43 protein-coding genes and 1 pseudogene (2 of these 44 cut by a window edge) are annotated in these 57,671 nt (G+C 56.5%); 20 read left to right on the top strand and 24 right to left on the bottom strand.

Annotated features, from left to right (window positions below; genetic code table 11):
* A protein-coding gene (locus IG627_RS12540) for an HIT family protein (protein ID WP_193192714.1) crosses the window boundary here: on the bottom strand, positions 1 to 112 show its start. Its footprint begins 311 nt before the window's first position; 112 of the gene's 423 nt are visible here — the first part of the coding sequence; its start codon is at positions 110 to 112; its stop codon lies beyond the left edge, outside the window.
* A gap of 430 nt (positions 113 to 542) precedes the next feature.
* Between IG627_RS12540 and IG627_RS12545 the strand changes: the two genes are divergently transcribed.
* The 5 genes from IG627_RS12545 (at position 543) to tcdA (ending at position 5,740) form a co-directional block, all read left to right on the top strand.
* A complete protein-coding gene (locus tag IG627_RS12545) occupies positions 543 to 902 on the top strand; it encodes a globin family protein (RefSeq protein ID WP_193192715.1) in 360 nt (119 codons plus the stop codon).
* Positions 903 to 1,043: 141 nt separating this feature from the next.
* Positions 1,044 to 1,508, top strand: coding sequence for an FKBP-type peptidyl-prolyl cis-trans isomerase (locus IG627_RS12550; protein ID WP_193192716.1), 465 nt, complete (start codon positions 1,044 to 1,046; stop codon positions 1,506 to 1,508).
* A gap of 167 nt (positions 1,509 to 1,675) precedes the next feature.
* Complete coding sequence (locus IG627_RS12555; protein WP_193192717.1) at positions 1,676 to 4,435, top strand: ImpA family metalloprotease; 2,760 nt, start codon at positions 1,676 to 1,678, stop codon at positions 4,433 to 4,435.
* Positions 4,436 to 4,521: 86 nt separating this feature from the next.
* Positions 4,522 to 4,959 (top strand): thiol-disulfide oxidoreductase DCC family protein, encoded by a 438-nt coding sequence (locus tag IG627_RS12560; RefSeq protein WP_226865033.1) that lies wholly within the window; start codon positions 4,522 to 4,524, stop codon positions 4,957 to 4,959.
* A complete protein-coding gene (gene tcdA, locus IG627_RS12565; RefSeq protein WP_193192718.1) occupies positions 4,949 to 5,740 on the top strand; it encodes a tRNA cyclic N6-threonylcarbamoyladenosine(37) synthase TcdA in 792 nt (263 codons plus the stop codon). The genes IG627_RS12560 and tcdA overlap by 11 nt, the downstream gene beginning before the upstream one ends.
* 23 nt (positions 5,741 to 5,763) lie before the next feature.
* Here the strand turns inward: tcdA and IG627_RS12570 are convergent, their stop codons facing one another.
* Positions 5,764 to 7,422, bottom strand: coding sequence for an aminotransferase class V-fold PLP-dependent enzyme (locus IG627_RS12570; RefSeq protein WP_193192719.1), 1,659 nt, complete (start codon positions 7,420 to 7,422; stop codon positions 5,764 to 5,766).
* Complete coding sequence (locus IG627_RS12575) at positions 7,419 to 8,207, bottom strand: TatD family hydrolase (protein ID WP_193192720.1); 789 nt, start codon at positions 8,205 to 8,207, stop codon at positions 7,419 to 7,421. The genes IG627_RS12570 and IG627_RS12575 overlap by 4 nt, the downstream gene beginning before the upstream one ends.
* Before the next feature lie 86 nt (positions 8,208 to 8,293).
* Between IG627_RS12575 and IG627_RS12580 the strand changes: the two genes are divergently transcribed.
* On the top strand, positions 8,294 to 8,863 hold the full coding sequence (locus IG627_RS12580; RefSeq protein ID WP_319024566.1) for a LysE family translocator: 570 nt from the start codon (positions 8,294 to 8,296) through the stop codon (positions 8,861 to 8,863).
* On the opposite strand, the gene IG627_RS12585 is transcribed toward IG627_RS12580, so the two are convergent.
* Genes IG627_RS12585 through IG627_RS12600 form a run of 4 tightly spaced genes read right to left on the bottom strand, consistent with a single transcriptional unit; the run spans position 8,853 to position 12,946 of the window.
* Complete coding sequence (locus tag IG627_RS12585) at positions 8,853 to 9,671, bottom strand: SDR family NAD(P)-dependent oxidoreductase (RefSeq protein ID WP_193192722.1); 819 nt, start codon at positions 9,669 to 9,671, stop codon at positions 8,853 to 8,855. The genes IG627_RS12580 and IG627_RS12585 overlap by 11 nt on opposite strands.
* On the bottom strand, positions 9,668 to 10,639 hold the full coding sequence (locus IG627_RS12590) for an SDR family oxidoreductase (protein WP_193192723.1): 972 nt from the start codon (positions 10,637 to 10,639) through the stop codon (positions 9,668 to 9,670). The genes IG627_RS12585 and IG627_RS12590 overlap by 4 nt, the downstream gene beginning before the upstream one ends.
* Before the next feature lie 16 nt (positions 10,640 to 10,655).
* Positions 10,656 to 11,606 carry a bile acid:sodium symporter family protein gene (locus IG627_RS12595; RefSeq protein WP_319024564.1) on the bottom strand — a complete coding sequence of 317 codons (951 nt, stop codon included), beginning with the start codon at positions 11,604 to 11,606 and terminating at the stop codon, positions 10,656 to 10,658.
* Positions 11,606 to 12,946 (bottom strand): flavin-containing monooxygenase, encoded by a 1,341-nt coding sequence (locus IG627_RS12600; protein WP_193192724.1) that lies wholly within the window; start codon positions 12,944 to 12,946, stop codon positions 11,606 to 11,608. Before IG627_RS12600 ends, IG627_RS12595 begins: the two co-directional genes overlap by 1 nt.
* 112 nt (positions 12,947 to 13,058) lie before the next feature.
* On the opposite strand from IG627_RS12600, the gene IG627_RS12605 reads away from it, so the two are divergent.
* Both IG627_RS12605 and IG627_RS12610 read left to right on the top strand, forming a co-directional pair.
* Positions 13,059 to 14,060 (top strand): AraC family transcriptional regulator, encoded by a 1,002-nt coding sequence (locus IG627_RS12605; protein WP_193192725.1) that lies wholly within the window; start codon positions 13,059 to 13,061, stop codon positions 14,058 to 14,060.
* Positions 14,061 to 14,176: 116 nt separating this feature from the next.
* Positions 14,177 to 15,580, top strand: a complete 1,404-nt coding sequence (locus tag IG627_RS12610; RefSeq protein ID WP_193192726.1) for a helicase HerA-like domain-containing protein — start codon at positions 14,177 to 14,179, stop codon at positions 15,578 to 15,580.
* Here the strand turns inward: IG627_RS12610 and IG627_RS12615 are convergent.
* Both IG627_RS12615 and IG627_RS12620 read right to left on the bottom strand, forming a co-directional pair.
* On the bottom strand, positions 15,536 to 16,462 hold the full coding sequence (locus IG627_RS12615; RefSeq protein WP_193192727.1) for a heme-dependent oxidative N-demethylase family protein: 927 nt from the start codon (positions 16,460 to 16,462) through the stop codon (positions 15,536 to 15,538). The two genes, IG627_RS12610 and IG627_RS12615, sit on opposite strands and share 45 nt — an antisense overlap.
* A gap of 69 nt (positions 16,463 to 16,531) precedes the next feature.
* Positions 16,532 to 17,014, bottom strand: coding sequence for a hypothetical protein (locus IG627_RS12620; protein WP_193192728.1), 483 nt, complete (start codon positions 17,012 to 17,014; stop codon positions 16,532 to 16,534).
* A 553-nt stretch (positions 17,015 to 17,567) separates the two neighbouring features.
* On the opposite strand from IG627_RS12620, the gene IG627_RS12625 reads away from it, so the two are divergent.
* Both IG627_RS12625 and IG627_RS12630 read left to right on the top strand, forming a co-directional pair.
* Positions 17,568 to 18,689 (top strand): M14 family metallopeptidase, encoded by a 1,122-nt coding sequence (locus IG627_RS12625; RefSeq protein ID WP_193192729.1) that lies wholly within the window; start codon positions 17,568 to 17,570, stop codon positions 18,687 to 18,689.
* Positions 18,690 to 18,993: 304 nt separating this feature from the next.
* Complete coding sequence (locus IG627_RS12630) at positions 18,994 to 20,775, top strand: M28 family metallopeptidase (RefSeq protein ID WP_193192730.1); 1,782 nt, start codon at positions 18,994 to 18,996, stop codon at positions 20,773 to 20,775.
* Positions 20,776 to 20,872: 97 nt separating this feature from the next.
* Here the strand turns inward: IG627_RS12630 and IG627_RS12635 are convergent, their stop codons facing one another.
* The 4 genes from IG627_RS12635 to IG627_RS12650 form a co-directional block, all read right to left on the bottom strand.
* A complete protein-coding gene (locus IG627_RS12635) occupies positions 20,873 to 21,343 on the bottom strand; it encodes a VOC family protein (RefSeq protein ID WP_193192731.1) in 471 nt (156 codons plus the stop codon).
* Between the two features lie 109 nt (positions 21,344 to 21,452).
* The gene (locus tag IG627_RS12640; RefSeq protein ID WP_193192732.1) at positions 21,453 to 21,920 is read right to left on the bottom strand and encodes a phosphate-starvation-inducible PsiE family protein; all 468 of its coding nucleotides are present in this window, start codon (positions 21,918 to 21,920) and stop codon (positions 21,453 to 21,455) included.
* Between the two features lie 88 nt (positions 21,921 to 22,008).
* Positions 22,009 to 22,371, bottom strand: a complete 363-nt coding sequence (locus IG627_RS12645; RefSeq protein ID WP_193192733.1) for a DUF1428 domain-containing protein — start codon at positions 22,369 to 22,371, stop codon at positions 22,009 to 22,011.
* A 24-nt stretch (positions 22,372 to 22,395) separates the two neighbouring features.
* Complete coding sequence (locus IG627_RS12650; protein WP_193192734.1) at positions 22,396 to 22,800, bottom strand: YciI family protein; 405 nt, start codon at positions 22,798 to 22,800, stop codon at positions 22,396 to 22,398.
* Between the two features lie 277 nt (positions 22,801 to 23,077).
* Between IG627_RS12650 and IG627_RS12655 the strand changes: the two genes are divergently transcribed.
* From IG627_RS12655 to IG627_RS12665, 3 genes and pseudogenes are all read left to right on the top strand, one after another.
* Positions 23,078 to 24,049: a diguanylate cyclase gene (locus tag IG627_RS12655; protein ID WP_193192735.1), complete on the top strand. Its 972-nt coding sequence runs from the start codon at positions 23,078 to 23,080 to the stop codon at positions 24,047 to 24,049.
* Positions 24,050 to 24,432: 383 nt separating this feature from the next.
* On the top strand, positions 24,433 to 24,831 hold the full coding sequence (locus tag IG627_RS12660; RefSeq protein ID WP_193192736.1) for a hypothetical protein: 399 nt from the start codon (positions 24,433 to 24,435) through the stop codon (positions 24,829 to 24,831).
* Between the two features lie 87 nt (positions 24,832 to 24,918).
* A pseudogene (locus tag IG627_RS12665) lies at positions 24,919 to 26,228 on the top strand (IS1380 family transposase).
* A gap of 101 nt (positions 26,229 to 26,329) precedes the next feature.
* On the opposite strand, the gene IG627_RS21285 reads toward IG627_RS12665, so the two are convergent.
* Positions 26,330 to 26,743, bottom strand: a complete 414-nt coding sequence (locus IG627_RS21285) for a GFA family protein (protein ID WP_193192737.1) — start codon at positions 26,741 to 26,743, stop codon at positions 26,330 to 26,332.
* Between the two features lie 429 nt (positions 26,744 to 27,172).
* Positions 27,173 to 27,349: a hypothetical protein gene (locus IG627_RS20890; protein WP_226865034.1), complete on the bottom strand. Its 177-nt coding sequence runs from the start codon at positions 27,347 to 27,349 to the stop codon at positions 27,173 to 27,175.
* A 432-nt stretch (positions 27,350 to 27,781) separates the two neighbouring features.
* Here IG627_RS20890 and IG627_RS21290 point away from each other — a divergent pair, with 432 nt between their 5' ends.
* The 4 genes from IG627_RS21290 to IG627_RS12690 all read left to right on the top strand — a co-directional run bounded on the left by IG627_RS21290 (position 27,782) and on the right by IG627_RS12690 (position 35,150).
* Entirely contained in the window at positions 27,782 to 28,624 is an 843-nt protein-coding gene (locus tag IG627_RS21290; RefSeq protein WP_226865058.1) for an alpha/beta fold hydrolase, read from the top strand.
* 425 nt (positions 28,625 to 29,049) lie between these two features.
* On the top strand, positions 29,050 to 29,952 hold the full coding sequence (locus IG627_RS12680; RefSeq protein ID WP_193192739.1) for an alpha/beta fold hydrolase: 903 nt from the start codon (positions 29,050 to 29,052) through the stop codon (positions 29,950 to 29,952).
* Between the two features lie 903 nt (positions 29,953 to 30,855).
* The gene (locus tag IG627_RS12685) at positions 30,856 to 32,607 is read left to right on the top strand and encodes a proprotein convertase P-domain-containing protein (protein ID WP_193192740.1); all 1,752 of its coding nucleotides are present in this window, start codon (positions 30,856 to 30,858) and stop codon (positions 32,605 to 32,607) included.
* Positions 32,608 to 33,407: 800 nt separating this feature from the next.
* Positions 33,408 to 35,150, top strand: coding sequence for a proprotein convertase P-domain-containing protein (locus IG627_RS12690; RefSeq protein ID WP_193192741.1), 1,743 nt, complete (start codon positions 33,408 to 33,410; stop codon positions 35,148 to 35,150).
* 175 nt (positions 35,151 to 35,325) lie between these two features.
* On the opposite strand, the gene IG627_RS12695 is transcribed toward IG627_RS12690, so the two are convergent.
* Positions 35,326 to 36,369, bottom strand: coding sequence for a GlxA family transcriptional regulator (locus tag IG627_RS12695; protein WP_193192742.1), 1,044 nt, complete (start codon positions 36,367 to 36,369; stop codon positions 35,326 to 35,328).
* Between the two features lie 581 nt (positions 36,370 to 36,950).
* Here IG627_RS12695 and IG627_RS12700 point away from each other — a divergent pair.
* From IG627_RS12700 to IG627_RS12710, 3 genes are all read left to right on the top strand, one after another.
* The gene (locus tag IG627_RS12700; protein WP_193192743.1) at positions 36,951 to 37,889 is read left to right on the top strand and encodes a homocysteine S-methyltransferase family protein; all 939 of its coding nucleotides are present in this window, start codon (positions 36,951 to 36,953) and stop codon (positions 37,887 to 37,889) included.
* 327 nt (positions 37,890 to 38,216) lie between these two features.
* On the top strand, positions 38,217 to 38,597 hold the full coding sequence (locus IG627_RS12705) for a P-loop NTPase family protein (protein ID WP_193192744.1): 381 nt from the start codon (positions 38,217 to 38,219) through the stop codon (positions 38,595 to 38,597).
* 295 nt (positions 38,598 to 38,892) lie between these two features.
* Positions 38,893 to 39,318: a hypothetical protein gene (locus tag IG627_RS12710; RefSeq protein WP_226865036.1), complete on the top strand. Its 426-nt coding sequence runs from the start codon at positions 38,893 to 38,895 to the stop codon at positions 39,316 to 39,318.
* A gap of 215 nt (positions 39,319 to 39,533) precedes the next feature.
* Here IG627_RS12710 and IG627_RS12715 read toward each other — a convergent pair whose 3' ends face one another.
* From IG627_RS12715 to IG627_RS12750, 8 genes are all read right to left on the bottom strand, one after another.
* Positions 39,534 to 47,345 carry an RHS repeat-associated core domain-containing protein gene (locus IG627_RS12715; protein ID WP_226865037.1) on the bottom strand — a complete coding sequence of 2,604 codons (7,812 nt, stop codon included), beginning with the start codon at positions 47,343 to 47,345 and terminating at the stop codon, positions 39,534 to 39,536.
* Between the two features lie 1,236 nt (positions 47,346 to 48,581).
* Positions 48,582 to 50,039: a hypothetical protein gene (locus IG627_RS12720; RefSeq protein ID WP_193192747.1), complete on the bottom strand. Its 1,458-nt coding sequence runs from the start codon at positions 50,037 to 50,039 to the stop codon at positions 48,582 to 48,584.
* A gap of 327 nt (positions 50,040 to 50,366) precedes the next feature.
* Positions 50,367 to 51,833: an FG-GAP repeat domain-containing protein gene (locus tag IG627_RS12725; RefSeq protein ID WP_193192748.1), complete on the bottom strand. Its 1,467-nt coding sequence runs from the start codon at positions 51,831 to 51,833 to the stop codon at positions 50,367 to 50,369.
* A gap of 75 nt (positions 51,834 to 51,908) precedes the next feature.
* On the bottom strand, positions 51,909 to 53,093 hold the full coding sequence (locus IG627_RS12730) for a right-handed parallel beta-helix repeat-containing protein (RefSeq protein ID WP_226865039.1): 1,185 nt from the start codon (positions 53,091 to 53,093) through the stop codon (positions 51,909 to 51,911).
* A gap of 105 nt (positions 53,094 to 53,198) precedes the next feature.
* Positions 53,199 to 53,513, bottom strand: a complete 315-nt coding sequence (locus IG627_RS12735) for a hypothetical protein (protein ID WP_193192750.1) — start codon at positions 53,511 to 53,513, stop codon at positions 53,199 to 53,201.
* A 564-nt stretch (positions 53,514 to 54,077) separates the two neighbouring features.
* On the bottom strand, positions 54,078 to 54,455 hold the full coding sequence (locus IG627_RS12740) for a hypothetical protein (protein ID WP_193192751.1): 378 nt from the start codon (positions 54,453 to 54,455) through the stop codon (positions 54,078 to 54,080).
* Positions 54,456 to 54,623: 168 nt separating this feature from the next.
* Positions 54,624 to 56,867, bottom strand: coding sequence for an InlB B-repeat-containing protein (locus tag IG627_RS12745; protein WP_193192752.1), 2,244 nt, complete (start codon positions 56,865 to 56,867; stop codon positions 54,624 to 54,626).
* 58 nt (positions 56,868 to 56,925) lie between these two features.
* A protein-coding gene (locus IG627_RS12750) for a GlxA family transcriptional regulator (RefSeq protein WP_319024565.1) crosses the window boundary here: on the bottom strand, positions 56,926 to 57,671 show its 3' portion. 157 nt of this gene lie beyond the right edge of the window; the window shows 746 of its 903 coding nt (coding positions 158-903); the start codon falls outside the window, past its right edge; the stop codon is at positions 56,926 to 56,928.

The raw sequence follows: 57,671 nt of genomic DNA on the forward strand, positions 1-57,671 counted from the left end.
AGTGGCCCGGCTTGATCGGGGCTATGGTCATGATGGCCACGGCCCTGTCGTCGCGCCATACAAAATGCCCGGGCAGGTCGCCGTTGATGATCTGGGTAAAAATGCTCGCCATGGATAGCCTCGATAATCTACAAGGGTTGGAATTTTTCGACTGTGGAGTCTAACAGTTTGGGAGAAAAGCGCATCACGCCAGGCAGCGATCAACGCGCATAACGGGTCCGCGATTTCACACTTCATCACATTATTCTTCGCCTTTACACGCTAAACAACTGAATGCAAAAGGGATAGAACCCCCCCGCAATCAGAGAACCTCAGTGAGCGCAAAAAGTTGTGACGGGCTTCTGATGACAACCTGTCGAACAAGATGACAATTTTCTTAAACTGCGTTGGCAGCGGATAGCTTATGCCTTAGGCTCGACCCCCAATTAAAGAGGTACCGCCATTGAGCCACGGCACGAAGTATCCTTTTGCCATCTGATCACTTTTCGGCTCTGCGGGAAATATATTTACCCAGTGTTAACTTCTCGTCGGGGGGAAGCGATATGAAGAGCCTGTTGGATCAGGTCGGCGGCGCCCAGGTCGTCAACCGCACAGTCGGGGAATTCTACCAGGCCATAGGCCGCCATCTCTCCAGTTTCGAAGCCTGCGATCACCAGAAGCAGCAGAACCGCCAGGCCCAGTTTCTCAATCACGCCTTCTCTTCGCAGCCGGAGCCGGTCCGCAGCAGCCGCGCCAGCTTTCTCGCCCGCGGCCTCAATCCGGCCCTGTTCGAGGCTCTACTGGAGTATCTCGAGGCGCGCCTGGTGGAGTTGGGCTTCTCCTGGCAGCTGAGCAATCACCTGGTGGAAACCGCCGGCAACCTCTACGGCGACTGCGAGCAGGACCTCTCCATCGCCTGCTGACCGCCACCACTCTCCCGGGCCGCCGGTTGCGACTCGGGGGACCACTCAATACAATGGGCCCCTCGCAGCCTTTACCCCCCGTTTGCTACCGCATCCGGTAAGCGCTACTTCACTCACCTTCCTTGTTCCCTGAGAGAATTCATGAAGATTGCCAACCACTCCGTAGTGGAAATGCACTACACCCTGAAAGACGCCGACGGTACCGTCATCGACTCTTCCGCCGACAGCGAGCCGCTCAAGTACCTGCAGGGTGTGGGCAATATCATTCCCGGCCTGGAGAAGGAGATGCTGGAAAAAGCTGCCGGCGACAAGTTCACCGCGGTAATCCAGCCGGAAGAGGCCTACGGCGCACAGAACCCGGAGCTGATCCAGACCCTGCCGCGCAGCGCCTTCGGCGGCGTGGAAGAACTGGAAGTGGGCATGGCGTTCCGCGCCCAGAGCACCGAGGGACAGCCGATCGAAGTCGAAATCATCGATATCGATGGCGACAATGTCACCATCAATGGCAACCACCCGCTGGCCGGCGTGGAACTGCACTTCGATATCGAAGTGGTTTCCGTGCGTGAAGCCACTCCTGAAGAGATCGATCACGGCCACGTGCACTGATCTGTTCGACAACGGGCGCGGCTCATGGCCGCGCCCGTCCCGTCCTCGACACCTATGTTACCGATACTTCCATCCTCCCTCTTTGTGCGCGGGTTCCCCGACATGCCAATCCGCTTCCCCTAAGATGCCCCGCGCCAAAATGGCCGGAAATACATTGGAGAGCGAGAATGCGTGCACTGCTGTTGGGGATACTGCTGGGACTGTCAATTAGCGGCTGCGGCGGTGGCGGTGGCGGTGGCGACGACAGCACGGCGACAGAAACTGAGCAGTCTCAATCGAACAGCGGCAGTGGCGACACCTCGGCAGGAGACGACACCGGGGGAGATACAGGGCAGGATACCGATAAATCTGCGCTGGACCAGGCCCTGCAAAGCGGCGACAGCAGTGGCCTGCAGAGCCCCACAACCCTGCTGGCACAGGCCCTCGCCGAAATCGACAGGCTGGAGGCCTTCCAGCGCGACCTGATCACCGGTACCAGTATCGGTGGCGCCCTCAGTTACCCGGTGCCGCGCAGTAGCCACTTTATCAGCGCCGCTTACGGCGACGGCGTGCCGATACTGCGCGGCAGCCACAGCGGCAAGCCGCTGGCCAGCGCGGTGGAGATAGAGGGCGAGCGCGGCGCCGGCATAGGATTTGAGTTTTACCGCCCCGAGTCGACTGCCAGCGGCCTGGACGCCTTCGCCGCCGGCCTGCTGCGCTGGCTGGCCGGGGATCGGCTGCCCGCAGGCCTGGCACTGGCGGGCATCGACGCAACGGATCTGGACAGTTGGCTGGCGCAGCAATTTCCCGACAGTACTACCACCCACTGCCCCGCCGGACTGGCGCCGGAATGCCTGGACGGCGCCCAGGTGCTGCTGATCAGCGACAGAACCACCGACGGCGATGGAAGTGCCCTGCAGGATCTGGTGGCATCGGCGCGCGAGCGCGGCATCGGCACCATTTATATCCACACTCGCGGCTGGAACAGCGACCCGCTGGGCGATGCGCTGCTGGCACAGTTCAGCCTGTCCCGCGGCGACTACCCGGGCAACTATTTTGTCGAAGACTCCCTCGACTGGCCCGGCAGCGACGCCATGCTGGACGCCATGCAGGCCAACAACGCTATCAAAACCGCGCTGCTGCACTTTGAGGCTCAGGATTTCTCCATCGACTGGAGTGCCTGCACGAAAAGTGTGGGCAAGACCGAGTGCGACCAGTTACCGGATCTTCGCGCCGCCCTGCTGGACGGCGCCGGCGAACTGCGCGGTATGCTGGCGGCCCTGGACAGTCGCGGACAACCCCTGTTCGAGCAACGCGGTCGGCGCCTGATGAAACTGCTGGTATTGCTCGGCGACCTGTGGCGGCGGGAGATCCACTACCCGATGCGGAAGGAAACTGCCGCCACCATCGACTTTATGCAGGCCCTCTTCGCCGACTACAGCGTGCACTACCTGCGCGACGTCCAGCAGGCGCAGCAAGACCTGGGCAGTTTCAGCGACAGGCTGTCGACCGAGCCGCAGACAGCCCGCCGCCAGATCAGCCTACAATTGCGCGGCGACCACTTCACTGCCCTGGGCGCCTACCTGCCACCCGGCCAGGTGCTGCGTGTCACCCGCAACGATAACAGCGCCGCCGAACTGGCCCTGCGCATCAACACCCAGCGCACCGGTTCCACCCGCCTGTGGGACGAGTATTCCCGTCCCCGCTTCCTGGCCAGCCCGTCGATTCCGCTGGCCAGCGGGCAGACGGTTGCCGTCACCTCACCCTATGGCGGCACGCTGCAGCTGGTGCACAGCAGCGCCCCCGACCCTGTCTCCGTCAGCCTGACAGTCGAGGGCGCGGCGCAACACCCGTACCTGCAGTACGCGGATGATATGGACCAGATGGCCTTTGCCGCAGCCCTGCAGGCCAGCTCGCTCAGCTGGGCAGAGATCCGCAGCCCCTTCGCCGAAATCCACTCGCTGCGCCAGCGTCTGAACGAGTCCATCAACGACTCCCGCTACGCTGGCAGCAGCGCGGCCTTCCTGGACGACCTGTTCGAATATGTGCTGCGCGACGCCTACACCCTGGCCGGCTTCCAGGGGGATGGTGTCGAACTGGCGCCCGCCGTGGCCCAGCGCTGCGATATGCTCGGCTGGGACTGCGCCAGTCCCGACATCCACGGCCTGCCGGCAGTGCAACATATCAACGTGGACCTCTTCGCCCACTGCGGCGCCGGCTGCAGCGGCAACCCTTACGACCAGTCGTGGCCGCTGGATCCCTACGGCTGGGGCGAGAGCCACGAACTGGGCCACAATCTGCAGCGCGCGCGCCTGAAGATCCACGGCGGTCGCAGCGGCGAGGTCTCCAACAATATATTCCCACTGCACAAGAACTGGCGCCTGCGCACCGAGCGCAGCGAGGATCTCGCCAGTAGCCGCATCGCCTACCGCAGTGCCTTCGACACCCTGAGGGCTGGAGCCGCCAGTGCGACCCCCTACCAGGTCGCCTACGACGCCATTTGGGCCGACAGCAGCTACGCCGCCGACAACGGCGAGCGCATGGCCTTCTACGCCCAGCTGCCGCAGCTGTGGCGGGAGATCACTGCGGTGGACAGCCAGGGCTGGGATATATTCACCCTGCTGTACCTGTCCGAGCGCCAGTTCGACCGGCTGGACGCGGAAAGCTGGAATTCCGCCAGAAGCAAATTCGGCATGGGTGCCTTTGCCGACAAGCCGGCGCTGACCGGCAACGAGTTCATGCTGCTGCAGACCAGCTTCCTGAGCGGCCGCGACCTGCGCCCGCTGTGGGATACATGGGGCGTGGACTACGGCAGCGACACCGCCGCCCAACTGGATGCCCTGGCCCTGCCAGCGCAGGAGAAAGTGATCTGGGTGGGTCCGGACAGCAACGACTGGGGCCAGATAGAAAAAGTCGCGATCCGCGAAGATATGGTCTGGCCCTTCTGAGCCAGCCACTCCACGGGCGGGCCGCAATCTCTGCTGCTATGGTGCACAGAAAGATCGCGGCCGCCGCCATGCGCAAACACCCGCCAATGCCAGGGAAACTTCCCGACAAAATTGTCCTGTTCGACAGCCAGTGCAATCTCTGCAACGGCTGGAGCCGCTTCCTCTTGCGCCGCGACAGGGACGCCATTTTTACCCTCTGCCGTGTACAATCCCCCGCCGGCCAGCGACTGCTGCAGAGACTGGGCCTGCCGCTGGAACGCTATGAAACCGTTATCTACCTGGAGCGCCACCACCGCCAGCTGGTGGCCTACCACCGCAGCGAAGCCGCGCTGCGTGTGATGGCGCAGTTGCCGGCGCCCTGGCGCCTGCTGCGCTGGCTGCGCGCAATTCCCTTGCCGCTCAGGGACTCTGTATACGATCTGGTGGCGCGCAACCGCTACCGGCTGTTCGGCAAGAGACCCAGCTGCAGGCTGCCAGCACCCGGTGAGCGACACAGATTTTTGGAAGAGACAGATGTTGAGTGACCAGTACCTGCAACGCTTTGGCGGCATAGCCCGACTCTACGGCCGCGATGCCCTGGACAAGCTGTACAACGCCCACTTCGTTGTCATCGGCATCGGCGGCGTCGGCAGCTGGACCGCCGAGGCGCTGGCCAGAAGCGGCGCCGGACACATAACCCTGATCGACCTGGACGATGTCTGCATCACCAACAGCAACCGCCAGAGCCACGCACTGGCGGATACCATCGGCCGCATCAAGGTGGACGTGATGGCGGAGCGACTGCGGCAGATCAACCCGGAAATCGCCGTGCACACCGAGGAGGAGTTTGTCGCCGCGGACAATTTCGCCGAACTGCTCGACCCGGACAAGAGGTCCATCGATATCGTTATCGACGCCATTGATGCGGCGCGGGTCAAGGCGGCGCTGATCGCCTATTGCAAGGCGCGCAAGCTGCGCCTGATCACTGTCGGTTCCGCCGGCGGCAAGCGGGACCCTGGACGGATCGGCTGCGCAGACTTGGGCCGCACCATCAACGATCCGATGCTGGCCAAGGTGCGCAGCCACCTGTACCGCTTCCACAACTTCCAGAAATCGCGCAAGCGACAGTTCGGGGTGGACGCCATCTTTTCGACCGAACCCATGGTCTTTCCGCAGCCGGACGGCAGTGTCTGCCAGCAGAAGAGCGGCATGGAAGACGGGGTAAAGCTGGACTGCAGCGGCGGCTTCGGCGCCGCCACCATGGTCACCGGCAGCTTCGGTTTCGCGGCGGCCAGCCGCGGAATAGAGCGGCTGTTACAGAGATAAGGCTGACAGCCTCCGAAAGCTTCCTATCCGGAAACAAATGCGAGCGCCTGGCGCAGCAGTGCGTGGAAGCCGTTGCTGCGCGACCGGCTCAGGTGTTTTTCCAGCCCCAGGTCGGCAAACAGGCGGGGCAGGTCCAGCGCGCGAATCTCTTCCCCGCTGCAGCCGTCGATCTGCGACAACAGCAGCGCCCCCAGCCCCTTGACCACGCGGCTGTCACTGTCGAGTGCGAATAGGTGGCGACCACCCTGCTCCCGGTGCACCAGCCAGGCATCCGATTCGCAGCCGCGCACCAGGTATTCGGGCTGGCGGATTCCCGGCTTGCCCGAAATCGATTTGCTCCAGCGCATCAGTTCGCGATAGCGGTCCTGCCAGTTGCGCTGGGCGGCCAGCCGCTCCAGCTGCAGCGCGGACAGATCATCGCCACTCCAGTCGCCCGCCTGCAATGGCGCGGCGGCCAGATTTTCCGTTTCCGTCGCCGTTTCCACCAGATATTCGCGCAACGCCTCCACAAACAGCTGCACATTTTCCCAGGTGTTATAGGCGGCCAGGGAGGCGCGCACCGTCGCGGCAACGCCTGCGGCGCGGATCAGCGGCTGGGCGCAGTGGTGGCCGACGCGCACGGCGATATCCCTTTCATCCAGCCAGTGCATCAGGTCTGCGGCGCTGCCAGTGGCCGGCGCGAAAGCGACAATGCCCAGGTTGTGCTGCGGCTGGCTGATCAACTGCAGTCCCGGCATCGCCGCCAGTTCCCGGTGCAGCCACTGCAACAGTTGCTGCTCGTGAGCGGCCATAGCGGCGCGGTCCTGTACCGCGAGAAAATCCAGCGCAGCCCCAAGACCAGCGATCGCCGCCAGTGACGAGGTGCCGGCCTCGAATTTGTGCGGCAAACCGGCGAAGCGACTGTTATACAGATCCACTTCCGCAATCATCTCACCACCACCCTGCCAGGGCGGCATGGCCTCTAGCAGTGACTCGCGCCCGTACAGCAGGCCGATACCGCTGGGACCGTAGAACTTGTGCGCCGAGCAGACAAAAAAGTCACAACCTACCTTCTGCACATCCACGCGCTCGTGGGCCGCCAGCTGGGCGCCGTCGACTATCCAGTGCAGATTCCGACCGCGCAGTTGCCGGGCTATGGCTTCCAGATCCGGGCGCAGCCCCAGTGCATTGGAGCCGCCGCTCAGGGAAACGATCCTGGTGCGCTCGCCCAGCACCTCCCCGAGGCGATCGAACTGCGGTATCCCGGCCGTGTGCGGCACATAGCGCAATTTCAACTGGAAGCGCTGCGCCATCATCTGCCATGGCACTATATTGGCATGGTGTTCGACACTGGAAATAACGATCTCGTCGCCGGCGCGCAACTCGCTACACAGGCTGTTGGCGAGCAGGTTGAGCGCCTCGGTGGCGCCGCGGCAGAAAACAATTTCCCGCGCGCTGGCGGCGTGCAGGAATGCCGCGGACTGACTGCGGACCCGCTCGACCATTTCAGTGGCGCGCCGCGCCAGGCGGTGGCTGGACCTGTGGGTATTGGCGTTGCTGCACAGATAGAAATCGCGGATCGCATCGATAACAGGGCGCGGCTTCTGAGTCGTGGCGGCGTTGTCCAGGTAGACGAGCCGTCGGTTTTCCGGCTGCTCGAAAAGCGGGAAGTGTTGTTTGAAAGTTTTGGGGTCGAAAATCATTGGAGGGCAAATAATCGCTCGGTATTGAGGCGGGTCTGCTCCGCCACCTGTTCAATGGAGATGCCGCGCAATGTCGCCAGTTCTGCGGCGATCAGCGGCAGGTATTCCGGACTGTTGCGCTGCCCCTGGCGACCGGCCAGCGGCATATCCGGCGCGTCGGATTCCAGCAGTACGGCCTCCAGGGGCAGTGCGGCAAAGGCGCGGCGCGTCTTGGCCGCGCGCTCGTAGGTGATGGTGCCGCCGGCACCCAGGCAGAAACCCAGCTGCCAGTAGTCCCGCGCTATCTCCTCGCTGCCGCTGAATGCGTGAATGACACCGCCGCGCGCGGGGCGGTATTCCTTCAGCAGGCGCAGCATATCGCTGTGACAGCGACAGGCGTGCACGATCAATGGCAGATCCAGCTCCGCTGCCAGCGCCAGCTGGGCACGGAAATGCGGCTCCTGATCTGTCAGTGGCGTGACTATGGCTCCGTCCAGGCCGCACTCGCCGATGGCCACACAGGGGTTGCCCTGCAACTGCGCGGCCGCTATCTGTTGGGCCAGGTCGCGCTGCAACTGTACCGGCTCCATTTCCGCTTCGGCCACCCACCAGGGATGCAATCCCACAGCCGCATACCAACCCGGTTCACCCTTCACCAGTTCAAACAGGGTGGACCAGCGGGGCTCGCTGACTCCCGGGATGATCATCCGCTCCACGCCGGCGTCGCGACACCGCTGCCACACCTGCGGCCTGTCCCCGTCAAAGGCGTCGAAATCGAAATGACAGTGGCTATCGAAAAGTTGCACTTGTGATACCCCGCTTTTGGCCCCATTTTAGCACGGAAGCCTTCCCCAACCTCGAGACTGCCGTGCTAGAAACCCTAATCCCAATAGTGTTATTTACCTTCTCAACCAGTATTACGCCCGGTCCGAACAACCTGATGATAATGTCATCCGGATTGAATTACGGCGTGAATCGCTCGCTGCCACACCTGTTGGGAATCTGTCTCGGCTTTCCGGCGATGATCGTCGCCATCGGTCTGGGACTGGGTACACTGTTCAGTCGCTTCCCGCTGCTGCACGAGATTATCCGCTGGGCGGGCATCGCCTACCTGCTGTACCTGGCATGGCGCATCGCCAGTACCCGCGAGATGGGCAGCACCGACAACAGCAAACCCTTCACTTTTTTGCAGGCAGTGGCGTTTCAGTGGGTGAATCCCAAGGGGTGGATAATGGCAGTAGGTGCGCTTGCGGCCTTTACCAGCCCCAGCGGCGAGATGTGGAATGACGTCGCGCGTATAGCGCTGACCTTTGTCGCCGTCGGTGGCCCCTGCATTATCGTCTGGCTGCTGTTCGGTGTCGGCCTCAAACGGGTACTGAACAATCCGGCCCATTTGCGCCGCTTCAATATCACCATGGGACTGCTGCTGGCGGCGAGCGTGGTGCCAATGGCTATTGACTAGCCCTCGCAATTTCCAGTTCGACGCGGAAGTTTTTCACCATCTGCTTCATAAACAGGCCCGGGAATAGTTTGTACAGGTAGGCACCGAGCAGCGACCTGTCGCGCGGAAACAGCCGCTCTTTTCCCTGTGCCAGCGCCGAGACGATCCTCTCCGCCATCCACCCGGCGCTGCGCACCTGGCCGATGGTGCTCTGCTTGTGCTTTGCCATGCCGCCGTCGCCGGACAGGGCATTGCTGTCGATATTGGTCGCGACAAAACTCGGGTAGACCATCAGCACCCTGATGCCCTCGTCGCGCACCTCTTCGCGGAAGGTCTCGAAATACTGATGCAGCGCACTCTTGGCCGCACAGTAGCCCGCGCGCCCCAGAACCGGCATCCAGCCGGCCATGGAACTGATATTGATCACGCAGCCGGATGCCGCGCGCAACTCTGCCAGCAGCCCCTGCGCCAACTCCACCGGCGCGTGGTAATCCACCGCCATCACCCGGCGAATCACCGCGTTACTGGTCTGGGTGGATAGACTGCGGTGGGTGATGCCGGCATTGTTCACCAGCAGATCCACTCGCCTGTAGCGGTTGCGCAGCTGTTCGAGCAGACTCGCCGTGGATTTTTCACACGACAGGTCAGCCACAAAGGTTTCCGCCTCTATCCCACGTTCGCGCAACTGCACCGCGCGCTCCTCCAGTACCTCCGCACTGATATCCACCAGCGCAAATCCGGCCCGGTAGCGGGCCGCCAGTGCCTCGACAATGGCCCAGCCGAGGCCGCCGGCCGCACCGGTGACAATAAAAATCTTCGCCTCCCTCACGCCACGCCCTCCGCAGTCTTCCCCGGTTTCGCGGCCGGCTCAATGTCCAGTGCCTCGCGGGCAAAATAGGAAAACGCCTCCGCCGAGGTCTTCTCCGGTACGAAACCCAACTCCTCCTTCAGGCGCCGGTTCAGCAGTACCGGCCGGTATTGCAGGAACATTACCTGGCCGGGCTGCCTGTCGGTCAGGTGCAGAAAATAACCGATGCCCAGCAGCAGTTTTACCAGCCATACCGGCGGCTTGCGCAGCGGCTTCCCCAGCAGCCGCGCAATTTCTGCCGGCGTCAGTGCGCCATCGCCGGCCAGGTTGTAGATACCATCGGCACTGCGCTGTACGCCGAACTGGATAGCGCGGATCGCATCGCGGTCCCAGATGAAAACGAAGGGCGAATCGTGGCCGCCAGGATCCAGTATCGCGCGGCGGTCAAACAGCTCGCCGATCTTGCTGTTTTTCGCCGCACCGATAATCGAACAGGGGCGGAATATCAATTGTTGCAGGCGCGGGTATTTTTCCCGATAGGCCGCCAGTATCTCTTCCACCTGGCGCTTGTGATCCGAATAGCCGAATTCCGGGTTGCCGCGCAGCGGGTGCTGCTCTTCCAGCCACTGCGGATTGTCCGCATGGTAGCCGTAGGCTGCGCCGCTGCTGGTGACGGTGATGTGTTTGACCCCCGCATAGAGGCAGGCCTTGAGCACATTTTCCGTGCCATCGACATCGATGCGGTATTCGGTCGCCCTGTCGCGTCCGGCGGACATCACCGAGGCCAGATGCACCACATGGGTGATGGACTCGGCGCGCAGCAGTTCGCCCAGGGCGGGATCGCAGATATCGAGGGTAAAAATCGGAAAGGACGCCGGCCTCGAGCGGATATCCACCCCCACCACCGGCATTTCCTGCGCGAGCAGCTCCCCTAGCTGGTGCCCCACATAGCCACAGGCACCGGTTATCAAAACTCTTTTGTTACTCATAGTCTCTTCTTGTTATTCAGGATGGCACTGCGCGCTGCGCTCTCGCCGTCCTCTCGCTGCGCCGGTTGCTGAAATTCCAGTAGCCGGCCAGGCTCAATCCTGACACCAGGTGCCAGACACCCCAGAAGCCGGCCACCACCAACATCTCGCCAGCGGATGGATAGAAAGTGAAAAGAATCGCCAGTGCCAGGCCCGAGTTCTGGATACCCACCTCCATGGTCACCGCGCGGCGATCCGCCAATGGCAGTTGCATCAGGCGAGCTGACAGATTGCCGATCGCAATCGCCAGGGTGTTGTGTGCCATCACCAGCAGCAGTACCGAACCGGCGATCTGCAGCGCTGTCTGCCAATGCTTGCCGAAAGAAATAGCCACAAACAACAGGAACACCAGCAGCGACGCACTGCGGAAATAGCGCTCGCTGCGGCGCGCGAACTGTGGAAAGCGCGCACCGACAATCATGCCGGCGAGCATCGGCAGCGCCAGCACCAGTATCACCAGCCCGATCATATTGTCCGCCGGCAGGGCTATCGCCTGCAGCAGCTCGCGGGTGTGCGGATTGAGTCCGCCGTAGAGGGCGAAATTGAGCGGCGTCATCACCACTGCGACCAGACTGGAAACAGCAGTCATACTGACCGAGGTGGCCACATTGGCGCGGCCGATCCAGGTCATCACATTGGAAAAGGTGCCGCCGGGACAGCAGGACACGAGAATCATACCCAGTGCCAGCCCCGGCTCTATCGCCAGCCACCAGGTGACCAGGCAGGTGATGGCCGGCAACAGCAGAAACTGGGCCACCAGGCCGGTGACCGGCGCCAGTGGCCGACGCAGTACGGCGACGAAATCCGCCGGGCGCAGGCCCAGCGACACACCGAACATCATAAAGGCCAATATCGCGTTCAATACCAACAGCGCGGTGGGCGACATCTGGAAGCTGCTCGCGACCGATTCCGACAGGGTATTTTCCACTAGGCTGCTCCCGGGCTGCTGACCAGTCGGGGAGTATCCTGCGCAGCCAGATCCCGCCGCAAGTCCGCCGTGTGACCGCGCAGTGTCTTCAGGTAGGTGTCCTTGTGCACGTAGTAAGCCATGCGCTCCAGCTGCAGGTACTTCATGCCGCCGTCGGCGCGCGTGGCGGCGCGCTCGCGCTTGCAGGCCCTGAATCGCCGGGCCGACTCGGCACCACAGGCCAACTGGCGGATATACAGGGCCACCAGCTCCGCCTGTTCGTTGCGGCCCTCCCAGCCGAGTCCGGCGGCCTCCACCATCCCCATCAGGAAGACATTGTCGGATTCCGGGTGGAAGACGTTCAGGTAGAGGCGCGGCGCATAGCCGTTCCAGTTGAGCTCGGCAGAATCGATAAACGGGTAGTGCAGCTTGTAGCCGGTGGCCAGCAGGATCATGTCGTAGTCGCCGCTGCGACCATCCTTGAAGGTAACGGTGTTGCCCTCAACCGACGCCATGTCGCCCCGGGGCTGAATATCCCCGTGACCGATATGGTGCAGTATCAGCGAATTGATCACCGGGTGTGACTCGAACATCCTGTAGTCTGGTTCCGGCAGGCCATACTGACTGGGGCGGCCGAGCATGAATCGGCTGAGCGCCGCGCTGATGCGCTGCTGTACGAAGCGCGGCAGCCTGACCCTGCCGCCCAGGGCATCTGTGGGCTTGCCACCGATGAACTTGGGTAGGAAGTAGTAGCCGCGACGCAGGCTGATATCCACGCTTTTCGCGCGATGCACCGCATCCACGGCGATATCGGCTCCACTGTTACCGCAGCCCACAAGGAGCACCCGCTTGCCGTCGAAGACGGCCGGATCGCGATACTCTGACGAGTGCAGCAGCGCACCGGCAAATTTTCCCGGCAGCTGCGGCCTGTTCGGGTGGTGCAGAGTCCCGTTGGCAATCAGCAGGCCGCCGAAGATGCGGGTCTGCTCCTCCCCATTGCAGCGAGTGGTAATCTGCCAGTCATCGCCGTCGCGCGCGCAGTGCACCACTTCAGTATTGAATTCATAGCACTCATACAGGCCAAACTCCTCTGCGTATGCGCGGAAATAAGCGCGCAGCTCACTGTGATGCGGGAACTGCGCCACGTGATCCGCCATCGGGAACTCGGCAAACTCGGTCATCTTCTTCGACGAGATCAGGTGCGCGGATTCGTACATGGTGCTGGTGGGGCTGTCGATATCCCAAAGACCGCCCACATCGCCGTGGATTTCAAATCCAACGCAGGGAATACCGTGTTTGACCAGGTTGCGCACTGAGCAGAGGCCCATGGGCCCGGCGCCGATCACCGCATAGGGTTTCATTGTTATTCTCGCTGTGGTCGATGAAGTTGATCGCATGGACGGCAATATACCGTGACAAGCCGATAGCAGATCGTCATAATCGGGCGATTATTGGTTAATTGCGGACAGAGAAGTGAAACCGGCGGATTGCAGAAGCGTCACCCTCAGCTATACACGGGCGATTACCGCGGCCCTCAATAGCCTGGAGCTGGAAATCCCGCAACAGGCAAAGGAGATCCTGTCCGGGATAGACGACAATCAACGGGTGCCTATGGGCGTGCAGGAACAGCTGTGGCTGGCGCTGTCGGAGGCCTATCCGGACCCGCTGCTCGGCGTGAAGCTGGGTCGCGCCATGCACAGCAGTCACCTGGGGCTGGTCGGCTACCTGCTGATGACCCAGAAGACCGTCGGTGCCGCCATAGAGCAACTGTTGATTTATCATCCCCTGGTGGGCGAAGGGGGCCAGTTTGAACTGCGCCGCGGCGCCCATCACGCCGACCTGTGTTACAGCCCCAACTACCTGCGTTGCGCGCAGCTGCGTGTGGAGACAGTGCTGTCCGCCTGTCTCTCACAGACCCGCAGCATGACCGGCCACCCCTTTCGCGCACAGAGCGTACTGCTGGCCTACCCGGCCCCGTCCCTGGCGCTACAGCAGAAGTACCAGCAACTGCTGCAGACGCCGGTACAGTTCAACGCGCCGGTATCCGCCATCCGCTTCCGCCCCCAGGACCTGGAAATTCCGCTGACGGCCGCCGACCAGCAGGTGATGGCGCGGCTAAAACCCGAAGCGGACGCACTGCTGCGCGCCCTGACCAACAAGAGCCTGCAGTTGCAGGTGGCACACCTGCTGCAGCAGGAGCCGCAGCTGACCCGCGAGCAGGTGGCCAGCCAACTGTGTATCAGCCCTCGCCACCTGGGGCGCAAACTGCTGGAAGAGAATGCCAATTTCCGCACGATTCAGGACGATGTGCGCAGCCACTACGCATGCCAGTGGCTGCGCCTGGGGGACAGGAACAATGCAGAGATAGCCGCAGCGCTCGGCTACTGTGACGAGAGCGCTTTCGGCAAGGCCTTCCGGCGCTGGACCGGCGTCTCCCCCAAGGCCTTCAAGCGCAATCCTCCCCCGGAAAATTGATCGCTGGACTCGACTCGCAAGAGTGAACCCATAGCTCGCGCTACGGGGCTACAGGACCTGTCTACACTAAGTCGATGGTCGATTCAGTGTAGACAGGCCCTAAAGTGAATCCGGTTATGGAACCCATCGCGCTAGGTATATCCACCATTGGCGACAGCGCCGCGAAGCGCCAGCTGCTTCCGGAAATGGTCAATCGCCACGGCATTATCTGCGGTGCCACCGGCACCGGGAAAACCGTCACATTGCGCCTGATGGTGGAACAGTTGAACCGGCGCGGCCTGCCGGTTTTCGTCACCGATTTCAAGGGCGACCTGAGCGGGCTCGGCGCCCCGGGAGGCGGCAATGCGAAGGTCAACGAGCGCCTGCCACTGTTCAATCTCGACGACACTTACTTCCGCGCCAGCCCGCTGGAACTCTGGGGGCCCGCCACCCTTCCCCTTCGAACCGCCATTTCCGAGCTGGGACCGGAACTGCTGGGGCAGATGCTCAACCTGAACGACAACCAGGCCGGCTTGCTGCAACTGCTGTTCAAGATTGCCGACGAACAGGGGCTACTGCTGCTCGACTGGAAGGACCTGCACGCATTGATTCATTTCGCCGAGGCCGAGCGCCGGAATCTTGCCTCCCGATACGGCAATATATCCCCGGCCAGCCTCGGCGCCATCAAACGCAAGTTTCTCGCCGTAGAGCGGGACGGCGCCGACGCACTGTTCGGAGAACCCACGCTGGCACTCGACGATCTGCTCGACGAAGCGAAAGTCCACCTGCTCGACGCCAGCCAAATGCACCCGCGGATCTACAGTATTCTGCTGCTGTGGCTGCTGGCCGAGCTGTATGAAAACTTGCCGGAGGCCGGTGGCCAGCTGAAAATTGCGCTCTTCTTTGACGAGGCCCACCTGCTGTTCGACGATTTGCCAAAACGCCTGCTCGACGAAGTGGAGCAGATAGTGAAACTGATCCGCTCTCGCGGCGTGGGGATATTTTTTGTCACCCAGAATCCGCTGGATATTCCCGAGGCCATCCTCGCGCAGATGGGCAATCGCGTTCAGCACGCCCTGCGTGCCTACACGCCGAAAGAGCAGCGGGCGGTCAAGGCCGCCGCAAACAGCTTCCGCGCCAATCCCGTCTTCAATACCGCCACCGCCATCGGCGAGCTGGCGGTCGGCGAAGCGCTGGTTTCCTGCCTGGACAGTGACGGCGTACCGCAACCGGTCGATCGCCTGCTGATCCACCCACCGGCCAGCCGCCTGTCACCGCTCAGCGCAACGGAAATCCAGCAGCTGCTGAGCGCCAGTCCGCTGGCAAAAAAATATCGCCATACACTGGATCGAGAATCTGCCTACGAACAGCTGCAGAAACGGCAGGTGGCGGCCGTTAAAAAAAATGCCGGGGGCGCACAAATGGAAAAAAGCGGTGAGCTGGGCCGCGCGCTGGACAGCATGGCCAACAGTTTCGGGCGTCAGCTGGGGAGGGAACTAGTCCGTGGGATTCTCGGCGCGCTCACCGGCCGGCGAGGCTAGAAAGGCATTCAGCGACGGCAACAGCGGTGCCAGGGATTTGTATTTCGACTCCTCCGGCGACAGCCGCTCCACCGCGCGGCGCAGGGAGGTCACCGCCCCCGCTACCGGCAGCAGATCTGTCAGCGGGTTGATCATTACCCGGATTGTAAACACCACCGCCCCGGATTCCGGCAGCCGGCGCAGTGACTGGCGCTCGACACGCAGGAAAAGTTTTTCATCCTCGACCTTTGAATCGCCGCGCTGCGTCAGCTCTGCAGAATTGACCACCGTCCAGTTGCTTCGCCACACCGGGTAATCCGGCAACAGGTGATCGAAAAAGCGGGTCACCTGCGCGGACAGCTTGTCGCGAAAGCCGGGCACCGGGGCGTGAATGCTATCCAGGGGGCGTCCGATCTTTTCTTCCAGGCGCCAGTAACTGGGAGCCGCCAGGGAGGCGGCTGTCAGCTCGTAGCCCCGCGCACCCGGTTGCAACAGGCAGAGGTCGTCCGCTACCCACTGGCTGGCAGTCCACAGCGGTTCACCACCATCCGCCAGCGGCCAGCACAGAGACGCGCCCTCCCCTCGCCAGCGAAGCAATCCGCCCTCGATAGAATACGCTCGCCGTTGATGGCGGCACAGAAGCTGCAACAGCAGCTGGTGCAGCTCCCGCTGCGCCGCCATCGATCGCGGCAGCTGGGCAAACACCCTGTCACCGAGACAGCGGCGCGCGCGCAATCTGTTGTGAAAGTAGTGCGGCAGATTCTGACAGGGTTGAATCCACTGAGAATCATCCAGGCGCTGCAGCCCCATATGCACCATGTCCGCGGACTGCATAAAAGGCAGAAGCAGCGCACTGCTGTCCTGCGCATACCGGCGATCACCGTCGGGGCGGGCAAGTGTCATCAGTGACGCTATCGGTTCGTTATTATTATGTGACGCGGAAGCCGCTTTCGCGACTTCCGCCAGTATCTACTAGCGGGCAGCGGTAGCTTCTGCTGTCGCGGCGCGCAGTGCAGCCAGGTCCTCCAGCCAAACGATATCCTGCACTGCCACCTGATGGCCGGTAGCATTGGACAGGGCCGCTCCCAACTGCTGCAGGTCGTCGCCCTCGGCGGCCAGTGCATCGATCGGCAACCGCAGCCACACCTGACCCTGCTGGTCGATCACCTTCTGCGCCTTTTCGGTGTCTATACCGGTCACGTGGCGGTCTATGGCCGAGGAGCCGCCCGGAGGCAGGTAGATGGTGCCGTTGGTGAAGTCGACCGCAAAGGCCACAACGCCGGGCAGGATACCGAACAGCAAAGCGACACCGTCCAGGATCACCACCACCGGATCCACGCGCCCGCCCTGCTGGCCCTTGCGCTCCGGGTAGAGAAAATAGCCGCAGGCCGTCATGTTCATTACCAGAGTCAGCAGGCAGCCGGCGGCCAGGCCGCGCTTGATTGATCTATTCATGGGTTATCTCTAATTGCGAACATCTATGGGCTGAAACAGCCCCCGAAACCAGCCCGTTAGCTTACCCAAACCGGCCCCGCCCCGGAAGTGGCGCCGAGAGCCACAGGCGTGGCGCGGGTCTCAAAATGGAAACCTCATAACTGCCGGCCCTCGCAGAAATCGATCAAAAGTTGACCAATAGTACGCCAAACTGCTTGTTACCTCCCCATAAACCTCCCCCGACTGCCTAAACTTTGATCAGCACCAGTTGCGAGTTGTAAGGGAGATGTACGCGATTTCTGACAGTGCGAAGTTGCGCACTTGTGATCAGGCCGGGCAGTGAGCAGTCGCCAGGGGTCCGACACCGGAAATTTCAGGGAGCAGTAATCGCAACGGGTGCCGCCATGGAATGGCTAAAGCACGGTATCGGCCTCGGTACCGTGCTTTTTTATTGCCCGCCTTTTAATCCGTCTAGACTGAACAACTCTCTCCAGGCCCGCGGTGCAAAATTCGGGCCGGCCCTGTATCCTGCGCGCAATTAGTACCTTACACCACACTGGACGGGAGCCCACTCATGTATATCACCAGCGATTTTGACAGCGGCAATATCGAAGTCATCAATACCGATAGCAGTCCGGTCGAACTGGCCATCCGCCAGGACAATAACTCTGACTTTTACCAGTGGTTCCACTTCCGCCTGGAGGGGAAAGTGGGCGAGAGCTATCCGCTGCGCATCGTCAACGCCGGTAAGGCGGCCTACCCGGAGGGCTGGGAGAACTATCGCGTCTGCGCCTCCTACGATCGCCAGAACTGGTTCCGCATCGGCGCCGAGTACGATGGCAACACCCTGGACTTCACCGTGGAGCTGGACAGGCCCGCCATCTACCTGGCCTATTTTGCCCCCTTCTCCTGGGAGCGCCACCTGGACCTGCTGGCCTGGGCGCAGCTTGACGACCGGGTGCAGCTGCAGACGCTGGGCAAGACTCTGGACGGCCGCGATATGAGCCTGCTGACGGTGGGCGACGCCGAGGCGGCCAAGCACCGGGTGTGGATGATCGCGCGCCAGCACCCCGGCGAAACGATGGCGGAGTGGTTCGTGGAGGGCTTCCTGGAAACACTGCTGGACGACGCCAACCCATCTGCGCAATCCCTGCTCCGGGATACCGTCTTCTACATAGTGCCGAACATGAACCCGGACGGCAGCGTGCGCGGCCACCTGCGCACCAACGCCGCCGGCGCCAACCTGAACCGCGAGTGGCAGAACCCGAGCATGGAGCGCAGCCCGGAGGTCTACCTGGTACGGGAAAAGATGCTCGAGATCGGCGGCGATATCTTCCTCGATATCCACGGCGACGAGGCACTGCCGTTCAATTTTGTCGCCGCCTGCGAGGGCATCCCCGGTTACGATGAGCGTCACGCCAAACTTGAAGAGACCTTCAAACGCGCCTTCGTCGCCGCCAGCCCGGACTTCCAGACGGAGCGCGGCTACGATCTGGACAAGCCCGGCGAGGCCAACATGACGGTAGGCACCAACTGGTGCGGCCACCAGTTCCGCACCCTGGCCCTGACCCTGGAGATGCCGTTCAAGGACAACGACAACCTGCCAGACCCTATCGAGGGCTGGTCCCCGGCGCGCTGCCAGCAACTGGCACGGGATATCTTCCTGCCGATTCGCGAAGCCCTGAAGGCACTCTGATCACCATGTCCCTGTAGAGGCGGCGGAGCGGCCATCCGCTCATGGCGGTGATCAGAGCTTGGGCGCTATCCCACCATCGATCGCGGCAACCGTCATGGATGGCGGAGTGCCGCCCGGCGGGAATGCCGAATGTGCAAGAAGCACACAATCGGCCGACGGCCACTTCTACAAGGCTCTACGCCAGTAAAAATCTACTGCGCAAGTCGGGATATTCAGCACAGAATACCTCGGCTAGCGGCGCGCTTTTTGCTAAGTTAATTCGTTCAGAATAAGACTCACAGGAATCAAGACAGGAATAAAAAATATGCGAATACCTACCCTCTGGCGCCGTCTCGGCCTGGCGGTCGCCGTCGCCGTCTCCGGCGCGCTCACCGCCTGCGGAAAAGAAGCTGCGGAACAGAAATCCTCTGCGGATACCGCAGTCCAAACTGAGCAGCAAGTGCAGAACAAGGACGCGGCGAACTCCACGGAGCCGCGCCTCAGCGAAGCGGAAAAGGCCCAGGTCGAAGCCATGGCCGCGGACCTGCATAAGCACATAGAGGTACTCGCCTCCGACGAATTCGAGGGCCGCGCCCCCGCCACCAAAGGCGAGGAGCTGACCGTCAACTACCTGGCCGAGCAGTTCGAGGCCCTGGGCCTGGAACCGGGTGTCGTGGACACCGATGGCGAGCCAAGCTGGTTTCAGCAGGTGCCGGTAGTGGAAATGCAGATTGAATCCACGCCAATGGACATCAAGGGCGAAGACTTTGACAAGAAGCTGCAGCCGCTGACGGAAATGGTCGCCTTCACCCAGCGCCAGACGGACTCCTCAGCACTGGACAACAGCGAACTGGTGTTCGTCGGCTACGGCATAGTCGCGCCGGAGAACGACTGGAACGATTACGCCGACCTGGATATGACAGGCAAGACTGCGGTGATCCTGGTCAATGACCCGGGTTACGCCACCCAGGACAAGACACTGTTCAACGGCAACGCCATGACCTATTACGGTCGCTGGAGCTACAAGTTCGAGGAAGCGGCGCGCCAGGGTGCCGACGGCGCCATCATCATTCACGAGACAGGTGCCGCCGGCTATCCGTGGGAAGTGGTCAGCGGCAGCTGGTCCGTCGCCCAGATCAGTCTGGCCGCGGAAGACAAGAATGCCGACCGCGTCGCCGTGGAAGCCTGGGTGACCGGCGATACCGCCAAGGAAATCTTCGAGGCCGCCGGACTGGACCTGGCAGCAGAGATGGAAACGGCCAAGACCCGCGGCTTCAAACCCAAGTCCCTGGGCCTGAACGCGAGCGTCGAGCTGAATAACAAACTGCGCACCTCCGATTCCCGCAATGTGGTAGCCAAACTGCCCGGCAAGACCCAACCGGACGAAGCGATCATTTACACCGCCCACTGGGACCACCTGGGTGTGAATGAAAATGCCGAGGGCGAGGACCAGATCTTCAACGGCGCCGTGGACAATGCCACCGGCACCGCCGGCCTGCTGGCCATGGCGCGCCAGGCTGCAGCCATGAAGGAGCGCCCGGACAGGTCACTGGTATTCGTCGCCGTCACCGCGGAGGAGTCCGGCCTGCTCGGCTCCAAGTACTACGCCGAACACCCGGTTGTGCCGCTGGACAAGACGGTAGCCGGAATCAACTTCGATGCCATGGGCGTGCTGGGCCCCATGCGCGATGTGATAGTGGTCGGCTACGGCAACAGCGAGCTGGAAAAACTGCTGGAGAAAGCCGCCGAGAAACAGGGCCGCTACCTGGCACCGGAGGATCACCCCGAGCGCGGTTACTTCTACCGCTCGGATCACTTCAGCCTGGCGAAAAAAGGCGTGCCGATGCTCTACTTCGACTCCGGCAGCGACAGCTTCGAGCACGGCCGCGAGTGGGCACAGAAAAAGAGCGAGGAGTACACGGCCCACGCCTACCACAAGCCGGACGACGAGTATGATCCCGAATGGAACCTGAAAGGCGCGGCCATGGACCTGCAGCTGGGACTGCAACTGGGACTGGAACTGGCCAACAGTCGCGACTGGCCCAACTGGTATGAGGGCAATGAGTTTCGCGCTATCCGCGATGCCAGTGCGGACAGCAGGAAATAACTGAACTGCCCTTGTAGGAGCGGCCCATGGCCGCGATCGATATCCGGGGCAACCGGAAGGTCCGATCGCGGCCATGGGCCGCTCCTGCATGGGGTAATCAGCCGGCGTAGGCGGCCTCGATAGCGGCGATATCGATCTTCTTCATCTGCATCATCGCCTGCATCACATTGCCCGCTCTGGCCGGGTCCGGATCGAACATCCGTTCTCCCAGGACTTCGGGAATAATCTGCCAGGAAACCCCGAATCTGTCCGTCAGCCAACCGCAGGGCAGTTCCTCTCCGCCCTCGGTGAGTCTTGCCCACAGCCGATCCACCTCCGCCTGGTCCTTGCAGCTGACAAAAAGGGAAATGGCCGGCGTAAATTGAAACTGTGGACCGCCATTGATGGCTACGAAATCCTGCCCTTCCAGCTGGAAATCAATTCCCAGTACCGATCCCGCGGGTGCCGGTCCACCTTCGGGGGCGCGACGCATTTTCACCACACGGGAGTTGTTGAAAATGGCGGTATAGAACTCCACCGCCTCCTCTGCGCGACTTTCAAACCACAGGAAAGGGGTAATTTTCTGCATAGCCAAGCCTCCAAGTTTCTATTGATTCCCCGGTCACTCTTCGAATCAGAGATATTCAAACTTGCCCTGGGCTAGGTTGCCGAGATAACAACGTGCCCCTTGCTGGAGTTCAACTTCCCGAGTTTTTCGACACCATCCAGTAGGTAACGCCGAGCGCGAGGACAATCGCGGCAAACCCAAAGATAAACATGGGTCCGGTTTTATCCGTATCCAGTACGATAATTTTCCGCGCCATTGCCATCAGCGCTGTTGCAATCACCAGCTGTATGGGAATGACATTGGTACCCAGATAAAGCCTTATATTGATGAATATTTCGACAGCAATGAGTACCACCAAAAAAGAGCCGAAGATATCCAGGATATCCCTGGAGTCCAGTATCCAGACTGGCGGAAAATTGAGCCTCTGGTACAGGACAAACATTACATAGACAGCCCCCCACACGATGACCAATGCCATAAGAACCGCCAGGAAGCGCACGGCAACTCGAATGATGCGGTGGAGATACCGAATCAGCCTGTCTTCGTGCTCCGTTGGCAGTTCTTCGTGTACTATCGTGCGGCGCCCGTTGCTTTTCATTTCCGCGGCTTCCCATGCGTGTGTGCAATGAGTTATAGCTCAAGGATCACGAATTCCACCAGCCGGGAAACCGCCGACATTCAGGCAATTACAGCTCCAGGAAGAGATCGAAGCCGCCCCAGATCATGCGTTTGCCATCGAAGGGCAGCCTTTTCGGGTCCATCATATGGGCGAGACGCGGATCCTTCATGACCTTCTCATTGATTTCATCCCGCTGTTCACGAGACTGATAGACAATCCAGGAAAAAATCACCGTTTCACCTTCCTCCAGCTTTACGCTCTGTGGAAAGGAAGTCACCTCTCCCGGCTTCACGTCTTCCGCCACGCACTCCACGTACTGCAGGGCGCCGTACTCTTTCCACACTTCGCCGGCCTCCTTGGCCATCTTGCGGTAGGCCTCCAGGTTTTTCTTTGGTACCGGCAGTACAAATCCGTCTACATAACGTGCCATCGTCAATACTCCCTCGCTGGAATGTCAGGATTGCATTGCCTTGAACTCGGCGGCAGCTTCCTGGACATCTTCCGGAAAGTCCTCGAATTCCTGCACCTGGCGCAACTCAATCACCTCATTGTCAGATGCCGGGCAGCGCTTGGCCCACTCGACGGCTTCCTCCTTGGATGCCACATTGATCATCCAGAAGCCACCCAGCACCTCCTTGGTTTCAACATGGGGACCATCGGTCACCGAGGGCGTGCCGCCACTGAAAGAGACGCGTGCACCCATGGAGAGCGGGTGCAGCCCCTCGAGACTGATCAGCACTCCGGCCTCCTGCAGCTCGGCGTTGTACTTCATCATCGCCTCCACCGCGGCCACATCGGGCACGGTGCCAGGCTCTGCTTTCTCATAGCCCTTGGGGATCATCAACATCATAAAACGCATTTCGGCTCTCCTATTAGCGATTATCAAAGCACAGCATTCAGCAATCTGACCGTAATCGGTCGCTCCATACAATAGTCGAGCACCGCGACCGGGTTTCGACACGGTCGGCACAATTTTATTGTCGTGATAATTTTGACGCCTGCCGGGTCGCATCCGGCGACGACAAGGAGGCCGTGGACTGAGCCGTGTCTATACTCACCCTCGCAGCTGGCACACTCGTCCATATCGCCAGTTCCTGGAAACTGAAGCTGCTCACGCTTTCGCAACGGGATTTACCATGGCTCCGGAACTCGTCTCCCTACTCAACAGCTATTCGGTCCCCGCCGGCATCTGCAACAACCTGGGAAACTGGATCGCGCTCAACAGCAAGCTGCAGCGACTGCTGGCCGAACCCTTTCACGACAAGCTGTCGGGCTACCTTTCCGATGGTAATACGTGGCAGCAAGTCCAGAATGCGATCGGCAGCAATCGCCAGGCCATCCTGACAGACACCCGCTTCAGGGCACCGCTGGCGGATAGGTTTGCCCAGGCCACGCGGATTGATATTCTCGGTATAGACGGCACCAACTATCTGATCGAGTTTTTTTGCCGCAGTGAGCAGGCACAGTTACAGCTGCGAGAAAAAGAGTGGGACAGTCACCGCGCCCTTGACCGAATACCGCAATCGCTTCGGGCGGCGGAGGAGCCCCGAGTAGACCCCCTGACCGGCCTGCCCGATGTGCTCGCATTCGAGCACCAGCTCAATCACCACTGGAACCTGGCACTGTGCCAGCGCAGATCCCTGACACTGCTTCTGGTCGAGATCGCGCTTGCCCGGGCTCAGGCAGACGCACTTGCGCGCGCGCGGAGCAACACTATCCTGCAGCGTATCGCTATTTGCCTACAGCAGAATCTCGGCCGCTGGAATGACTTTGCGGCGCGGACCGGCGATAGATCCTTTGCAATTTTACTGCCGGGAACGGATAGGAGAGGCGCCATCGCCATGGCCGAGCGATTGCTCGAGGCTGTATCGTCCCTGGAGGTGGACAGGGCTACCACGGCAGCCTGCAAACGCTTTGCTGTCGCCATCGGTAGCCACAGTTTCCAGCCAACCCCGGCGACGAGTGCGAAGGCGCTTCTCGAGTGTGCAGAAAGTGCCCTGCGCCGCGCACGAGATGCCAGAACCAACTGCGCCTTTGCCTACTCCCAAATTGCGACGAAGATCAAGCCGGCACGGAATAAAGTCCTTAGCGCAGATCCAGCATCATAAGCTGCGCGCCAAATCCATACAAATATACGAGCGGCAGAGCAGTTGCACGGTGATATACTCTTTATTGCACATTGAATCCACCAACTGCCAGTAATTCATCTCACAACTACACGACATCTTATGGCAAAACAAACTACAATCTGGCAAGAAGGAACCTAAAAATAAAAGTAGATTTTTGCTAAAATTATTCCAGATGGCAAAAACTCCGACAAAAAAACTGTGAAAAATTGTTGAATTGCCACAAATTAGTAACTAATAGAGATAAATCATGCTTCCGATATTATTGTTTTCGATTGTATCAATCTACAGTCTGTTTGTGTACGCAAAAGACAAGCAACAAACCCATAAAATTCTTGCCAAACTAGCTCTGAACCTCGGCGGCTGTGCCTCATATCGCCTTCCAGCCCGTTACCTTTCAGGTATGCCTGCCGGTCGTGATTGCGCACTGGCTTCCCCTACCCGAGCAAACCGGAACCTTTGATTTTTGGAAACCCCTTAACTCAAAAGATCTCAATGAGGACAACATGAATAAAACGCTAGCAATGACATTTCTATGTACCACCTTATCAACGACCGCAATTGCCAACAGTTATAACGACCTAACCATCCATCAACATACTGATCGATCAACCATCGGACCGAAAACTTTAATCGAGCTTCAGAATGCAGGATCGCAATGGGTTCAAACTCCTCTCCAGGCCGGAGCAAAGCCTAACTTTGATCTGGAAGAGGTGGACGTCCACCTGCCGCCGCCCGAGGATGACAAACAAAAAATCGCTTAACCCGGATTTTGCACGGCCCCAAATACAAGAACGGCGGAAAGCCTTATCATCACTGGTGTCTAAATCAGTCCGATAAGAAACTCCGCCGTGACAGAATGCTACCAACCTGAACTCCGCTTTTCATCCCTTTCCCGTCGTAGAATCACCGCAGATTTCACTGGCGGTGATCTGACCTCCAATGCCGGCCTCCTGCTCTTGCGAGAGTGGGACCAGAAGCTCGGACTATCCCGCTCTGTGGCCGAGGTTGTGAATGACCCGCGTCGCCAGGTCTGTGTCGAGCATGGTACCGAGCAGCTGGTACGGCAGCGATTGCTGGCCATCGCCGCCGGCTACGAAGACCTGAACGATCACGATCAACTGCGCTTCGATACCGCGCTCCAGGCCGGCTGCCAGCGTTTGGGGCCTTTGGCCAGTACCGCCAAACTGTGCCGCTTAGAACAACAGTAGGACCGCGCTGTCGCCGCAGGCTTACACAAGGTGCTCTTCGACCAGTTCGTAGCCTGCCATAAGAAGCCACCCAAGCGGCTGATCCTGGACTTCGATGCCATAGACATCCCAGTGCACGGGGAGCAAGAGTAGCGCTTCTTCCACGGCTATTACGACCGCTACTGCCTCCTGTCACTCTACGTCTTCTGCGGTCGGCCCTGCTGGTGAGCTACCTGCGCCACTGCCGGCAGGATGCCGCCAAGCACAGCTTGGCCATTCTCGCCCTACTGGTCAAAGCGCTGCGCCAGCAATGGCCCAAGGTAGAGATTATCTTCCGCGGAGACAGCGGCTTCTGTCGTCATCGTATGCTGGATTGGTACAGGCGCAATGACGTGAAGTACATCGTCGGTATTGCTCGCAACAAGCGGCTGGAACGCAAGCTGAGCGGCTGCCTTGAGCTGGCCAGGCGCTGGTCCAACAATGGGGCTTTCAAGTTCAGCCTGTTCAGGAGTTTCCAGTATGCCGCCGGCACCTGGAAATATAAGCAGCGGGTTATCGACAAGGCGGAATATACCCGTGGCGGGCCCAACCCTCGCTTCATCACCACCAATCTGGAAGGGGATAGCGAAGAACCCTGCCGGAATCTCTACTGTGCCCGCGGCGATATGGAGAACCGCATCAAGGACCAGCAGATAGACCTGTTTTCCGACCGCACCTCCTGCCACCGCTGGTGGCCGAGCCAATGGAGGCTACTGCTCTCGGCGCTGGCCTGGGTGCTGTATGAATGTCTGCGCAAACAGCTGCAAGACACCCAGTTGGCCAAAGCCTCGGCAGCCACTTTGCGCAACCGATTGATCAAAGTAGGCGCCGTGGCGCTCAAGAATATGCGCCGTGTTCGCTACCTGCTACCGACATCGTTCCCCGACAGAGAAATCTTCTGCAAGCTGGCAGTACGCCTGGTACCCACGTAGAGCAGTGGGGTGCTGTTCCCGGCAAAAAAACAGCAGTCCCACCCCACTCGACCGGGCAGCATGAAATACTGCGGTGTCAAACTGGCGATGCAAAATCCGGGCTAGGGCCCCAATCCACTATCAGCCCAACTCTTATGCAGAATTCTAATTGTTAGCCATTGTAGTTTATTATCGTTAGAAACAGAGTAATCAGGGGCATTAAGGTAGCCAATCTCGAAGCAACCACCGGCGACTCCAAGCTCTTCTGGAGTTTCCGAATATATCCAATAGAGGGTAGTTCCACAGTTGGCACAGAAATATCTCCGTTGCGAACCCTTTGAGTGCTTTGACTCAAACCCATAGACACTAGACGCCCCCAAAATCTCCTTAACCTGAGCTAAGTCGAAATAGGCAGACGCACCGAAAGCGCTACCCGTTCTGCGACGACAGTTATAACAGTGACATACACCAAAACGTTTCGGGCTCCCCAAGACCTCGATAGCCAACTCCCCGCAACAGCATTGTGCCCTTGCCATATCTACCTCACAAAAAAATAATCAGATATACGCTGAACCATCTCCGGCACTAAGTTCCTCCAGAGTGTTTTCGGCAATACGGAAGAAACCTAAAACCTGCTTAATAAAAATAATCCTTTGACGAGAGACACAGGCTCCAGTTCACTTTAAATCGAATACGATTTGAATGCCGAAGAAACAGGTACTAACTCGAAGCCGTTATCGTATAAAAACGGAGTTTAGGCTCACCCTTATATCAGTGCACTCATATGAATCATCCCACTTGAACCTGAGATAGCTGTTCGCATTAATAGCGGCTATACGCTTTAACCGTTCAGAGCTACCGGTAATACACCTGGCTTCATTGCCATCAGCGTCTACAGCAAGACAGAACGCTTTAGAGCCGGACTCATCTTCGTACAATTCGCAACCAATGGACTGGGCATCGTCCTAACTATGCCGTGCGGCACTCAGAGCGCCGATGGCACTATTGGCACTGAAATCGATGACCACCTCCTTATCGGAAGTCTCCCCAGCCAGTGCAACGGCCGATACGGCCATGGCAGCAATGAGCATCGAAATATTTTTAATCATAGAACCGCCTAAGTTTTTGTTGGAAACAAACAATACTCTCGTTTCAACATCGATAGAGCCAGTAGTCTATAGTTCTACTCACCCAACAGACGGCGCGAAATAGGTCACAAACAGGTGATTTTGGACATGACCTTTCAGTACTCGGCCGGATACTGCTCATGTATAAAATCGCAAACCGGTAAAACCTGAGCAGTAGAAGGCACTCATGATCAAGAAATTGCATAATACCGGCGAGACGGGAAACAGGCGGCATTTCGACCCAAATGACCCGGATCATTTGATTGCCGGGCTGTTACCCTGCGCTAACTCCCTAAACTCTCCGCAAACAGCAGAAACAATAGTTCAAGAGGATTATCCATGCCCCCCCTATCCCACAGCGTCGATTGCTCCGGCTGCTCTCTTGCAGTATCTGAATATCCAGCCCAGGGCAGAGCGAAAGGCGTAGTGGTTGCCGGGCACGCGATGATGGCTAACCGCCGCACACTCGACCGCCCCAGAGGAAGAGGCCTCGCCAGCACCCTAGCCGAGGCAGGGTTACACGTATACACATTTGACCTACGCGGTCACGGACAAAGCAGCACCGCAGGAAACAGCCATTGGAATTACGACGAAATTGTCCGCGGTGACATTCCTGCAGTGGTCGACTGGGTCCGCGCCAGGCACCCGGCTTTACGCCTCGGATTACTTGGCCACAGCCTCACCGGCCACGCCTCCCTGTTCTGGCTAGGACTGACACCCCGGGCCCCGGTAGATGCACTGGTTCTCTACGCAACCAACCTGTGGTTGCCGCAGTTCGAACCTACTAACTGGGTTTGGTTCCGCAGACGCGCCGTGCTGTTTATATGGGAACTTCTCTGCAAGCCCTTGGGTTACTTCCCCGCTCGCCGCCTGCGTGTGGGCTCGGAGGACGTTCCGTTATCCTTCGTTGCTGATCTTCGTCGATGGGCGAGAACCGGTAGCTGCATATGCGCCACAGATGGAGTGGACTACCTGTCATTACGAGATAATGTACGGCAACCTGTATTGGCGATTACTGGTGAGAAAGATCGCTTTCTGTGCCCACTCGAATACTGCCAACAATTTCTAGCACCGGTCCCAGATCACCGTATCTATTGCGCCCCGAATGCAAACCACATGACAGTCGTAACCAGAGAGCTATCCCGCCCCGCATGGGAACACACCGCACAATGGCTCGTTGAGCAGCTAGACAGACCTCTCTCGCGCCAAATGGAAGAGTCAGTAACCTCTAAAAATCAACAGTGGCGTCGAGATAAGAAGAAAACCGCAGACGACTTTCAAACACAATGAGCACCCACAAATAGAGTACACACGCTGAAATAATATCAGGAAATTGGCGCACCTCTCAATGATTTACGCAACCGCACCAGATGCAGTATGCAATGAACACGTGGACCAGGAAAAGTCTAGTCAAATTTCTGATACTACATGATGCAATAATATAGTTACTCTCTACTCACTTACACTTTAAGAATTTGAAAACTCAAACTTCATGATAAAACCTTAATTAAATAAAATAATTCCGCATAAAACCGCTGAACAAACATTGAAAATTAAATTCACTTCTGATATAGGTGAAACTTAGATATCGCAAAGCAAGTAAGGCCCCCGCTGGTTAAGAACAGAAGCCTTGTGAAACCGCCCTAGAACGGAAGGTTCCGATTGCTTGCAATACAGCCGACACGAACCCACTTCACAATCTCGGAGGCGAAACTTTGACCCAGGAAACACAGTCGATCGATCACTTCATTTCAGCCGGCGGCGGGCACCAACTCATGGTTCAGGAGTTGGTGCCCGCACGAGGCACGGAAAATGGCGCTGCCGTGCTTTGCTTACACGGGATTTTCTCCGACAGCCGCTTTTTCTACAACAGCGTCCAGCAGGGAGCCGGCCGCTACCTGTTAGACCAGGGTTACAGAGTGCTACTAGGAAATCTGCGCGGGCACGGGCGCAGCCGTTGGCCAAACGGAGAGGCTCGATGCTGGGACTGGAGCTTCGATACCTATGTCGATTCGGACGTGCCCGCGCTGATCCGCTTCGCATCCGAGCAACACAAGGGCCCGCTACTCATGCTCTGCCACAGTTTCGGCGGCTATGCCGCACTGGCAGCATTAGGGTTGGATCCCAGTCTGCAGGCCGAGGTTTCCGGCGTCGCGGCTCTGGCGTCAGCCATCAATGACTACTCAGACGGCGGCCTTTCCAAGCGCATACAATTGCCACTCTCGGACCTGGTAGCGCATATCTTCGGAAGAATGCCTGCCAGGCGTCTCGGCCTAGGCCCTTCGGACGAACCGCCAGCGTTAATGCGGCAGCTCGCACTGTGGGCCGCCCGCGGCAGCTTCGCTAGCGTTGACGGTAGCCGCAATTACTGGAAACTCCTGCGAAACGTGAAACTCCCTGTCTATGCCGGCATCGGTGCAGCAGACCGCTTCCACGCCTCCCCTGCACGTGCGAAGAAGCTCGTAGAGCATTTAGGCAGTAAAGATATTACTTTCGAGACCTTCGGTAGAGCACAGGGCTTTGGACACGATTTTTCCCATTTCGATATAGCAGCAGGCAAACGCGCCCAAAGTGTCGTATTGCCCTGTGTGCATGCCTGGATGGAGAAGTATTACTAATAGTGGCACGGATAACAGCCTCACCCTCCAAAGCAATCACCCTCCCATTGCGCCGGCGTTAAGCCGGCACTCTCCGCCACTGCCATCGACAGCTTCCCCGGTATAAAATTATTAGTGAATCGGACCAATCAACCTGGCAGGGTTTTCGTATATCATCCCAAAATCACAGTAAACTTTCGTCGTGAAGTAAAGTAAATCCTATCCCCCGCCACAGGTTTTCCGGTTTTTTGACAGGTATGCGAGAGATCGCGAGATAGTAAATTACTGCCTGTTGTTCATACCTTGACCCATTGTGTCGCCATCTCAGTCCACCGACCGGCACACCATTGAATGGCGGACGGGCCACTTCAAGCTAACCGCCCGCTTCAATCGCGATGGTACTCTAAGGAATGACCAGGGATCTGCGGGTAAACCAAACAGTGCAAATTCAGCCCGAATCACGATAGCCAAAATATTGAAGACACTGATTCCAGCTGGAATATCGACACTGCCGAGATAAAATTGAGCACAAGCCTTCTTGGAATATAATTGAACAAGGGTGCGGCGTAGAGAATTCTTCGCAGCCTGAAAAGCAAATTTTTCTCAGAACTCCCCTATGGAACAACCACAGGGACAGCGGTCGTGGTAATAGCACTTACTTGACGCGGCGCTACAACCGGGGTCGCCCCGTGAATAAAAAGAAGGAATACCATCTGCAACAGCGGATGAAAATACTAGTTCATCACCTGGAACAAATTAAAGAATCAGTAATGGAGGATATGCGTCCGGCGAAACATCTGGGTGTCCACGCAGCCTCCCATCTGGCATATTAAACCCACCACGCCAGTTAAATATCTAGTAGCCTCGGCACGGCGATTATTACTTACATTTGGCTATACACAGCCTAGTAGCTACGAGGCACTTATGAAAAGAATAGCTCCAGTCTTAACAAGATCGCTATCTGCTCTTTCACTCACTCTCTTTATTTCGCCCGCTTTCTCGGAATCGAAACCGGTCACAGCTGTGGTTCTGGGAGACAGCTTCTCCTCCGGGCAGGCCGGGCGCTGGCGGGGCAATACACGAGTCCCGCAAGGCGGGGCGTCAACCCCCGAGAGCTTCGGAACCGATGGTGCCGAACATGCTGCACCTGGCTACCCAAGATGGGACTCAGTTTACGAGGAAGACAGCATTGATAACGGCTGCCATCGCGCATACAGCGCCCCCATCCGCCAGTTGAGAAAGCCCTATTTCCCCATGCCACCGCTACAAATTAACGGCCCCTTCCCAAGCGTAGTCAACCTGGCCTGCAGCGGCGCTCGCAGTAAACATCTCTGGCCCGAGGCGGAGGGCGGAGAATACCAGATGGACCAGGTGCCGCAGATCACTCGCCTCAACGAGCTGGCGCAGGATAACGATATAGAGCTGATTGTCCTCGGTATCGGCGGAAACGACTTGGGCTTCTCCGACATGATAGCTTCATGTATATATTTTTGGATAGCAAAAAACGAAATGGAAGAATTTGAAGATGAAAGATGTTGGGATGATATCAACGAAACCCTCTCTCTCTCGCTGTTCGATACCTATGGCAATGTTTCCAAAACCGTCGACTTGATCCGCCAGACTATGACAATCCATGGAAGAACGGATCCCAACGACTATCGAATCGTATTAATGGGCTATCCGGCAATCATCGCAGGATCCGATGATAATCGATACAATGAATGGAATCGAAGAATATATGGAAGGTGTCCCTTTATTGACGACGACTCTGATTATATCAAGCACACCTTGATGCCAAAGATCAACGGATTGTACGAGGCACTCGCCCACGAGAAATCCGTAGACTTTATCAACCCGCAGTATGTCTTTGATGGGCACAAACTATGTGAAGCGGAATCGCAGCGCGCAACTCCAGAAATATCCGCAACGGCGGAAAACATGGAGTGGGTAAGATATCTTGACAGCACGATGGATCCCGAGGGGAATGGGCGCGCCGGCGCAATGACCAGCTGGTTAGAAGACAACCTCTTCAGTGAAGACAATCCTATGGGGGAACAAGGCCGCGTGAATGAGTCCATGCGCCCCAATCAGTTCGGTCAGGAAGCCTTGGGCTCCTGCCTACGTAAATGGTGGATCCAGCGCGGTACAGCGCCGTCGGCCTTCAACTGCAGCAACCCCAACCCGGCAAGCACTCAGCACGTTAAAGTCGGCCCGCTGGCCGAACCCACCAGCGTTCATGTTGGCGGCTCATATTCCATTCCGGATGCAGAGCTACAGCAGCAGGATCCCCCCCCTGGCGGCGGAGACGACCCCAACGATCCCCCGACCAAGACCCCCCCTCCGCACACGGAAGGCGTTGTCACGGTACCGGGAGAACTGCAGCGCCACTTTACGATTGCAGAAAATGGCCAATCTGAGCCGGGCCGCATGGCGCGTATCGAACTCGCGATTGATCACCCATATAGAGGCGACCTACGGATTCTCCTGCGCAACCCCAGTGGCGCCGAATATATATTAAAAAGGGAGAATCCAAGTCACAGTTCTCCAATGCCCTCCGTGTGGCGCGGCTATCTGACCCACGCCGCGCTCCAACCGGGCCAGTGGACTCTTGTAATACAAGATACAAAAAATGCACATACTGGGACTCTTCATGGCTTCAATATATATTGGTTCTGACCGGCTTCCATAGTTACCAAAGCCTGCCTTCAAAATATTGATAAAGAAAAAAACATTTGTGCAAACTTTTGCCCGCATGTGCCAAGGAGCATGCGGGCAACACTCTATGCAATGAGTTATCTTGCGCTTGGTTAATATTTTTGTCTCAGCTCGACGACGACGCACTCTGTCTAGGCTAATTATCCTCCCCTCTAACTTTGTAACCGAAGACCGACCCACCGCTCCAAACCGTTTGCAGTGTTCTGCAGGTGTCAGGTTCACATTCTCAGGAAAATCCGTTCGAAGGAACCGAGACCAGCATAGCCCGTCTCATAGACGACCTTCCAATAGGCTGATCCCCATTATCCGACACCACCTCTGGTCGCCGACCTGTAGATGCGCCACTTAAGACCAACCGGCCGCTTCAATCGCGATGATGCCCTGGAAAAGGCCTGGAATCAGTAGTTAAACCACGCAGTGTATATCCAATCAAAATCAGGGCCCCAATATGGGGGACATTGACTTCAGCGGGGACATCGGCGCTACCGGATGACACTGAGCATGAGCCGTCCTGGGAGCGCCTCCATGACTACAGCGAAGGAGTGTCAGCTGCAACAGCGCAAGAAAACCTAAATTTATCGCCCGCAAAAAACTGACCAATCGTTGCCAGAGGAGTTGCAGCCCGATGAGATGTCGGACTGTCAAGTCCGCCCTCTTTCTGTCGCGCTCAACCCGGCACACCATCTAGAAATCTAGTAGCTTAGGTGCGGCGATTATTACTCGCATCTGACTATACACTGGCAAACAGTTACGAGACGCCTATGAAAAAAATAGTTCCAATATTAAGAAGATCGCTATCTGCGCTTTCGCTCTCTCTATTAGTTTCGCCCGCTTTCGCGGAAGCGAAGCCGGCCACAGCCGTAGTGCTGGGAGACAGTTTCTCCTCCGGACAAGCCGGTCGCTGGCGGGGTAATACGATAGTTCCGCAAGGCGATTGGCCAATCCCACGGAGTTTCGGAACCGATGGTGCAGAACGCTACCCGTCCGGCAACCCAAAATGGGACTCAGTTTACGAGGAAGGCAGCATTGACAACGGCTGCCACCGGGCTTATAGCGCTCCTATTCAGCAGCTGAAAAGGCCCTACTTCCCCGTGCCCCCCTTTATGATCCAGGGGCCTTTCCCAAAAGTGGTCAATCTGGCCTGTAGCGGTGCCGAAAGTAGACACCTATGGCCACTGGTTAATGAGGGAGAGTTCCAAGGAGACCAGGCGCCACAGATCACTCGCCTCGAAGAATTGGCATATGATAACGATATAGAGCTGATTGTCCTCGGTATTGGCGGGAACGACATGGGTTTCTCCGATATGATAACCGAATGCATGGCAAAGTGGGTCAAAAAGCACTGGACCGCAGATGACGATGATAGATGTTGGTACGGCATCAACGACCATCTCTCTTTGTCACTTTTCGATACCTATGGCAAGGTTTCCAAATCCATTGACCTAGTCCGCCAGACTATGGCAGTGCATGGAAAGACCGACCCCAATGACTATCGGATTGTACTCATGGGCTATCCGGCGATACTCGCGGGTTTCTATGACAATCGCTATGGAGAAGGACACCGTAGAGAATTCGGGAGGTGCCCCTTTATTGGCGACGACGCTGAATTTTTTGAGCACACCTTGATGCCGAAGCTAAACGGCCTGTATGAAACACTCGCTCATGAAAAGTCTGTCGATTTTGTCAACCCGCAGTATGTTCTTGATGGGCACAAGCTGTGTGAAGTGGGCTCGCAACGGGCAACTCCGGAAATTCCTGCCACGGCAGCGAATATGGAGTGGGTCAGATATATTGACAACCCGATGGATGCCGGGGCGGGCCCCGACGCGCTTATCACTTGGCTTTACAACACTCTCTTTGGTGCAGACAATCCCATGGGGGAACAAGGCCGATTGAACGAGTCCATGCACCCCAACCAGTTCGGCCAGGAGGCCCTGGGCTCCTGCCTGCGTAAATGGTGGTCGCAACGCGGTACAGCGCCGTCGGCCTTCAACTGCACCAACCCCAACCCGGCAAGCACTCAGCACGTTAAAGTCGGCCCGCTGGCCGAACCTGCCAGCGTTCATGTTGGCGGCTCATATTCCATTCCGGATGGAGAGCTACAGCAGCAGGATCCCCCCCCTGGCGGCGGAGACGACCCCAACGATCCCCCGAACAAGACCCCCCCTCCGCACACGGAAGGCGTTGTCACGGTACCGGGAGAACTGCAGCGCCACTTTACGATTGCAGAAAATGGCCAATCTGAGCCGGGCCGCATGGCGCGCATCGAACTCGCGATTGATCACCCATATAGAGGCGACCTGCGGATTCTCCTGCGCAACCCCAGTGGCGCCGAATATATAATAAAAAGGGAGCATCCAAGTCACAGTTCGCCAATGCCGTCCGTGTGGCGCGGCTATCTGACCCACGCCGCGCTCCAACCGGGCCAGTGGACTCTTGTAATACAAGACACAAAAAATGCACACACTGGGACTCTTCACGGCTTCAATATATATTGGTTCTGACCGGCTTCCATAGTCACCAAAGCCTGTCTTCAAAATATTGATAAAGTGAAAAAATTTGTGCAAACTTTTGCCCGCATGTGTCAAGGCACATGCGCGGCAACAGTCCACTCAATGAGTTATCTTGCGCTGGGCTGATATTTTCGTCTCAGCTCAAAGACGACGCACGCTGGCGAAGCTAACTCGCCGCCCCTTCCAATTGTGTGACCAAAGATCGACGCACCGCTCCAAAGCGCCTCCGGTACTGCGCCGGGGTCAGGTTTACCTTTCTCTTAAACAGTCGGTTAAAGAACCCTGTATCCGCATAGCCCACTTCATAGGCGACCATTTCAATGGGCTGCTCCCCGCTCTCCAGTAGCTGCTTGGCCTCCTCAAGCCGGAGGGTGTGGACGTATTCCAATGGCGGCATACCAGTGGCCTGTTTGAATCGGCGCTTAAAAGTGCGCTCGGCTAGGCCGGACATCTGAATCATGGCCGTGACTGGGCTTGCCTCTGTGTAATTTTCCGCGATCCAAACCTGGCAGCGGGCGATCAGAGAATCCTCCGCCTGCCGGCTTCTGGCCAGGCAGGCGAACGGCTGTTGGCCCACGTGGTGCCAGTCAATCACCCACACTCTTGCCACCTGCATAGCGGCTTCAACACTCACGGTTCGCGCAATCAGGTAGAGCGCCAGGTCCAGCCAAGAAGTTCCACCACCGGCCATTATCAGTCGCTGCCCCTCCCCACTTACCACTAGCGCACGATGCTCCTGCACCGATATCTTTGGAAATCGCCGGCGCATCTCATCACACCAGGCCCAGTGGGTAGTCGCCTCGTAGCCATCGAGCAAACCCGCTTCTGCAAATAGCATGGCGCCTGAACACGCTGCGGCCAATATAGCGCCATCCCGATGCTTTTTCCGCAGCCACTCGAGCTCTTCGGCAAAGCGCTCCTGCAGAGCCTCCCCGGGCGGCACAGTGATTTCGGGCACACAGACAATTTCCACAGGAGGACAGTCCGCCAGCGAAGCCTGGGGCGCCACCTTCACACCGTTCATTACTTCTATCGGCTCGCCACAGCGGGAGACCAGCACCGGCCTGATAACCTCGACGCCGGGCTTGCCGGTGGTCAGATACTCCCAGTCCCTGTTAGTAGACAGGAACAAATCGTACATTCCGTAGAGAGCAGAGCCAGAAGTCTCCGGCACAGTCAGAATTGCAACAGGGACAGGCTTTGATCTCATGGCGACTTGTTTCCGAGTGGCGCTCCTATTGAGTAGGGCATTGTAACGATACCTCAGCCTATTCCCACTTAGGCCAAATAGAACATGGCGCCCAATTAGCAATGGCCATGCGAAATAATTTTCTATAAAAAATTTTAAAGAAAGACATAAATGCCAGCAAAACCCATTTTTTTACATCGATTGTCTTTCGGATAAGGCTTCAACCTTAGCAGGCCCATACGGCCCTGTTTTTGCGGAAAAAGCTTCATACCCCCGGTACTGCATGTGGTCCCGCCGCCAAACGCGCGCACCTGGCAAGCGCGGAGAAACTTTCCTGGGCCTATCGATAGTCACCGGAGGTTTCGGCGTCTTACAAGTATCAACAGGAATTGCGCTTGAAACCGATTTCCACGGCTGCACTTGTTCCAGCGAAAATCACTGGATTTGGACTCAAATTGTCGCCGGGTCCTACGTTTGGCTTGGCCTGTTTAACAATTTTATTGCATAAAAGACGCCCGCTTTACCGGGGGACTTACTCTATTCTGTCGCAGAGTCAAAACTAAGACTCCAGAACCCGCCTTCCCAACATCCAGGTCTCGACCATGAGCAAATACCGACATCATCTCCCCCAGCTAGACGGCGCCATGTTCCTCACAGACGGCGGAATGGAGACAACCCTCGTTTTCCAGCAAGGTCTGGAGCTTCCCCAGTTCGCTGCGTTCTATTTGCTCCTTAGCGAGGAGGGTATCGCGATACTGCGTAACTACTATCGCAGCTACCTGCGTATCGCCGAGCACCATCGCTGTGGCTTTGTCTTGGAATCGCCGACTTGGCGCGCCAGCCCGGACTGGATTAGAAAAGTCAATTGCGGCGGCAAAACCCTGGCAGATATAAATCGGCGAGCAATCGGTCTAATGCTTGAGCTCAGGGGTGAATTTGAATCTGCGGGCTCCCCCATCGTCGTCAGTGGTAATATCGGTCCGCGCGGCGATGGCTACATGCCGGGTGCAATGATGAGCATCGAAGAGGCCAGGCAATACCATGCTCCCCAGATAGAAATCTTTGCACAAACGGATGCAGATATGGCCTCCGCACTGACTCTCAACTATGTCGATGAGGCCATAGGTGTGGCCCTGGCGGCTAAAGGTGCAGGAATTCCCATAGCGATTTCTTTTACTGTGGAAACCGACGGTCGCCTGCCGGACGGCTCAAGTCTAGCAGATGCCATTACGCGCACGGACGAGGCAGCCGGAGGCTTTGTGCCCTATTTTATGATTAATTGCGCCCATCCGAATCACTTTGCGAGCACATTAATGGGGGGCGGTGACTGGCGCCACCGAGTGGGCTGCATTCGCGCGAATGCATCAGCGAAAAGCCACGCAGAGCTAGACGAGAGCACCACCCTCGACGAAGGGGACCCTGATGCTCTCGGCAGCCAGTACAAACAGCTGTTGGAATCCATGCCCTGGTTGAAAGTACTCGGCGGCTGCTGTGGAACCGATTGCCGCCATCTGGAGTCCATCGCAAGCCGCTGCTTGTAGAACCCTGTCTATTCTTCGGAAGCCGTTGAAAACTCCATCGCGCCCCGGGCCGCCCCTGCACGGTTCCCCCAACACCATGCATGAGCGCCCAGCGGGCGCGGCCATCGCGAAGTAGTCGGTCCTTATAGCCCCCCCATTGACCCGGAACCACCGGTCCGCCCCGATACTGGCACAAAAGAACAAGAAATTTTCCAATAAAATCAATTGGTTGCGCCATCATCGTGGCGAACGGCCAGTCTCGCATTACTCCGACCCATGCCACACTGTGACGACGCCAGGAACTAGTTAATTTTTAGGCATCTAGAACGGAATCTCGGAGGTCCTGGTATGAAAGTTCTAATTATCGGAAATATCGGCTCGGGTAAAAAAGCGATGGCCGAGCAACTGATTGGCCGAGAAAATATTGCATTGCTCCCTTTGGATGAACTGACCAACAGCTGTGAACAGACAGGCAACACGCTGGAGGAGGGCCTGAACATGCTGCGCAACGTGCTCGAAGATCATACGGATTGGGTTGTTGAATGCGCAAACAGTGACCTAGCCGAAGTGGCGCTGCCCTATTGCGAAGAGCTCCGCTATATCAGTCAAGGAGTGACGGGGAATCCCAGCAACGACAATGCAGGGGAAGAGATCTACAGCTCCAAGCGCTACCGCGAGCTGTTCGAAAGCTTCGCCGGACTCAAAACGGAATACAACGGCGATACTTAAAATACGGAACCTACCGCGGCTTCCAAGATGGAAGCCGTGTCTCTTTCAGTACCCTCCAAACCACCTAGCGAGAGTCAGACTGTCTAAGCTGAAAATCGGCACGAAAAGCCCCATCAAAATAATGCAATTGAGGCACAAGATGGCGTAACGGCCGGTCTGCACGGTTAACGGCAGAACCAGCATAACGACAACATATACCGACGCCTAAATTACAAACGACAGAAGCAGAAATTACGCGGAGGTGCCAGTCATGAGAATCCTGATTATCGGATGTACTGGATCCGGAAAAAGCGCAATGGCTCAACGCCTGGTCGGGCTAAAAGACATTGCTTGGTTATCCCTGGACGAACTCTACTGGGACAACAAGGCCAATGGAAAATACCTAGTAGACAGTCTCAGCGCCCTTTACGAGTTTGCGGAGTGGAATGAGAATTGGGTGATCGAGGGCTGCCAGTGCGATCTCGTTCAGGCAGCGATGGGCTTCTGCGAAGAACTGCGCTTCATGAACCCTGGGTGTGAGGCATGTGTAAGCCGCTGCATAAACAAGCCTCGGAATAACAAGCATAGAGATGAGACCAGTAAGGAAGAAACGCCGCTTGATCGGATCATTGCTTCAGTTGGACAGTATGAATACAGGCGGGATGGTTTCGGCCTTGACAAGCACAAGGCGCTGTTTGACAGCTTCGTCGGAGCGAAGAAGGAATACACAGTGGTGATTTGAGTCGGCGGTATGCCTGGGCCGCCAGAAACGACGGCCCCCGCCAAAGCCCCCTCCTACCGACTTGGCGGCACCACTCACCCCAGTTTCCAAGGAAGGTATTCTCACCCAGTAAATAAACCTGTCCGCGAAGATAGACCTTCATAAGCGCCCCCGTTCTAGGGGCGCCGACTACCAGCTTTACTGCACATTGGCAAATGACAGAGGCATCATACACACTATGGCTTGACTTCTACGGAGGTGCGATACCTGGACTCAGAGCTAGTCCCTCCCCCCACTAGTCCCACTGCCGCCCTTAAAGTAGTTAATAGCCCTCCTCCATATCGGCCAAGCTGCCCCCCCCCTGCGCTTGGAAGGGCCGGTCGGGAAAAGCTATATGAGCTATCCCAACCGAAGCCACCGCCGAAACCGCTAAATCCCCCTAGCGGCAGCAGGTTTCCGCTTTGGTCAGCAAAGTAGCCGACAGGAGGTAGGCCTATATCGCCGCCGTCACCGGGTACAGATTCGATATTGCTGCGACCGGTACGCCTATCCATTCTCGATACAGTCGGATCATAAGCGAGAGACTCCCCCCCTTGAAGATCCACTGGACGCGGCTCTAAGTGCAGCAAACCGTTCACAAAAGCAGACGATGGCACTACTGCGACCCCCGGTGTATGGAGCATATCTCCATTCGTATAAGCGGTTGTCTGTATATTCATTATTCTCTGCTGGCATTCAGGGCCACTACCTGGGACGCATTTCAGGTTAACAATCGGTCCGAAAGGCAACTGGCCTTTAGCGAGGTTAGATGCCTGTACCCCAATACCTACCTCAGACTCCATGCCCACGTCGTCGGGTGCATATTTACTGGTAAATCCAAGCTTGAGCGGTTCGAACCCAATCCCCCCTGAATCCAGCTGACCATTCAATACACTGGCGCCCACTCCTACTCCATATCGATTACCGGTTCTAGTATCGGCAGAAAATACAGTTCCGCTGAATCCAGTGACAGAATACTCAAAACCCAGAACTTTATAGTTTCCCCTGGCCAGAGGGAAACCGACATAATCGAAGTCCAATAGCGCTGTGCCCATTGCCATGCCGCCGGGGTTGTCACTTGGTTCTAGCACCTTGACATTTTGTGTAACGGGGTCAAGACCGCTGCTGTCATTGAAGACAATCGGGTTGTTCCAAGCATAGTGATACGGGTTGGCCTTGATCGCGGACCGAGGAATTGCCAGCGGATCCCGCTGCAGGAAACGACCGATTTCAGCATCATAAACGCGCGGACCCATCCGGTACAATTTGTCGTACATACGACAACCGCCACTAGCAGGAAGCGGGTTGCAGACGTCCGTACCGTGCCAGCGGCGCTGGTTCACCGCTGTGTGGCCGGGTTCAATGCGTTCAGTCGGTTTTCCGTAGGGGCTATATGAACTGAAACTCGACTCAAGGCCAGCATCATCCAGAGTAGTATTGGCTGAATTGGTTTGGAAACCGGCATAGTAAAGCTCTGAAGCCTCAGTGGTACCGCGAAGCGAGGCGCCACTGGGCAAGGTACTTTCCCAGATTACGCTTTCTCCATTTTCCCCGCCTCGGCGCTGCCCCACCGATCCAAGTTGGAACATCGTTTCTCCGAGTGCGTGATCTCTGCGCTCGCTGACACTGCCGTCACCAGCGTAGCGATAACTGATCTGCTCATTGAGCGTTAGCTTTATTTTCGTAATCTCATTCAAATCGTTATACCAAAGTTGCCGTTCAGCGTTGCTAAGCGGATCTCGATACTTGACGAGATTACCCCGCCGATCGTACTCAAAAGTACAAAGTTCGTTCGATACTGTCGACTGCTCGGGGCCAGATTCGAAGCCGATTTCATAGCGACAAATTTTGTCCATATCGTCTTGCCGGGGAATGAAACGCGTATAAACACTCGAATCCTGGGAGTGGTCGACCGTATCTTGTAAATTTCCCAATGAGTCGTAGGCATACTCATAATCATGAGTCCAAGAATTGTTCAGGGTATCCTTTTGCTTGAATCCTATAAGTTGATTCAAGTCGTTGTACCAATAACCTTGATGTATGCTACCTGAGGCAACCGCAGTGAGCGCCAGCTTGGACTCCACGCGTTCGCTAGTGACGCTTTTCAGGCGTCCCAGGTAGTTTCCAAAGTGAATGCGGCGGATGGGCCCATCTCCAGCAGCCACTCCCGGAAGAGTCTCGTAAACGTACTCGAGCCGACGATGGCCGCTGGTTCCATATTGGAACTCCCTAACTGAGCTATTACCGAGTACCGACTTGAGAGGGCGCCCCCACGGATCCATGGTCACAATATTTTTCAACGTCGATGAAATCAATCCAAAGTTGTACTCGGCCGCGCGCACTCGACCAGCGCTGTCATAGCGAAAATTGATAAGCTCTTCCGCCATATCGGTCGCGCTGGAGCGACGCTTCTGCCCACCTATGCGAGACAGGCCGTCGTACTCCCACTCCACCTCCGATATCAGGCTCGCACCCATAGAATGCCGGGTCATTGACCTGCGGCCAAATGCATCGTACTCAAATTCGACGATTGGCGATTGACTTCTCTCTATCGCGCGTAGATGTCCCGCACCAGTCTGCCCATCTCCTATATAAGAGTAACGGGCTCCCCAGATGTTGGGGGTCAGCCTGAACAACCCGTCGTCTGTGAGAAGTTCCCAGCGCTTCAGCCTACCGAATCCGTCGTGCTCATACCCCTTCCAACTCACGCCAAGTTCGGCATTGACGGAGGCCTGCCCCACTTTATTCATATTTCCCCATTCATCGTAACGGAAATGAATAGGTTCTATTCCATCGCTGGCGAACAGGGTTGTCCGGCCCAGACCATCGTGTTCATACTGCCAAGTCAACGCCTGCCCCGGGAAATTCAGTTCCTCCGTATCCCGGTAGCGGGAAACATACTGGAGATTTCCGAACTGATCGTAATCGAGACGCATAAGGTCCCGGGCGTTATCTTTCCCCGACAGCCAACTTCTACGCTCAGCCAGCTGTCCAGTTGCACCATAGATACTGACCTCCATGGAAATATCCTGTGGATCATCAGATGCGAGGGAATACGGGGAGATCGAGATTTTCTTGCGCTGCCCCATTTGAAAAGTCATCAGCGAGCAATGGCTAATCAGTTCACGGCCTCCATCGGTTACAGGGAATACGTAACTGGTGGACGGCGTGCCAATCTCGATCGTTTCTTTCTCAATAACTTTCTCTACAAGAGGCGGACTCTTCTGTACACCGGGTGCAGTAACTACACAGAATGGGTCGCTACTCAGATCTGCATGGTGGTACGTGGACACCAACTCATCTTCTTTCTCGCCGACTACAAATGGATGATTGATATGGCTTACACGGCCCTGCCCATCGTATTCAGCACTCCACACAGCCAACCTGGCGTCGCCGTAGTCCGGGTCTTCTCCCAAATACTTGTCAATCCGGGCCAGGCGACCAAATATATCAAAGCGTTGTTCGGTCCAAAGCTCCCCATCGACAGCTGTGCCCTGAGCATAGTCTTCCAGAGGATACCACTTTTCAAAGCGACGCAATCTCAGCTTTCTCCCAGCATGGTCCGGGCTGTCCTCACCTAGATACTCGATCGCGCTGATAATTTGCGGTGCTCCACCGGAATGTCCGGGACTGGATATCGCGGTGGTTGTGCGTCGCCCGTAGCGGTCGTAACCAAAGAGAGTGCTGACATTGGTATTGAGATCAGTCAGCGACGCCAGCCTGTAACTGCCTGTCTCGTAATTCATTGCCTCCCTCTTTGCAAAGTTGCTGACGTCGGATGCCCTGACACTCCGGCGAACCGGGACCATCTGGAAATTATCGTAGTCGATCTCCGTAGTCCGAACCACGCTTTTTGTACTGATCGGGTTGTGGTTTCTGGTCGTAACTCTCAATGCTTGGCCATAAACGTTGCGATACTCAACAGCTCCTTCATTGACACTGCGCAAATATGTGGGGCTCGACGGAATTGTCCCATTATGGGTCCTAAAACGGGTTTCTATTGTCTCGACATAGGGGAACAATCGGTATTCCCCAGCCACTTCCTGTTCGCTCCCTTCGTAGTAAAAAGTTTTTTCCCTTTCGACCTTACCTGAACAGTCATCTACAGTTAATTTGGCCAATAGGTTCAACGGCTGGAATTCCTTATCCTTCCATTGATCATGGTTAGACTGGGCGTACTCATAGTGGGTGCAGAAGTCATCTTCTGCATCGCGGTAATCTCCCTGATTCTTGACCCGCAGCGGTCTTCCTCGATCGTCCCATTCCTCTACGAGGGTCTGACGCTTAACGTTGCGAAGGTAGGGATCGACAATGTGGAAGCTTTCGCTGTGATCTCTGGCCAAGTACGCCGACGCCTCGAACTCACGCTCACTGCGAACCACCAGGATACCCTGGTCGGCACAGGTTCTGGATGCAACGGGAGTTTCTGCCTGACCTATTCCCCCGTAGGGGAAATCGAGCCGCTCGCATCGCCCGTTGTCGTAGTGTTCGGGCGGCAGGTCGTCCCAGCTCGGCGGATAAAGGTATGCTTCGATGGTATTGTCATTGTTGCCGGTATAATAAACATCACCGTCAAAACTTCCGGTCATATATTGCATTAGCAGGTCCCGGGCGCTGAAGAAGTATCCTTCGTAGCTTCTTACCTGGTCGCGGGTTCCGACCAGCCAATCGCGCGTTATCGGGTCAAAGCTGTTGTTACGGCGGATTACGACCTGCCCCTTCCCCTTGACCTGCCCCAGTTGTGTGCCCGACGTTTGGGTCTTGCCGCGCACTTCCGCGGTATAGAGATAGCCTGTGGGCACAAACCGCTCCGTGTAGGTATCGTAGCGCATTGCGTTGTCACCGTAGGCATAGTAGGTTGGCTCCTGCAGTTTTTCTCCCGGCGCGCCCAGGCCCCCTATTGGTCGGCTCCACTCCAGCACAATTTCTGCAAATGGCACCTGATGTTTGCCCCAGGGGTCTCGCTTGGCATTGGTATATCGGTATTCCATGCCCGCACCGAATCCGTCGGTAACGCGAATCAGCTTGCCGGCATTCCATAAGCCCCTGTCCTCAACGCTCCCACCAGTACCGATGATTACCGGTTTTCGGATACGCAGCTCGCTGCCGACAATACGAGCTCGATCTGGGAGGCCGCTGCCGGTGACATCAACCAGCATCTCCTGCACTCTCGCACTGTCATCGCAACCGGCATCGCTGTCAAAGGTGCCCTTGGACGACTTCTCGGCAACATGGTAATTGACCATTACTCGGCCACCCGTCCCCAGGCGACTGGCAGAATCCGGCAGGCCATCCCCATTTCGATCCATCCAGTTTGCATAGCTCACGATAGACGGGTTCTGTGGCGACGGTGTCTGCGCCGGGTCGTTTAGGTGGTGGGGATGGCGCCGACCAGAAGCGTTGCAAACGGGCAGACGCGCCAGCTGCTCTGTTCTCCCAGCCTGAGCGTGTACACGTTGATCGAGGAAGCCGTCGCCGGTGCCCAACTGTGCGCCACCGCTGCTGTGCAGTAGGTCCGGAAAGCCATCCCCATTCGCCTCTACTAGGCCGCAAACCCGAAGGGTCCTACGCTCATTGACCCCTTCCTCGCCGTCGCTGGTCCAGCGCTGGACACCGCCACAGGCGCCGATCGAGTTCACTAGCGGAGCTCGGGACTGCGCGAACAGTCTGCCACCGGTAATCGATTGCGGCCCAAGGCGCGCCCCGGCGACATTGTAGTGCACATTCAGCGCGCGTTTCGGGGGCGTGTTAATGCCCCGAGTAAAGCCCTGCCAACGCACAGACAAGTCCTCAACATAACAGTTGTAGCCATCAGTGGGTTTCAGGTCGCGGCGACGACCACCGTACCACGAGTAGCAATCCCCATACGCAGATAGTTGGAAGCCAGTACACTCTACAGCGCCATCGGAATAGCAATCGAGAAATCGACTGTGGCTCTGCGACATCTGCTGCTCAATGAGAGTGCTATCGCCTTGGGGCTTTGGTAATACCACTGGAGCCACACTGGATCTATAGTGTTCCCACGGCGGCTCTGCCGACGCGGAAAAAACATCCGGTTCGCAATCCTGGCCGAATAGGCCCAATGCCCTGCACTCTGCATCGGGAATAGATTTCTGTAGGCTCTTCGGCGTCCAGCCGCCAACGAATTGAAAGCCCTGAGGCCAATCGATACTCACCAAGTCGGGATAGCTGTCGCCATTGATATCCCTGGTGTCAATAACGACGTAGGAATCAGACTTCTGGTCCAGGCTCCAGGTAATGTCAGCGGCAGTATTTCTCTCCCAGGCGCAGGACGCCAGTGGCATTGAAAGAGGATCCAGCACGTCGAGGTCAGTGCAGAAGTTCCCTAAATTCCATCCAAAATAGTCAAACGCCCTGGCCTGAGCCAACTCCATACCAGACAGGGTCCAGGACAACGGAAATCGGTCGCCGGAAATCCAGCCGTTATCGATGGTCAGATTACTTTCATCCAGCCTCACCTTCTCCCGCCATTCTTCAACCAAGTGGTCCACTGGTATACGGGTCTTCATCCAGTAAATGGGATAGTCGCCGCTGGGGCCGAACTCCGGGGAAGTATCCTGCCGGTGGCTGGGTGGCGTATTGATGTAGGCCACCCATTCACCGGGAGTTCGGGCATCCACAAGATCCAGGCGGCCGTCCCCGTTCAAATCCTGCAGGCGAACATAATCCACAGAGGAAGTAGCCAGCCCATCCGATTCGGCGACATCCGTGGTGTAACGCAGATTGAGCGGTAGCTTGCCACCGCCAACCTCGCTCATGTCGAAATTCCCTTCGCTGAACAGGTTCACCGACTCTTCAAAGTCCAAACTGGAATCCGTGGATCGGTTGCGAGCGAGTTTAAGTTCGCCATCGTCAGTGCTGCGGTACACCAGATCGGGGAGGCCATCGCCAGTCAAGTCGACAAAAGCAGTCCAGCTCTTTTCCAACGTTGCCGCCGGGAAAGAAAACCTATGCCTGAGGCCTGGGGGAGTAGTGCTATGCGTCTCTTCAACGCTATAGGACCAATAGGCCCGGGTAATATCGGTATCCTCGGGCAGCTCCGGAGATACGCCGTCTGCGGTGGTTACCTGTTGACCAACGGCAGGCACAGTCACATATTCAACATCTGAGAAACTCGGCTTCATATCGGCCGGCAGCACCGCCGGATCCATCCACTGCTCGTCGGGATCATAAGCCAAGGCACCGCCGCCATCCGTGAAATCGGCGTAGTCGTAGCGCGCCAGGGGCAATGGTGCGCCCGCTTCTCCTTCGCGACCGTGCCGATCGACACCGCGCAAACGCGGCTGCTTGAGATCCGGATCGACATCGTAGTCAAGTACCAGTTGCGCCTGGGAAACCAACGGTACGGCACAGCCCTGGGATCGGGACAGCAAATCGATCCGCTCTAGCACCCGGGTGACCACCGTCGACTTATAAGAGTCGCCGGCGGAAGCCGCCGTACGGACGTCAAGGACGCCGTCTGCGATAGGACCACTCTCGCTATCCAGGCCCAATTCGCTGGGCTGCCGGTAAACCAGGTCTACCACGCTCGCCGGACAGCTGGTCTGTTCGCTTCCCGGCAGATGGTTATAACGAAGCTGGTTCAGGCGAATCTCTACAGAACCCTCCTGGCTGGCAACGTCATAACCCAGTACTACCCGGCTGTCGGACTTCCGTTCATACTCCATCGGAATACCAGCCAGTAGCCAGCGATTGAAAGACACAGCGTGATCAATTCGAACAAGATAATAGGTGTCAGGATTTGTACCGGCTATGCGCTCGAAGCGATATTCCATTATTCCATGGCGCAATACCCATAAATCGGGGCCTTCCCTGAGCAGCTCCGATCCCAGAGACCGATCCCTTGCCACATAGCGGCTTGCATCCAGCGAAGCTGGCACGAAGTCAATTGCTGCACCATTGATTGAGACATGGAGATTCAATGGGACATCGCCACTTTCCAATGGCAAACGGCCGGCTGGGGTCCTGCTTTCCCTGACGTAGCTCAAGGGGACCTCCCAACCCAGTCCGGCCGCTCCGGCGCGCGATCCGCCACCGTGGACAACACTCAAAGGCAACGGGAGGCCGACGCGCTCAGGCATTAACCCCAAGGGTAATGAAATTCCCGGGGTCGAGCTCCCGGGCACCGCATTGGTCGCTAGCGCGGCCTGAGGCTCCACAACCTGCGCGGATACCACACCGCAGCTGCTCGCCAGCCACACCAGCAGAAGCGCCACTCTCCTGGAGGCTCCGACTCTGAAAAGTTGATGCAAAACCATTCCGTTTCACCTTTATTTCTGATCCGCAATAGCGGAGACTGACCGAAAAGATTAGGAAAAAATCCTATCAGAGGCGAACGCATATACGGGAAGTCGAGAAGGCCAGGAAAGGGACATTTGGCCGTGAACTCATCTATGAAGCCCCCCGGTAAACCGGCGAAAGGACTTGCGCGAGCGAAACCACTGCAGACTGGAACGCCGAGAAAACTGTCAGCCGAGCAATCCCCGAAAGAAATGGTCCAATAGCAGTGGGCACGACTTCCACTATCCAGACGCCAATAACGGGAGTTCCACTGTGATGTTTAAAACGAGAATACTGAACTGCGCTTACGCAGAGGAAAAACCGCGGAATCACCGGCACCGAACGCTTGCGCGCGTCATAGGACGCAAGAGCGCTTCTACCGCCAACACTAGGCGCCAGGTACCGGCTTAAGCCGCGGTTGAGGAAAATGACCCCGCAAGGTCTCCGGGATCCTAGTGAGCGCCGTCAGAATCCGCCCACCAAATCATGGTTGCAAACTCCTGGGAAGGCTCAAACCGAACGCGGCGAATCTTCAACTGCGCCGTCGTTTTTCCGAGCGGGAACCAAGCCCCCCACTTTGGTTAAGAACTGACGACCGCCCGCGCAGGACAGCCCACCGATTACTACCACTGCGGCAATGTTGGCGCAACCGCAAAGCCGGTCTCTGTTTCCGGACTGGAGTTGCGCAATATCCGCATTCGCTCACGACTTCGAACCAGGAAAACTGTTTCAGAAGAGTCCAGGTTTACAGCGACGCGATGCTTGGCACTGGGCCTGGAAATCCGTTTACAATCGGACATCGGCCGGATCTCCACCCCGCCCTGTCGGGCGAAAGTGGCCATGCGATACATCTTTTCTGTTTCTACTACGCCTCTTATGAACCCAAGAGCCGCGAGATCCTCGACGCAGGTAAAGCGCTATTCCGACTGTTGGCTTGCTGGTGCTCACGGCGACGCTGGCAAGCCAGAGACGGGCCGTATACCTCTTGAATAGCCTCTCCAACGAGTCGACGAATCCTCAACCAAGCAATCGTAGCCGTCTCCGGGTTTCAGGTCTCCGCGGCGGCCGCCATACCAGGAGTAGCATTCCTGATACGCCTGAATTTCGAGCGCAGCGCAATACAAATTGCCGTTCTCGAAGCACCCGATATAACGATCATATTCTTCCCGCAACTCCACTTCAATCTGTGTGAGTGAGTCGCTGTTTAACGACTCCGGCTTGGGTAACACTACCTCCCCAGGCCCCGGATGGAAACCCGCGTAGTGATTCCACGGCGTCTTGGCCGGCGCAACGAAGACATCCGGCTCACAGTCCTGACCAAACGGCTCCAGGTCTCGGCACTCAGGCTCCTGCACAGCAATCCGTAACTCCTCCGGCTCCCATCCTCTAACAAAACGAAATCCTGGCGACCACTCGACGCCGGCGACATCCAGAACGGCATCGTCGTCTACCCCGCGCAGGGCGATTATTTTATACGAGCGGGGAGAACCATCCACAGTCCAGGCAACGTCCTTCGAAGGTTTTCTTTCCCAAGCGCAGGCCTGCCCGGGATACTCCAGTGGAAAAAGCGGGCTCAAATAGCTACAATCGAGACTCAATCCGCTGAACTTGTAGGCCCTGGCCTCAGCCATCTCGATACCCGACAGCGTCCAGGAAAGCGGAAAGCGAGCGCCGGAGATCCAGCCATTCTCAAAGCCGCTCCCGCTATCACCCACTGAAACCCGTGCTCGCCACTCTTCAACCAGGTAATTGACAGGGGCCTCAATTTTCTCCCAATAAATAAGGGCGCTACCCCCGGAAGGCCTATTAAGATAGATGATCCAATGCCCTGGATTGCGGGCATCCACGACATCCGTTCTGCCATCGCGATTCACATCTTGCAAGCCGATATAGTCCACGGATGACATTGCGGTCCCTGAGGATCCGATAAGGTCAAATGAGATCTGAAGCTTTAGCGGTAATTTACCATTGCCAACCTCGCTTAGAACGAAGTTTCCTTCGCCAAACAAGTCAACAGGATCAGCGTATTCGTGCTCAGAAACGCTGCCAATATTCTCGCTCAGTCTTAAATCACCGTCTCTGTAAAATACCAGGTCTCGCCGCCCATCTCCTGTCATGTCGACAACGGCCGACCAGTACTCAGTTGCCACTGCCGGTGGAAAGTATACGGTGTGATAATAATAGTTTCCGTCTCCACCAGTAGTAGCAGACGCCCAATAAGAGCGACGCAGATCCTCAAAATTGACGCCCGAGTCTTCAACCTCGAGTTCCTGACCAATAGGCACTGCCAGTTCTTCCGACATATAATCGAAGTGGGTTCTGATCATTGCAGAGTAAGAAGGAGGCTCCACTCTCTGACCTAAAACACCAATAGAAAGTAAGATTGGAACCAAAGAACTCATGATATATCCTTTATCTGATCTTTATAAAAAGCGCGCATCAGAGCGAGACTCATCTTTAAATTCAAGAGATGCTCAACCACTCTATATCGGTGACCAGTGCCATGGCATCCGGCAAAGAATCCGTTTGTAATAGCGCGACCGCCAATTTCTGTAATAGACTTCCGGATCAATCTTGGCCCCAAATTGAGCTTCGATCTCAGATCGTCTATTTTCAGCCATAACCGACGACACTGGTCGACTAAAAACTGCTAGCGCAAAAAGTAATGTACGCTTCGAATTACTATAGAATCTCGGTTCCCGACCCGCCACCAACCTTAAGACCACAACTTAATTTCCAAAGCCCGCAACATTGGAAATGATAGTGAGGGATCCTCGCGGTAACTGCTGCTGGGCACGAATATTCCCTTGCCACCTCGTAGAAATGTCCTCGACCAGGCAACTTGATGGATGCGTGGGACTGAGGTCCCGACGAAATCCGCCGTACCAGGAATAGCAATTTTCGTACGCATCAATCGTGAACGGCGGCACCGGATTGCAATAGACCTCTCCATCATCGAAGCAAGTTGCAAACTTATCGTAGTTGTTTCGAACGACTTGCAATTCTGCTGGGAGATCCTCAAGCACCGATTCCGGCTTGGGTAGAACCACAAGACCGAGGTAATCCTGCTCCCAGGGCCTTCCTGCCTCAGCCCGGAACAATCCGGGCTCACAAATACCCTGCCGGCACTCCGGATTCTCCACGGTATTTTCAAGGTCTGCGGGTGTCAGACCAATGACCTGAAAACCCTGAGGCCATCTACTAGAAACAAGATCTACATAGCCGTCACCGTTTGCATCCGTGAGATCGAACACCAAGTCAAAAACAGTTGAGGAGCCAAGCTGCCACTCCAGATCGCTGGAAGGAAAGCGCTCCCAGGCACAGGCGGTACGCGACATCTGGACGGGATCCAGCGAAGTAACTGCCGTGCAGCTGTTTTGTACATTCCATCCCCAAAAGGCGTAGCCCCACGCCTCCGCTAACCGATAAGTCCCCGACAGAGTCCACGACAGTGGAAAGCGGGCACCGGAGACCCAGCCGTTTTTAAAGTCACCTCCATGGCCACCCACAGACACCCGAGAGCGCCACTCATCGACTCGCTGCTCGACCGCCAGCGTAAGCTTCTCCCAGTAAATTGGATACCCACCGGTGCCATGACCGGAGGGCATATTCATGTAGGCAATCCACTCTCCCGGGCTGCGAGCATCGACAATATCCAATCGACCGTCGCCGTTGAGGTCCTGCAGTCTCACATACTCCACTGTAGACTTACCGACACCCTTAGACCCAATGATTTCTGTGGAAAGAGTCAATTTTAACGGCAAACTTCCATCGCCTACCTCACCCATTGAAAAATCGCCTTCACCGAATAAATCTATCGGCGCTAGATATTCTGGACGACTATTACTACCTATGTTGCGGCCAAGCTTAAGCTTACCATCTCTTTTGAATATGAGATCTCTGCGGCCATCCCCATCCATGTCGGCTACCGCCTTCCAGTATTTATCTACAGTCGCAGCAGGAAAATTAATACGGTGTTTATTAAAAGGACTACTGAAAATCGTCACGTTGGACCAGTGCGCCCGCTGCAGGTTATCGTCTTCGACACCAAAGTCGGCAACGGAAGGCGGACCGGCGGCTATTTGCTCAACAGTTCTGCTTGGTAGATTTACAGATTCCAAGCCGCTATAAGAAACAGCTTGAACTTCCTTCCCCATGATTCCAACCGATAGCAAGATAGAAACCAGAGCACTCATGGTCATTCCCGTACTTTAATGAGATTTCAGTAATTCGATCGGTACGCCCAGGTTTCGAACCGGGCGCAACCGGGTCTATCTCGGGATAGGATCTGAACTATCACAAGATATGCTGCGATTATCGTAAATAGCGTTGCCGAAGTTGAACCCGACATTCTTTACCTTGAAGAAGCCATCGGGCGCATGGTTACATATTTTGTTACGCAATACCGTATTGAACCTGGCAAAATCCCGATCATCGGTATTGCTTGCCTCCCAGTCTCCATCCCAACCAAACGAAGGATCGACATCGCTAATGTCCCACGGTCTGGAAACATTACTGTCTTTGTCGCAGTAGCCACTCAGGCTGTCGCCATCCCGGGACCCAACGTAAACCGCAGGCCTGGTAATCCAGGCATCCTGGTAGTAGAAAATGTTATCGCTGATCTCGTTATTTCTGACGCCGGTATAGCGGACCTCACCGCGCTCTCCGCAATTTCTGTATAGAAAAACACCACCCAAAGTGACACCGGAAAACCAGTTCCTAGTAATCAGATTGTGCTCCGCACCATCGATCGATAAGACCTCACGGAAATTGCTGCTATCGTGGTGGAACTCATTATTCTCGACCACATTGTATGCAGCCTCTGCATCGATATACAGCGATGGGCCGCCTGCATTATCGTGTTTAATACGGGAGTTCTTCAGGGTTGTGTGGGTCACGCCCTGCTCAATATACAGACTCACGCCACTACCGTTGACAATATCAAGATTATCGAAAGTAATTCCAGTCGGCGCAACCGACCTAAGCTCCCGAACATAATCCGGACCTCGCTCATTCTTATAGGTCGCCAACTCTTCATTTCCGATTCGATAAAACTGACTGCGAACCCGCGTACTGCCCCTAACCTTGCAGTTTTTTATAGTCACATTCCTCACCGGCTCATGTGCGTAGTCATCCCCGGCACGAAACTTCGCCGAAGATACGAGCAAGGCGGGCTCTTCTTCCTTTAGTGCACCCAAAGGGGATATAGTGGCGCCATTACAGTCAAAAACCAAATGATTGGCCGCTGGACCGATAAAACGTAAAGATTTGGTCACCAGATCACCCGGCTGCAACTGCACGCTGCAACTGACATTAGCAAAACGATTTTCCCAGGTATCCGGGTCGTCCTCATCGATCACGATAGGCTCAGCCAAAATATCCGATATCTCCTCACTGGAGCACGGAGGGTTCTTAATTACACCAATGGAAAGCAAGAGCGGAACAATAAAACTCAAATCGAGCACCAACTTCTGTTAATAGCTTCAAAAGTGAGAGCGTGGAGAACACTAAAGCGCATTCACCACACCCGCACATTACATCCAGCCGATTATCTAGTTAGTTCAGGAAACACTAATCGAGCCGACAACTTCAGTATCACCTTCGCATTCACCATTACCGTAAATCCGAACTGACTTACCCGACAAGAGGGCAGACAAAGCCACTGTATGCTGAACCTCATTTGTTATAACGAATCGATTATCTTGATTCGTTCCGATACACGGTGAATCATCAACGCTGGCACTGATGTAAACTGTATTATTAGCGCCACCTAAACTTGTGGTTTTCAGATACGTGACAGTTCCATCGTAGGGCCCACCTGCAAAAGCAGACATGGAAGTTAGCAATAGCGAAGAAGCAAAAAAAATCTTTTTCATAAACCTTCCAGTAAGTTAAAAGAAATTTACAAACGTTGTTCCATAATAATGGAAGTAGAAATTTACCAAACAATATACCTTCGAGACAAAGCTGTTAACGACAAATACATGCCTATTGTGACAACCATGAAAACGACATCAAAATTTTTCTATAGAAACTACTAAAAGTTTACGTAAGTTATTAGAACCTATCTCACCACACATTTTCTCTTGGTCCGCATTGCAGCATAAAATTATCCAATACAACACTACAGTACTATAATTTTAATCCTAGGAAGTACCCATGAGCAGAAACTCACAACTACTAATATGAACGTTTTCTAGAAAAAAAGTGGAAGTCAATTGTCGAACAATTAACTAGAAATTATCTTTGAAAGCCAGCCCGAAGCGAGGCCTGAGCTATAAGCGAACATAGCTTGAAAGTAAGCAAAGCTTATAGACAAGGCTTCTTAACCCCAGAGAATGGGAGGTATTTGCAAGGGGTCTTAGTTTCACCAGAAACTAGGCATTCGATCAGACAGAAAACTGAGGAGGCCACAAATAGCCTCCTGATTAGGAATGTTTCTATGATTCTTCGTAGGCAATAGAGTCGGAATTGCGGTGCACCGCAACAGCTGTACACTCACCACTTGCATTCCACTCAAAGTAAAGAGTGTTGTCGGCGTCGATAGAGGATATTACTTGCATCATCTCGGCGCTGGTTGTGGAGCAGCTCTCGGTTTCTCCCAGAATATCCCTGGCGAAACAGGTGGCGGAGCTGCCGAACCTGCCTGTGTAGACGGTACAACCGATATACTGGATTTTGTCCTGACTTTGGCGCACCGCTCGCAGCGCACCGTAGGCGCTGTTGTCATTGATCACCACTTCAGGAGTGAAGCTGCTGCCGGCCAGGGCGGCGGTGGAAAACACCAGAGTTGCGGCAGTAGCCAGTATTTTGTTCATCTATGGTTTCTCCTTGATTAAGCGTGAGGCGGGACGGAGCCCGATGTTTACTACGGTCAAGTCTGTGCCCGCGTTGCGGGAGTTGACAGCAGTCCCAATTGGCGCCGCTAAAAGTTTCGGAGTACTCGCTGACGACGACCGCTCCTACAGTAACGGCGGACAAGTGATTTACTGTAGCTCCATGGGGGAGCCGTCGGCATGAAAGCGAATTTCCATATCCTCACCGTTCACGGTTAGGGTCAATGCATACATATCGCCGTTGATCTCTAGCTCAGCATGCTGAACAGCGGCATCGATATCCAGGATTTTGACAGAACGGTAGTCACCACCCGGAATGCTTTCATAGATACGCCATACATCCTCAGTGGTAACCGAGTCGGCAAGGTTCTCCTTCTGCCAATCGCTACCGTTGACGCCCTGGGTCAGGTCGCGCACACGGACCTCTCTGCCGCCGGCGGTGTAAGTCACCTCGCTGCCATCGACCTGCGGCTCCACCGGCAGATGAAGCCGCCATTTTTTTTCTGTCTCAGAATCAACCCTGTCAAAGATCACCAGCGCCTTCAACTCACTCCCAAGCCAGGCGTAGTCGCGCACATAGTGATCAGCCTCTGTCCAGTAGGGTTGAGCGTCAATTTGCACATAGGAATGCGGTGTCGCAGCGCCGCGGTTGTCCTCTGCGTGAGAGATAGCCGGAAAATCGCCGTCGTTGTTGTATTTCTGCCCTTCCAAGGTGACGATATTGGATACGTCACTGAGCACGCCGCTACCTGCCTCGGCGAGGATACCGCTGTTGTTGAAGTACTCGGGATCCGTCACTATCCAGTCGCTGCCACAGGCCCACTGGAAGCCAGGGGCATCCGGGTTGCCGTGCGAATACTCTGGGGCGGTACCGAAATTGTTGGCGAACATCAACGCTGCGCAAGCGCTCTCCTGGAAACCGAGGGTCGAGCGCAGGCCGATCAGGCCGGCACCCGGTGTCGGGGCAACGAAGAGCCTGTCAGCCTTAGTATCCAATGGCGCGGCGGCGAAATCGCCGATGTTCCAGTAGAAGTTGGCAAAGCCACGCACGTTGCGTCCGATAAAGGTAGCATCTTCGCTGTCTGCTACCTGCAGGACACTCTTGGCGTGCTGCGCTTGTTCGCTGTCACCGCCGGCAGCATGGATTAACTGGTGCCAATAGCGGAAGGCCAGGCCTGTGTGGCGCGCATCACTGGCATTGGCCTCGGAGCCCACTTCAAAGAAGTGCTTAAGATGTGGACGCGTCTGGTACATGAGGAGGTCCAGGTATTCCGCAGCATCGAATCCGGACTGCTGAAGATAATCAGTACCTTCCGCCGCATCGAACAATTGCAGCGCCCAAATTGCATTGCCGACATAGGCAGAATAGTAGTGACCTTCCGACTGCACGGGCCCCTGCCATTCCGACGCCGTAGTGCGCTCTATCCAGAGGTTCGCCATGCGGTGGACGGCCTGCTTCCACTCATCGGCACGGGGATTGAAATCCTGCGTGGCTACCGAAGCGATCACATGTGCCAAAATACCGTTTTGCCAGTAATTGCTCTTTGGCTCGTCGAAAGGCCAATAATCCTGATTTGCGTCATTCCAGTTGTCCAGGGTGCCATTGACCCAGCCTGCCAACAGTTCGAGCTCTTCTTCATTGAACTGTTCGTATGCCAGGTCTGCCGTCGCGGCCACCATGAGCATCCGGCTTTCCACATGCTGGAAATTGCTACTGTGGCCCTGGTCGCCGTCCGGGTCGCTACTAACCAACGACATGACCTCGTCGTGGGCCAACTGCAACATGTCGGTGTCCTCACTCAGCCAACCGGCAAAGGCAATTTGGAAGGTTGGAATGTCCGAATAATACTCCCTGTCTTCCACCGCTCCCTCAATGAGAGTAATGAAGCCAAGAGGCTGCCCACCTCGATTGGAACCAGAGCCAACAGCCTCCGGGTCATCAGCGTCGATAGACGCCTTCAAGCGCGCCTCATCGGTTTTGAATAAAAAAGGACCGCCCACTGGCTGGGCGGCAAAGACTGCGGAGATATCAGCATGGGACGACAGAGTGACTTCGCAGATTGAGTGGCTGCCACAGCTGTCCTTACTCCAGTGGGAGAACCTGGATCCGGCAGCGGGCGTCGCCGTCAGCGTGATAACGGCGCTTGCCTCGAAGTCGGCACTGCATACTGCGCCGCAGTTGATCCCCTTGGGGGAGGAGACTATTGAACCACTACCTTCCACAGAAGCAGCGAGGGAGTAGTATTCCGTCGGGGGCGGACTTCCGGGATCGTTCCCGATGGGATCGTCCTCGACGGGTTCGCCATCGTGACCACCGCTACCACCGCAGGCGGATAAGGAAAATAGTAAGTAAAGAACAATTCCGAGGATTGTGAAATTTCTCATAGCTTTCATGGAGTTTCCCTTCTACAAATTACTAAGAGCTTTCCTTCAAAACCTTGCCATCGACCCATCACGATAAAGGATCCTCCGCGCGCTGCAGGCTTCGTCGAATCCCCATAAACCGCTTTCGATACTCAGATGGTGTCATCCCCACGCGGCGGCGGAACAGCCGGCGAAAAAAACTGGCATCTTCGTAGCCCAACTCGAGGGCGATCATTTCTATACGCTGGCTGTCTGATTCCAGCATATGCTTAGCCTCTTCCACCCTCAGTGTGTGCACATACTCTATTGGGGACATGCCCGTCGCCTTACGGAACCGACGCTTGAAAGACCGTTCCTTCAAGCCGCTTTTGTCAGCCATGGCTTGTATGATACCGGGCTCAGAATAGTGAGAAGACAGCCATACCTGCACGTCGGCTATAGTTCGGTCTTCCATCTGCCTAGGCCGAGAAGCGGCAGCAAAGGGAAGTTGCCCGTGGTCGTGCCAGTTGAGCAGATAGAGTCGCGATAAGTTACGCGCCTCTTCCTGACCAAAGAAGCGTGCCACCAGATACAGCACCATATCCTGCCAGGAAATCCCACCACCGCATGTAATAATGCGCTGTTCAGGGCCCGACACCACCAACACCTGCTCCCGGTGAACTCGGATCTGCGGGTAGGCAGCTTGTAAGTTTTCCGCGTAGGCCCAGTGAATGGTTGCATTCAAGCCGTCCAGCAGCCCACTCTCGGCCAGCAAAAAAGTTCCACTGCAGGCCGAAGCGATGACCGCCCCACCCTCGAAACGGTCCCTCAACCATGCGCACTCCACAGGGTACC

It is taken from the genome of Microbulbifer taiwanensis (assembly GCF_014904815.1).
GTDB classification, from domain to species: Bacteria; Pseudomonadota; Gammaproteobacteria; order Pseudomonadales; family Cellvibrionaceae; genus Microbulbifer; species Microbulbifer taiwanensis.

Excerpts from the sequence above, each read along its gene's own strand:
- IG627_RS12545 (WP_193192715.1), top strand. The coding sequence starts at position 543 with ATGAAGAGCCTGTTGGATCAGGTCGGCGGCGCCCAGGTCGTCAACCGC.
- IG627_RS12550 (WP_193192716.1), top strand. The coding sequence starts at position 1,044 with ATGAAGATTGCCAACCACTCCGTAGTGGAAATGCACTACACCCTGAAA.
- IG627_RS12555 (WP_193192717.1), top strand. The coding sequence starts at position 1,676 with ATGCGTGCACTGCTGTTGGGGATACTGCTGGGACTGTCAATTAGCGGC.
- IG627_RS12560 (WP_226865033.1), top strand. The coding sequence starts at position 4,522 with ATGCCAGGGAAACTTCCCGACAAAATTGTCCTGTTCGACAGCCAGTGC.
- tcdA (WP_193192718.1), top strand. The coding sequence starts at position 4,949 with ATGTTGAGTGACCAGTACCTGCAACGCTTTGGCGGCATAGCCCGACTC.
- IG627_RS12570 (WP_193192719.1), bottom strand. The coding sequence starts at position 7,422 with ATGATTTTCGACCCCAAAACTTTCAAACAACACTTCCCGCTTTTCGAG.
- IG627_RS12590 (WP_193192723.1), bottom strand. The coding sequence starts at position 10,639 with ATGAGTAACAAAAGAGTTTTGATAACCGGTGCCTGTGGCTATGTGGGG.
- IG627_RS12600 (WP_193192724.1), bottom strand. The coding sequence starts at position 12,946 with ATGAAACCCTATGCGGTGATCGGCGCCGGGCCCATGGGCCTCTGCTCA.
- IG627_RS12610 (WP_193192726.1), top strand. The coding sequence starts at position 14,177 with ATGGAACCCATCGCGCTAGGTATATCCACCATTGGCGACAGCGCCGCG.
- IG627_RS12615 (WP_193192727.1), bottom strand. The coding sequence starts at position 16,462 with ATGACACTTGCCCGCCCCGACGGTGATCGCCGGTATGCGCAGGACAGC.
- IG627_RS12620 (WP_193192728.1), bottom strand. The coding sequence starts at position 17,014 with ATGAATAGATCAATCAAGCGCGGCCTGGCCGCCGGCTGCCTGCTGACT.
- IG627_RS12625 (WP_193192729.1), top strand. The coding sequence starts at position 17,568 with ATGTATATCACCAGCGATTTTGACAGCGGCAATATCGAAGTCATCAAT.
- IG627_RS12630 (WP_193192730.1), top strand. The coding sequence starts at position 18,994 with ATGCGAATACCTACCCTCTGGCGCCGTCTCGGCCTGGCGGTCGCCGTC.
- IG627_RS12635 (WP_193192731.1), bottom strand. The coding sequence starts at position 21,343 with ATGCAGAAAATTACCCCTTTCCTGTGGTTTGAAAGTCGCGCAGAGGAG.
- IG627_RS12640 (WP_193192732.1), bottom strand. The coding sequence starts at position 21,920 with ATGAAAAGCAACGGGCGCCGCACGATAGTACACGAAGAACTGCCAACG.
- IG627_RS12645 (WP_193192733.1), bottom strand. The coding sequence starts at position 22,371 with ATGGCACGTTATGTAGACGGATTTGTACTGCCGGTACCAAAGAAAAAC.
- IG627_RS12650 (WP_193192734.1), bottom strand. The coding sequence starts at position 22,800 with ATGCGTTTTATGATGTTGATGATCCCCAAGGGCTATGAGAAAGCAGAG.
- IG627_RS12655 (WP_193192735.1), top strand. The coding sequence starts at position 23,078 with ATGGCTCCGGAACTCGTCTCCCTACTCAACAGCTATTCGGTCCCCGCC.
- IG627_RS21285 (WP_193192737.1), bottom strand. The coding sequence starts at position 26,743 with ATGGCAAGGGCACAATGCTGTTGCGGGGAGTTGGCTATCGAGGTCTTG.
- IG627_RS21290 (WP_226865058.1), top strand. The coding sequence starts at position 27,782 with ATGGCTAACCGCCGCACACTCGACCGCCCCAGAGGAAGAGGCCTCGCC.
- IG627_RS12685 (WP_193192740.1), top strand. The coding sequence starts at position 30,856 with ATGAAAAGAATAGCTCCAGTCTTAACAAGATCGCTATCTGCTCTTTCA.
- IG627_RS12690 (WP_193192741.1), top strand. The coding sequence starts at position 33,408 with ATGAAAAAAATAGTTCCAATATTAAGAAGATCGCTATCTGCGCTTTCG.
- IG627_RS12695 (WP_193192742.1), bottom strand. The coding sequence starts at position 36,369 with ATGAGATCAAAGCCTGTCCCTGTTGCAATTCTGACTGTGCCGGAGACT.
- IG627_RS12700 (WP_193192743.1), top strand. The coding sequence starts at position 36,951 with ATGAGCAAATACCGACATCATCTCCCCCAGCTAGACGGCGCCATGTTC.
- IG627_RS12705 (WP_193192744.1), top strand. The coding sequence starts at position 38,217 with ATGAAAGTTCTAATTATCGGAAATATCGGCTCGGGTAAAAAAGCGATG.
- IG627_RS12710 (WP_226865036.1), top strand. The coding sequence starts at position 38,893 with ATGGCTCAACGCCTGGTCGGGCTAAAAGACATTGCTTGGTTATCCCTG.
- IG627_RS12720 (WP_193192747.1), bottom strand. The coding sequence starts at position 50,039 with ATGAGTTCTTTGGTTCCAATCTTACTTTCTATTGGTGTTTTAGGTCAG.
- IG627_RS12725 (WP_193192748.1), bottom strand. The coding sequence starts at position 51,833 with ATGAGTGCTCTGGTTTCTATCTTGCTATCGGTTGGAATCATGGGGAAG.
- IG627_RS12735 (WP_193192750.1), bottom strand. The coding sequence starts at position 53,513 with ATGAAAAAGATTTTTTTTGCTTCTTCGCTATTGCTAACTTCCATGTCT.
- IG627_RS12740 (WP_193192751.1), bottom strand. The coding sequence starts at position 54,455 with ATGAACAAAATACTGGCTACTGCCGCAACTCTGGTGTTTTCCACCGCC.
- IG627_RS12745 (WP_193192752.1), bottom strand. The coding sequence starts at position 56,867 with ATGAAAGCTATGAGAAATTTCACAATCCTCGGAATTGTTCTTTACTTA.